Source organism: Streptomyces bluensis (genome assembly GCF_014650715.1).
GTDB classification, from domain to species: domain Bacteria; phylum Actinomycetota; class Actinomycetes; order Streptomycetales; family Streptomycetaceae; genus Streptomyces; species Streptomyces bluensis.
In genome coordinates, this window is the sequence record NZ_BMVM01000015.1 from 114,180 (window position 1) to 170,635 (window position 56,456).

Sequence of the window (56,456 nt, forward strand, 5' to 3'; positions counted from 1 at the left end):
GTTTCGACGGCACCACCCTGCAGATCGGATTCGTCAACGCCGGGGCCCGGGACAACTTTGCCAGCAGCGGCAGCGAGGACGTACTGCGGCAGGCGCTGTCCGAGCAGTTCAACGTGCACTGGAAGATCGAGGCGGTCGTCGATCCGTCGGGAGGCTCGGGGGCGGCGCCGGGTGCCGGGGGTGGTTCGGCCGGTCCGGGCGGTTACGGCGGAGCGAGCGGCCCCGGTGGTTACGGCGCTCACGGCGGAACGGGCGCCGGTGGTGCCGGTGGTGGATACGGCGGGGCTCCCGCCTCGTCGCCGCGTCCCTCCGCGCCCCAGTCCTCGGCGTCGGCACCGGCACCGGCATCGGCATCGCGTTCCTCGTCCCCGGGAGGGCCGGGGCCAGCCGCAGGCCAGGGGAGACCGGCTCCGGCCAATGCTTCGGCGCCCACGCCACCGCCCTCGGCTCCGGAGCCTCCGCCCATCTCGCCCGAGGACGACATCCCCGAGGAGGACGATCCCGACCTCGACGAGTCGGCCCTCTCCGGGCACGACCTGATCGTGCGGGAGTTGGGGGCGACGGTGGTGGAGGAGTTCACCAACGAGTAAACCAACGAGTAACCAATGACATGTGGGGCGCGTCCGTGTGGCGCCGAGCACCGGCGCCCCCACAAGGGCCCGCTCGCGCGCCGGTTAGGCTGACCCCGTGAAGGTCCTCGTCATCGGTAGCGGCGCCCGCGAACACGCCCTGTGCCGTTCCCTGTCCCTCGACCCCGATGTCACCGCCCTGCACTGTGCCCCCGGTAACGCGGGCATCGCGGAGGTGGCCCAGTTGCACCAGGTCGACGCCCTCGACGGCAAGGCCGTGGCCGCGCTGGCCTCGGACCTCGGTGCCGGCCTGGTCGTCGTGGGGCCGGAGGCTCCGCTCGTCGCCGGCGTCGCCGACGCCGTGCGCGAGGTCGGCATCCCCTGTTTCGGCCCCTCCGGAGAGGCCGCTGAGCTGGAGGGTTCCAAGGCCTTCGCCAAGGACGTGATGGCGGAAGCGGGTGTACCCACGGCCCGCTCGTACGTGTGTACGACGCCGGCTCAGGTCGACCATGCCCTCGACGCGTTCGGGGCGCCGTACGTCGTGAAGGACGACGGTCTCGCCGCGGGCAAGGGCGTCGTCGTCACCAGCGACATCGAGCAGGCCAGGGCACACGCGAACGCCTGCGAACGTGTCGTCATCGAGGAGTACCTCGACGGCCCCGAGGTCTCGCTCTTCGCGATCACCGACGGCGAGACCGTTCTCCCGCTTCAGCCCGCCCAGGACTTCAAGCGCGCCCTGGACGGCGACGAGGGACCGAACACCGGCGGCATGGGCGCGTACTCCCCGCTCCCCTGGGCCGAACCGAAGCTGGTCGACGAGGTACTGCGGACCGTCCTCCAGCCGACCGTCGACGAGATGCGGCGCCGTGGGACTCCGTTCTCCGGCCTGCTCTACGCCGGTCTGGCGATCACGTCGCGCGGTGTACGGGTCATCGAGTTCAACGCGCGCTTCGGCGACCCCGAGACCCAGGTGGTCCTGGCCCGCCTGGAGACCCCGTTGGCCGGCGTCCTGCTCGCGGCCGCGGACGGCACCCTCGCCGACCTCGAACCCCTCCGCTGGAGCGACGACGCGGCCGTCACCGTGGTCGTGGCCTCGCACAACTACCCCGGCACCCCGCGCACGGGCGACCCGATCACCGGGCTCGCCGAGGTGGCGGCCGAGGACGCTCCGCAGGCGTACGTCCTGCACGCCGGCACCAAGCGCGACGGTGACGAGGTGGTGAGCGCGGGCGGCCGGGTGCTGTCCGTCACCGCGCTCGGCGCGGATCTGGCCGAGGCGCGCGAGCGGGCGTACGCGGCGGTCGGGCGCATCCGGCTGGACGGTTCGCAACACCGGACGGACATCGCGGAGAAGGCTGCGGCCGGAGCCCACGCGGCTTCGTAACCCTGCGTAGTCGGCGTAGTCCGCGTAGTCTGCGTAGCAAAGTCTCCCCTGCTTGTGGGCCTCGATTTCCCCTGGTGCCACCTCCAGTGTCACCTCGGGAATTCGGGGCCTCATGCTTGCTCAGTGTCATCCACCTCTCCCCAGAGCCATTCCATCGAGTGACCGATGCCCCATCCGGCTGACGGGGCGGACAGCCCCAACTAGGGTGCGGCGCAAGCGGTCCGGCACTTGGCCCACCGGCATTGCGATGTCAGTGGCGGGTGCCACAGTGGGGGAGTGAGCAACACCAGGCCATCCGGCGGCGGCGGTGACGGACATCGTCACGGCGCGCGTCGTGCGGGGTACGGGACAGTCGGGACGGGAGGGGGTGACGGCCGGTCGTGACCGGTATGGGTGTGGAGCTGGGCGCGCAGGCAGCGCGTTCCCGGGCCCTCGCCGTGCTGCGCATCCGCAGCCGGGCGATGGCCGTGGCCCTGTTGCCCGCGGCGGTCGCCGTGGTGCTGTTCGCCGGCGGGGCCACCGGCCACATCACAGGCGGTGTCTGGCCCGTGACGCGCTGGGTCGTGGCGGTGGTGGCCGCCGTTGTGCTCTTCTGCGCCGTGGGCATCGCACTCGTCGTCGCCCGCGCCCGGCCCGCCACGAGCCCCACGGTCCCGATCGCCGAGGAGTCGGCCCCCGATCTGTACCGCATGGTGCGGGACCTGGCCGACCGGCTCGATGTCCCGGCCCCCTCCGCCATAGCGCTCACCCCGGACTGCGACAGCTGGCTGGAGGACCGCACCCACCGCTCGCACGGCCCGCCGCCGTCCCCGGAGGGCATGGGCAGAGCAGAAGGTCTGTCGGGCATCAGCGGCGGCATACGGAGCGGTGTGAGCGGTGCGACGACGCCCGGACGACGCGGCGAGCCCACCGCCCCCGTGCTCGTGATCGGTTCCCCCTTCCTGTGGTGGATGCGGGTCGGGGAGCTGCGCGCGGTCCTCGCCCCGGTCATCGCCGGTACGGGGCCGTCGGCCCACCCGGACATAGCCGCCGCTCGCCGTTTCGTACGAGGGCTGGACGCGGCCGTGGCCGTGACGACGGCACCCACACATGGACCTCTGGCCCGGACGACGCTGGCCGGTGTGGGCTGGGTGGCCCGGCTGCTGCTGCGCGGTTGCCGGGGCCACGCGGCCGAGATGGAACGGGGCGTGGCGGCCGCGGCGGCCGAGCGTGCACAGGCTGTGGATTACGGTCTGCGGATCGTCGCCCAGGAGCAGGTCGGTCTCGCGTACGCGGGCTGGGACCGGCTGCTCACCCGGGTGGCGCTGCCGGCCTGGCGGATGGGCCGCTGGCCGTCCCGCCTCGACGCGGGCGTGGTCGCGGCCCTCACGGAGCTGTCCCGTCGCGACCGCCTGGCCGAGGGCTTCGCCTCCCGGCTGGGTGAGCGGCCGGCCTGTGACCTCCTGGAGGAACCCGGCGCCGTCGACGAGGCCGCGTCCCTGCTCGCCGCCCGCCTCTTCCACGGCGGCCCCGCCGAGTCCGGGCCCGACTGGGCTCCTGTGGACTGGCGCGAGTACCCGGACGAGGTCGTCGACCGGAAGTGGCGCACGGACGCGGCCCGGCTCCACCGAGTCCTGGACTCCCTAGGAGTCCGGCACATGGCGGACACGGAGAACACGGGGGACACGGCGAACACGGGGGAGCCCGAGCCCGGCGGGCCGACCCTGGCCCGGGTGCTGGACCACCTGACGGTCCGGGGGCCGACGGTGCGCGGAGAGACGGTGTGGGGCGCCGAGCCGGGGCCGCGGCCGAGGCTTGGGGACGAGGGCGAGGGCGAGACACTGGCCGGTCATGGGAGGGCGGACGGAGACCGACCAGTGAGAGGCGCAGGCGGTGAGCGGGAGACCGCAGGCCGCGAGTCAGCCGGCGATCCGGGGACCGCAGGCGCCGAGCCGTCCGCCACCCCGGAGGCCACCACCTCGGAGGCCACCACCCCGGAGGCCACCACCTGGGAGGCCACCACCTGGGAGGCCACTACGGTGAGGGCCGCCACCGCCAAGCCCGGGAACCCGGGCGCGGAGTGGGTGGCGGAGAACCCGGGCGCGGAGTCGGCGGCGGAGTCGGCGTCGGACGATGCACGCCCGGTCGTGCCCCACGGCGCGGAGTCGGCGGACGCGGATCTCGGTGAGGAACTGGGCCTTGGCAGCGAGCGGGCGGCCGCGCTGGCGGCCGGACTGAGCGCCGAGGTGGCCCGTGAGGAGGCGTCGGCGGGCACGACGACGGTGCCTGGCGGTACGGCGGAACCGCAGGGACCGGACCTGGCCCTGTGGGACGACATGCCGCCGTTCTTCCCTCTGCAGCCCCCGCGCACGGGCCGCGAGCTCCTCACCGACCACGTCACGGCGATGGTGTGCTGCGCCGCGATGGACACGGCCGGTGCGGCACCGGGGCTCGACTGGCTGGACGGCCCGTCCCTCCTGATCAACGGAAAACGAGCCGTCGGCCTCGCCCCCCGAGTTCTGACCCTCGTCGAGGACGGCGACCCGGAACCCCTCCGGGACTGGCTGCGGCACTTGGGCGTCCGTCCCGAGAAGCCGGTCCGCCTCGTCTGAGCGCGAGCACAATGCGCCCCACCACACCCACCGGCAAGCGGAACCCCACCTTTGGGCGGAACCCCACGTTCCGTTCACGTCAATTCACGACAAACAGTGACGGAGTGCGTGCCTGATGTGATGTGCTGGGATCGTTCGAGCACATGGCAAGGGCATAGACGGTGGTCGGACGGCGGGCGGACGGAAAGACGGGCGGGCAGACGGATGGATCGGTGCTCGCCAAGCACGAGAGTCACCACTCGCACGGCACCACAACCACCCGCCCACCCGAACGATCACCGCAGGACGACGGGGGCACGAGGGAGGGGAGCACGTATGGGGTCCGAGAAGATCCGCCGCTGGGAGTCGGGCGCACTCGCGCACGCCGTGACGGACCCCTTCGGCCAGGGCCCCGTCCCCTGGCTCCGGGGTACCGAGACGTACTTCGACGACAGCGGCCAGATCGTCCCCTGGTACGTCGACCAGAACGACACACCGCCCGGCACCTCACCCCGCAGGGGCCGCCCTCGGATCCCCGGCCCCCGAAGCGAACCCGAGCACATCAACGGCCCCCGCGCCGCCGACGACGTGAACCTCCAGATCAAGGGCTTCACGAAGACCGGCGCCGCGGTCCCCGGTGAGTCGATCGACTTCCACATCACCGTGGACCCGCCCCAGGAGTTCAGCGTCGACATCTACCGGATCGGGCACTACGGAGGCGACGGTGCCAGCAAGATCACCACCAGCCCCCGCCTCTCCGGCATCGTCCAGCCGCCGCCGCTCACGGCCGACCGCACGGTCTCCTGCCACCACTGGTGGCTCTCCTGGCGTCTGCAGATCCCGAGCTACTGGAAGATCGGCGCGTACGTGGCCGTCCTCACCACCGTCGACGGCTACCGCTCCCACGTCCCGTTCACCATCCGCGACAGCCACCCGGCCGACCTGCTCCTCGTCCTCCCGGACGTCACCTGGCAGGCCTACAACCTCTACCCGGAGGACGGCCGCACCGGCGCCAGCCTGTACCACGCCTGGGACGGGGGCGGCCGTCTTCTCGGCGAGGCGGACGCCGCGACCACGGTCTCCTTCGACCGCCCGTACGCGGGCGCGGGCCTCCCGCTCCACGTCGGCCACGCCTACGATTTCATCCGCTGGGCCGAGCGCTACGGCTACGACCTCGCCTACGCGGACGCCCGCGACCTGCACGCCGGCCGCATCGACCCCACCCGGTACCGCGGCCTGGTCTTCCCCGGACATGACGAGTACTGGTCGCAGGCCATGCGCCGCACGGTGGAACTCGCCCGCGACCAGGGCACCTCCCTGGTCTTCCTCTCCGCCAACACCATGTACTGGCAGGTGGAGCTGGCCCCCTCCCCGTCCGGCGTCCCCGACCGGTTGCTGACCTGCCGCAAACGAAAAGGACCGGGCAGGCCCGTGCTGTGGCGCGAGATCGACCGTCCCGAGCAGGAAGTGGTCGGTATCCAGTACGCGGGCAGGGTTCCCGACGCCCAGCCGCTGGTCGTTCGCAACGCGGACCACTGGCTGTGGGAGGCGACCGGTACGCAGGAGGGCGACGAGCTGGAGGGCATGGTCGCGGGAGAGGCCGACCGTTACTTCCCACGCGCCCCGCTCCCCGAGCACCAGGGCCGCATCCTTCTCGCGCACTCCCCGTACCGGGACAGCGAGCGCGTCATCCGTCACCAGGAGACCTCTCTCTACCGGGCCCCCTCCGGCGCTTGGGTCTTCGCGTCGGGGACGTTCGCCTGGTCCCCGGCACTCGACCGCCCCGGCCATGTCGACACCCGTATCCAGCGGGCCACGGCCAACCTCCTGGACCGCATCTGCAAACGAGAATGACCACCCCGGGGCGGACTCCCGGTCGGACGCCCGGTCGGACCCCCGGTCGGTCTCGGACTCCTCGTGCGGACCCAGAGCCGGACCGATCCTCCGCATACGGGAGAATCGAGCCACTTGGACATCACCACGCGGAGGAACCGTGCCCGGATTCGTAGAAAAGCCCGAACCCATCCAGGTGCCGGGCCTGGTGCATCTGCACACCGGCAAGGTGCGCGAGCTGTACCAGAACGCGGCCGGCGACCTCGTGATGGTCGCCAGCGACCGTACGTCCACCTTCGACTGGGTGCTGCCGACCGAGATCCCGGACAAGGGCCGCATCCTCACCCAGCTCTCGCTGTGGTGGTTCGACCAGATCGCGGACCTGGTCCCCCACCACGTCCTGAGCAGCGATCTCCCGCCGGGCGCCCCCGCCGACTGGGAGGGCCGCACCCTGGTCTGCAAATCCCTGCGGATGGTGCCGGTGGAGTGCGTGGCCCGCGGCTACCTCACGGGCTCGGGCCTCGCCGAGTACAACGAGACCCGCACCGTCTGCGGCCTCGCCCTCCCCGAAGGCCTCGTCGACGGTTCGGAACTCCCCGCTCCGATCTTCACCCCCGCCACCAAGGCCGCGGTCGGCGAGCACGACGAGAACGTCTCGTACGAGGAGGTCGCCCGCCAGGTGGGCGCCGACACCGCCGCCCAGTTGCGCCAGGCGACCCTCGCCGTCTACTCCCGCGCCCGCGACATCGCCCGCGAACGCGGCATCATCCTCGCGGACACGAAGTTCGAGTTCGGCTTCGAGGGAGACACCCTCGTCATCGCCGACGAGGTCCTCACCCCCGACTCCTCCCGTTTCTGGCCCGCCGACCAGTGGCAGCCGGGCCGCGCGCAGGCGTCCTTCGACAAGCAGTTCGTACGGGACTGGCTCACCTCACCGGCCTCCGGCTGGGACCGCAAGGGCGAGCAGCCCCCGCCGCCCCTGCCGGAGGAGATCGTCGCCGCGAGCCGCGCGAAGTACGTGGAGGCGTACGAGCGACTGACGGGCACGAGCTGGAGCTGACCGCACCGGCACCCGCACCCGCACACCCGCACCCGCACGACGAAGGCCCCGGTCGAGATGACCGGGGCCTTACGCTCTGGAGACTTCCTGGAGCGGACGACGAGGCTCGAACTCGCGACCTCAACCTTGGCAAGGTTGCGCTCTACCAACTGAGCTACGTCCGCACTGCGCCGTGGCGCGAGAGCAACTATACCCAACCTCGCTCACGCGCGAGACGGACCGCGGCATGACGGTTCTCGGCCCCGAGCTTGGTGACGGCCGACGACAGATAGTTCCGTACGGTCCCCGGTGACAACGCGGCCCGCTCGGCGATCTCCGCGACGGGCGCCCCGTCGGCGGCGAGCTCCAGTACCTCGGCCTCCCGCGCGGTCAGCGGCGAGTCACCGGCGGAGATCGCGTCGGCTGCCAACTCCGGGTCCACATAACGGTTCCCGGCGTGCACCGTGCGGATGATCTCCGCGAGCCGCTGTGCGCTGACGGTCTTCGGGACGAACCCGCGCACTCCCGCCTCCAGCGCACGCTTCAGATGGCCCGGCCTGCCGTGACTGGTCACGATCAGTACCTGGCAGTCCGGCAGATCGGAGCGCAGGGATGTGGCGACCTTCACACCGTCCGCGCCGGGCATCTGAAGATCCAGTACGGCGACATCGGGGGCGTGCGCCCGGGCCATCGCCAGTGCTTCGGGCCCGGTGGCCGCCTCGGCGACGATCACGAGGTCGTCCTCCAGCGCGAGCAGTGCCGCCAGCGCGCCCCGGATCAGATGCTCGTCGTCGGCGAGGAGGAGCCGCACACTCATGCCGTGGCCTCGTTCACTGCCAACGGCACCTCGGCCACCACCCGGAACACGCCCTTGCGGACCCGACCGGCCTCCAGCGTCCCGTCCACCGCGGCGAGCCGCTCCCGCAGCCCGGCCAGCCCCGACCCACGGCCCTCCAGCGGTGCGCCAGCCGCCCCGCGGTTCGCCGGCCCTTCGTTTTCCACCCCTTCGTCCTCCACCCCACCGCTCTCCGCCCCGTCGTTCTCTACGGTCAGCACCACGCGCCCCTCCAGCACCCGTATCCCCACATCGCACCGTGCGGCATCCCCGTGCCTCAGTACGTTCGTGGTCGCCTCGCGGACGACCCAGCCCAGCGCCGACTGCACCTCGGCGGGCAGCCCGGCCGTCTCGCCGCGCACCTCGCATGCGATCCCCGCCGCGTTCAACACGCCTCGCGCGCCGGTGAGTTCGACCCCCAGGTCGGCCTCCCGGTATCCGCGTACGACGTCCCGGACCTCGCGCTGCGACTCCTGTGCGATCCGCTGCACCTCGATCATCTGCTCCACGGCCTCGGGGCGTTCCCGGCGCGCCAGTTGCACGGCCAGTTCGCTCTTGAGCGCGATCACGGCCAGGTTCCGGCCGATCACGTCGTGCAGGTCGCGCCCGAAGCGCAGCCTCTCCTCGGCGACGGCGAGCCGGGCGCGGGTCTCGCGGGCCTCGTCGAGTTCGTAGACGGCGTTGAGGAGCCAGACGGAGAAGGCGGCGGCGAAGGCCATGAACCCGGGAAAGAGCATCAGCGCGAGCGCCGCCACCACGGCGTCGTCCGGGGCAGCGTGCAGGAGGAGCGCCAGGGCGAGGCAGCCCACGGCGAAGCCCGCCACCAGAGCGGCCATCCACCTCCTTCTGCGCATGCCCAGAGTGATCGTGCCGACGCCGACTCCCATCGCGCCCGTTGCCAACGAGCCCAGCGCGCCCAAGGACTCCGAGTCGGCGGGCAGGGCATCGGTGACGAGCAACGTGGCCGCCGCGAACAGCGCCGTCACCGCACCGAGCGTCCCCATGAGCCGTAGGGGCTGCTCGCGTCTGCCCCGGGTCCAGTCGACCGCCCGCGAGGCGGTTGCCGTGCTGAGCAGTGCGTGCCCGCAGAGTGCCGCGAACAGCCATCCCGAGAACCGCAGGGGCACCTGCGCGAGCACCGGGAGGCCGAACACCACGACCTCGAACACCGCGAAGAAGTGGTACGTCCACCGTGTGTATGTCTCGACCTTCGCCGGCGTGCTCTTGCTCCGCCACCATCCCCCGGGCATGCGCATCCCCTGCTCGCCCCCCTGCTCCCCGTACGTCAGCGCCGCGGTTCCCACCGGAACCACCGTCGTACAGCAAACACCGCGAGCACGGTCCAGGCCACCGCCGGGGCGACGGCACCGAGGGTGTCGTAGGCGGACAGATCCCCGGTCCAGCCGCCGCGCAGCAGGGTGATCACCGGTGTCAGCGGCAGCAGTTCGCACAGCGAGGCCAGGCGGTCGGGCATGACTTCGAGCGGAACGAACGTGCCCGAGCCCAGCATCGAGACCAGCAGCAGCGGCATGGCCGCGACCTGGGCGCCCTCCACGCTCTTGCTGAAGCTCGCCACGACGGCCGCGAGCGCGGGCCACATGATGAGCCCCAACAGCAGTCCCAGGAGGGCGAGATGGGCTGCCCGGGGCGCGCCGACGTCCAGGAGCGCGGCACAGGCGACGGCCAGAGCCACGCACTGGACGAGGCCTATCGCCACCGACGGCAGCGCGGCGCCGGCGAGGATCTCCCTGTCCCTCAGCTCTCCGGTGCGCAACCGCTTGAGCACGAGCTCCTCGCGCCGCGCCGCGTACACGCTCACCAGGGAGCTGTAGACCGCGAAGAGCAGCGAGAAGCCGATGGTGGCCGGCAACAGGACGGAGCCCACGGAGAGTCCGGTGCCGTCCAGGTCCATCTGGTCGATGGAAGCCCGCAGACTGAACGGCATCACCAACGGCACGAACACCGCCACCAGCAGCGTCGCCTTCGCACGGCCCAGCAGGGCCAACTCGGCCCGCGCCAGGGCCGCCATGCGCCCGGCGGGAGTGGTCGTCCCCGCGGCATCACCCACCCGCACACTGGTCACGGCACTCATACCGCCGCCCCCTTCCGGGCCGTCGCGCCACCCCGACTTCCTTCCAAGGCGGCTTCTGTGGCACCCGCGGCCTCACGCGCTATCCGCAGGAACGCCTCCTCCAGGGACGCCGACCGGATGTCGAGGCCGCCCAGCTCCACGCGGGCGCGCTCGGCCCACAGCAGCAGCCGGGTGGCGGTGCGCTGGAGTTCGTGCGTACGGAGCCGGACTCTGCGGCCCGCCGCCTCGTGGTCGGTCACGCCCAGTTCGGCCAGTGGGGGCAGGTCGCCCAGGAAGTAGCCGTCGGGCAGGTCGAAGGCGATGCGGGACGGCTGGGACGCGGTGACCTCCGCCGGGGTGCCGGTTGCCGCGATACGGCCCTCGTGGAGGATGGCCAGGCGGTCGGCCAGGTCTTCCGCCTCCTCCAGATAGTGCGTGGTGAGCAGGACCGTCGTTCCCTCGTCGCGCAGTTCGCGCACCAACTCCCAGGTGGCCTGGCGTCCTTCCGCGTCGAGCCCGGTCGTCGGCTCGTCGAGGAAGAGGACCTCGGGGCGGCCGAGGAGCGCGAGTGCCAGGTCGAGGCGCCGCTTCTCGCCCCCGGACAGCTGCTTGACCCGCACCCCGGACCGCCGCCCGAGGCCGACGAGCTCCAGGGCCTCCGCCGCGGGCCGTGCCCCGCTCGTGCAGCCGGCCCACAGCCGTACCGTCTCCCCGACGGTCAGTTCGGACGGAAAGCCGCCCTCCTGCAACATCACGCCGATGTGCGGCCGTACGGCCACCCGCTCCCTGTACGGATCGTGCCCGAGGACCCGCACCCGACCCGCGGCCGGCGGTGCCAGGCCCTCCAACAGCTCGACCGTCGACGTCTTGCCCGCGCCGTTCGTGCCCAGGAGCGCGAAGAGTTCTCCCCGGCCCACGGAGAAGGTGATCCCCCGTACGGCCTCGAACCCGCCCCCGTACACGCGCCGCAGGTCAGTGACCTCAATCACGTCCTTGTGCCCGTTCGTGTTCATGCCTTCAGCGTCCGCGCGGTTCGACGCCGACGGCAGTGCGGCCTGTCATCACTCCCCATGACAAATGTCAGTGCCGAACGGACCGCCGAACGGACCGGAGACTCCTCGAAACAAGCCGGAGACTCCCGGAAAACGAGAAAGACCCCGGTCGACTGACCGAGGTCTTACTTCCTGCGCTTCCTGGAGCGGACGACGAGGCTCGAACTCGCGACCTCAACCTTGGCAAGGTTGCGCTCTACCAACTGAGCTACGTCCGCATTGCTTCCGACCGGCTCTCACCGATCGGCGCGAGCACCAGCCTACCTGATCCACATGTGTGGTCGGACCGGCGATGCAGAGCGGGTGACAGGAATTGCACACTGCGCCTTCCCCCTGGAAGGGGGATGTTCTACTACTGAACTACACCCGCGTGACTCCGTGAGCCGGGCCCTTCGGCCTCGCCCCTCGGCGTGCTCCAGACTCTAGCTGATCAACAGGGGTGCTGCGCAAGTCGGTTGTCTCAGCGGACGGATGACCGGCTGTCGGCGCACCCCCGAGACCCGGACGCCGTAGGGTTCAGTGCGCCGCCGCGAAGGCCTCGTAGACCTTCTTGGGGATCCTCCCGCGGGCGGGGACGTCCATCTTGTGGGACTGGGCCCACGCGCGGACCGCGGACGGGTCGGGGGCCACGTCGGTCTGCTTGTACGTCTTGCCGGACCTCGACCGCTTGCGGCCGGCCTCCACGTAGGGCGCCAGTGCCTTGCGCAGTTTCTTGGCATTGGCTTGATTGAGGTCGATCTCGTACGACTTGCCGTCGAGTCCGAAGGCGATCGTCTCCGCCGCTTCCGAGCCGTCGATGTCGTCGAAGAGAGTGACTACGACACGCTGCGCCACGAATATCGGTCCCTTCGTGCGACACCTCGCTGATGCGATCACCTCCATGACGTGCTGCTACGCCATCGAGGTGTCGGACGAGATGTCGGCTGTCCGACTGTAATTGGGGTATTGGGCAAAGTATCGACTATTGCCAATTACTTTGTACAGGGCCCGGCATTGGAATGTGAAGCCCGACTAAAACTCTCAGCGTGTCCTCTGCGCAATAGGTGTCCCCGATCTTTCCCGAAGCTTTCCACCAAGTGAGCCGCCCGATACCTGATCGTGACGGCGATCACGTAGATTCCTACGAATCTACTCGCGTAGAAATTCTGTGCGGGTAGTCTGAAGGAACCTGCTCAGCACCACACACCGGGAGTGCCAGTGGCACGCGTCGTAGTCGACGTCATGCTCAAGCCGGAGATCCTCGACCCCCAGGGCCAGGCGGTGCAGCGCGCGCTGCCGCGCCTCGGATTCGAGGGCGTCTCCGACGTACGTCAGGGAAAGCGTTTCGAACTGGAAGTTGACGGACCGGTGGATGACGCCGCGCTCGCCCGCATCCATGAACTGGCGGAATCCTTCCTCGCCAACACGGTGATCGAGGACTTCACCGTGAAGGTGGAGGAAGAGAAGGCGGAGGCAGGAAAGTGACCGCCCGTATTGGCGTCGTCACTTTCCCCGGCAGTCTCGACGACCGTGACACGCAGCGCGCGATCAGGCTGGCCGGTGCCGAGCCGGTCGCTCTCTGGCACAAGGACAAGGACCTGAAGCAGGTCGACGCCGTGGTCCTGCCCGGCGGTTTCTCGTACGGCGACTATCTGCGCGCCGGAGCGATCTCCCGCTTCTCGCCGGTGATGGAGACCGTCGTCGAGCAGGCGAAGGCCGGGCTCCCGGTGCTCGGCATCTGCAACGGCTTCCAGGTGCTCACCGAGGCCCATCTGCTGCCCGGCGCGATGCTCGGCAACGACCACCTGCACTTCATCTGCCGCGACCAGAAGCTGCGGGTGGAGAACGCCACGACCTCCTGGACCAGCGACTACGAGGCGGGCCAGGAGATCCACATCCCGCTCAAGAACATGGACGGCCGGTACGTCGCCGACGAGTACACGCTCGACCAGCTGGAGGCGGAGGGCCGGGTCGCGTTCCGTTACCTGGACTTCAACCCCAACGGCAGCCTCCGTGACATCGCCGGCATCACGAACGAGGCCGGCAACGTCGTCGGCCTGATGCCGCACCCCGAGCACGCCGTCGAGCCGCTGGTCGGCACCGGCCGCACCGACGGCCTCCCCTTCTTCACCTCGATCCTCAAGAAGCTGGTGGGCGCATGAGCCGGACGCCTCTGGACACGGTCGAGCACGCGACCGCGACCCCCGACGTCGAGCTGCCCTGGGCCGAACTCGGTCTGAAGAAGGACGAGTACGAGCGGATCGTCGAGATCCTCGGCCGCCGGCCCACCGGTGCCGAGCTCGCCATGTACTCGGTCATGTGGTCCGAGCACTGCTCGTACAAGTCCTCCAAGGTCCACCTCCGCCAGTTCGGCGAGAAGGCCCCCGAGTCCGACGCCCTGCTCGTCGGCATCGGCGAGAACGCCGGTGTGGTCGACGTCGGTCACGGCTACGCGGTCACCTTCAAGGTCGAGTCGCACAACCACCCCTCGTACGTGGAGCCCTACCAGGGCGCGGCCACGGGTGTCGGCGGCATCGTCCGCGACATCATCGCGATGGGTGCCCGGCCGGTCGCCGTCGTCGATCCCCTGCGCTTCGGCGCGGCCGACCACCCCGACACCAAGCGCGTCCTGCCCGGTGTCGTCGCCGGCATCGGCGGCTACGGCAACTGCCTGGGCCTGCCGAACATCGGCGGCGAGGTCGTCTTCGACTCCTGCTACCAGGGCAACCCGCTGGTCAACGCCGGTGCCATCGGTGTGATGCGGCACGAGGACATCCACCTCGCGAAGGCCTCCGGCGCGGGCAACAAGGTCATCCTGTACGGCGCCCGGACCGGCGGCGACGGCATCGGCGGCGCGTCCATCCTCGCCTCCGAGACCTTCGACGACGCCAAGCCCTCCAAGCGTCCCGCCGTCCAGGTGGGCGACCCCTTCCAGGAGAAGCTCCTCATCGAGTGCACCCTGGAGGCCTTCCAGGAGAAGCTGGTCGTCGGCATCCAGGACCTGGGTGCGGCGGGCCTGTCCTGCGCCACGTCCGAACTGGCGTCGAACGGCTCGGGCGGTATGCGCGTGACCCTGGACGACGTACCGCTCCGCGACTCCACGCTCTCCCCCGAGGAGATCCTCATGAGCGAGTCGCAGGAGCGGATGTGCGCGGTCGTCGAGCCCGAGAAGGTCGACCGCTTCCTGGAGATCTGCGAGAAGTGGGACGTCATCGCCACCGTCATCGGTGAGGTGACGGACGGCGACCGCCTGGAGATCTACTGGCACGGCGGCAAGATCGTCGACGTGGACCCGCGCACGGTCGCGCACGACGGCCCCGTCTACGAGCGCCCGTACGCCCGCCCGTCCTGGCAGGACGAGCTCCAGGCCGACGACGCGAACAAGCTCCCGCGCCCCGAGACGTCCGAGGAGCTGAAGGACCAGGTCCTGAAGCTGGTGGCGTCCCCCAACCAGGCCTCCAAGTCCTGGATCACCTCCCAGTACGACCACTTCGTGCAGGGCAACACCGTCCTCGCCCAGCCCGAGGACTCCGGGATGATCCGCGTCGACGAGGAGTCCGGACTCGGTGTCGCCATCGCGACCGACGGCAACGGCCGGTACGCGAAGCTCGACCCGTACACGGGCGCGCAGCTCGCGCTGGCGGAGGCGTACCGCAACGTCGCCACCACCGGCGCCAAGCCGCTCGCCGTCTCCGACTGCCTGAACTTCGGCTCGCCCGAGGACCCGGCGGTGATGTGGCAGTTCGCGGAAGCCGTGCGCGGCCTCGCCGACGCCTGCCGGCAGCTGGGCACCCCGGTGACCGGCGGCAACGTGTCCCTGTACAACCAGACGGGCGAGACCGCCATCCACCCGACCCCGGTCGTGGCCGTCCTGGGTGTCATCGACGACGTCGCCCGCCGCACGCCGGTCGCCTTCCAGGAGGAGGGGCAGCTGCTCTACCTCCTCGGCGACACCCGTGAGGAGTTCGGCGGCTCGGCCTGGTCGCAGGTCATCCACGACCACCTGGGCGGGCTCCCGCCGCAGGTGGACCTGGAGCGTGAGCGCCTGCTCGCCGAGATCCTGATCTCCGCCTCCCGCGACGGCATGATCGACTCCGCGCACGACCTGTCCGACGGCGGTCTGATCCAGGCCGTGGTCGAGTCGGCCCTGCTCGGAGGCAAGGGCGCGCGGCTGGTCGTACCGGACGGGCTCGACGCCTTCACGTTCCTCCTCTCCGAGTCGGCGGGGCGCGCGGTCGTCGCCGTACCGCGCTCCGAGGAGGTCCGCTTCAACGACATGTGCGGCGCACGCGGCCTGCCCGCCACCCGCATCGGTGTCGTCGACGGCGACTCGGTGGAGGTCCAGGGCGAGTTCCAGCTGTCCCTGGAGGAGCTGCGGAAGGCCCACGAGGAGACGATTCCGGCGCTGCTGGCCTGAGCCACCGTTCCTTGACGTCCGAAGCCCCCGTCCGGAGCCGCGCTGTGAGTCGCGTTTCCGGGTGGGGGCTCTCGGCTCAACGGACGTAGTTCTTGAGGATCTCCGTGTCGAGTTCCATGCCGATCGGGTCGGGGAGGAAGACCGTCTCACCGAACTTCGCGGTGTGGATGTCGCGGTAGCCACCGACTTGACGGTCCGGGGCGCTGTGCACGGTGACCGTGCAGGCATCCCGGTCGATCAAGAGATACAAGGGGATTCCGGACTGGCCGTACGCGGCGGGCTTCTCGTGCCGGTCCCGCCGGTCGGTGTCCGAGTCGTACGAGGTGACCTCGACGACCATGAGCGCGCCGTCCGGGTCGGCCCACTCACCGTGGCCCGCGAAGTGGGCCTCGGGCGCGAGCACCGCATCCGGTTTCGCCCTGCCCTGTCGGTACGCCTCCACCCGTAGCCCTTGGCCGTGATACAGGTCCAGGTCGGGCCTGCTCTGCATACAGCGCCGGGCCAGCCAGGCCACGATGGTGTTGTGGTCTCCGTCCGTCACCTTCTTGACCCCGATCCGTCCGTTGATGAACTCCAACGTGACGGTCTCGGGAGCGGCGGAGGCGATCGTTTCGAACTCCTCCACCGTCATCTGAGACGTGCGCTCGGCCATAACCGTCATGTTGCACCTCCTTCCAGGTGAAGGCCAGTGTTCTCCGCGCCCGGCGGTGCGGGGCGGTTTTGGCCGACGATCACACTTGCGGGTGGTTGCACGCCGGTACCCTTGAACGTAATTACGTAGTTACGTAATACCCGGGGAGTGCAAGAGGAACTCGAACAACGCGTCGCCGATCTCGAACGCCGCCTGGCGGCACTGGAGAACGCGCAGCGCACCGCACCACAGCCCGACGCGAGCGACTTCTGGGCCCTGAACGGGCTGAAGGAGCAGCTGGCCGAGCTGGGCGCGACCGACGGAGGCGTCCTGTTCACCGGGGCCGTACGACTGCCGACGGGGGAGCGGTACGAGTGGCAGCACGGCACCTTGACCGAAGACTTGGTGGACGAGGACTGGACCCGGGCCGCGGAGCCGCTCGCGGCCCTCGGCCACCCGGTCCGGCTGCGCCTGCTCCGCGAGATCCTCGGTGGCCGACGCACTGCGGCCGAACTCGCCGAGCTGGACGAGGTGGGCACGACCGGCCAGATCTACCACCATCTGCGCCAGCTCTCCGGCGCCGGCTGGCTGCACACGACCGCACGCGGCCGCTACGAGGTGCCGGCGGGCCGGGTGGTACCGCTGCTGGTGGCGCTGTCCACGGCCAGGACCTGACCGAGGCAAGACATCAAACGGGGGCAGAGGAAACCAATGTCAGTTCGTAAAATCGCCATGTTGACCTGCCGTTTTCTGCTGCTGGCTCCCCTCGTGCTGATCGCAGCCGACATCTCGTTCGACGTCGGCGAACGCTTAGGCCACCGCTGGTGGTGGTACGTGGTGCCCCTGGTCCTGGCCATTGCCGTCGTCATCGTCATGAACCGGTGGGGCGGCACCCCCGACCGCAGGCCGGCGGCTCACGCGCCCGTCGCTGTCGCCCCGCCGGTGACCGGCCGCTGGACCGCGCTGAACAGCCCCGCAGACCGCACCCCCAGCCACGGCACGCACGCCTACGGCCAGACGTTCGCCATCGACATCGTCGCCGAGCCCGAGCCGGGCGCCCGCCCACGCTTCCGCCGGCTGTGGCCGCTCGCCCGTCCCAACCGGGACTTCCCGGCCTTCGGTGCCCCGCTCCTCGCGGTGGCGGACGGCACGGTCGTACGGGCCACCGACCGCCACCGCGACCACCTCAGCCGTACGTCGCTGCCCGCGCTGCTGTACCTGATGCTCGCCGAGGCGTCGGTGCGCGAGATCTCAGGCGTCGGCCGGATCCTGGGCAACTACCTGGTGCTGGACCTGGGCGACGGCTCCTACGCGGCGTACGCCCACCTCCAGCGCGGCTCGCTCGCCGTCCGCGAAGGCGACCGGGTCCGCGCCGGACAACTGCTCGCCCGCTGCGGGAACTCGGGCAACTCGACCGAGCCGCACCTGCACTTCCAGCTGATGGACGGCCCTGACCCGGATACGGCGCGCGGCATCCCCTTCGAGTGGTACGGGATCGGTGTGCCGCGCAACGGCGAGGTGTTCGACGTCCCCGCGGAGGCGACCCAAGAGACGTCACAGGCCCCGTCCCCCACATAGGCTGACGCTCATGCCTCCGGCCAGGAAACGCCCCCGCACCTACGACCCCGCCAAGATCCGCACGGCGGTGCTCGCCCACTTCGGAAACGTACGGGATGCCGTGCGCACCCTCACCCCCGACCAGCTGGCCGGTCCCACCCGCCTCGGGGACTGGACGGTACGGGAGCTCGTCGCGCACATCGCGATGGCCACCGAGGCCCTGAGCCGGGCCATCGACCAGGAGCCGCCCGCGAAGGTGGAGCTCTCCTTGCTGGAGTGGCCGCCCGCGACCGCCGCGTTCGCCGACGCCAACATCGACCGCACTCGCGCCTTCACCCGCGAGAACCCGGACCTCGACGTGCTGTACGCCCGCACCGAGCAGCGTTTGGCCGAGCGGTTGGCCGCCACTCCGGGCGAACGGCTGCTCGCCACCCGACCCGGTGCCATGAACCTGGCGGACTACCTGGTCACCCGCACCGTCGAACTCGTCGTCCACACCGACGACCTGAACGCGGCCGTGCCGGGCCTGGACGTCCCGTACGACCGTCAGGCGCTCGCCGCCTGCACCCGGCTGCTCGTCGACGCGCTCGCCGTGAAGGCGCCCGGCGGTTCTACCGAGGTGCGCGTGCCGCCGTACGCCGTCGTGCAGTGCGTCGAGGGCCCGCGGCACACGCGTGGCACCCCGCCCAACGTCGTCGAGACCGACCCGCTGACCTGGGTCCGGCTCGCCACGGGACGTGAGGAGTGGCAGGAGGCCGTACGGCAGGCGCGCGTCCGGGCGAGCGGAGAGCGCGCCGATCTCGGCGGCCTGCTGCCCCTCATGCGCTGAGACCCGTCCGGCAAAGAACCCGCACTCTGTCCGGAGAAGAACCCGCACTCTGTCCTGAAGAACCCGAACCCTGTCCGGAAAGAGCCTGAATCCTGTCCGGAAAAGACGGGAACCGCTCGCCCACCCCACCCGTCCCAGCGTCATGAACATGCAGCGACTGACCCTCAGCGCCCTGATCCTGCTTCCGCTCGTCGCGGCCTGCGGCAGCGAGTCGGGCAGCAGTTCCGTCGGCTCGAAGCCCGGCTCCCAGGCCCCCGTCGCCGGCGTCCGCTGGAGCGTCGACAGCCTCACCCTCGACGGGAAGCGCGAGCAGGCCCCCGACAGCGCGTATGTGAAGATCGCCAAGGATGGCAAGGTCGACGGCAACTACGGCTGCAACGGCTTCGGTACGACCGCGACCGTCGAGGGCGACAGCGTCAGGTTCGGCAACGCCCAGTCCACCGACATGGCGTGCGAGGACGTCCCGATGTCCTTCGAGGAGTCCCTGCGCCGCACCCTCGGCGACGGGCCGCTGAAGGCCGAGACGAGCGACGGAAAACTCACGCTCACCTCGGGCTCCGGCGACAAGGTCGTCCTCAGCGAGGAGGAGCCCGCCCCGTTGTACGGCACCACGTGGAAGGTCACCTCGCTCGTGAAGGACGGCACGGCCCGTTCCCTGCCGTCCGACTCGGTCGACAAGGCCTGGTTCACCTTCGACAAGAAGGAGGGCAGGCTCGCCGGCAACCTGGGCTGCAACCGTGTCACGGCCGACGCGACCGTACGCGACGGTCAGCTCACCGTCGGCACCCCCGGCACTACCCGCAGGATGTGCGACGGCTCACTCATGGACACCGAGCGGACGCTCCTGGACCTCTTCAAGAGCGAGGTCAGCTACCGGATCGACGACCGAACCATCACGTTGACCAGCGAAAACGGCGAGGGCATCAGCGCGGTCGCCAGTAAGTGACGTACGCGGGCCAGGGTCGCCTCACCGGCATGCACCGAGATCACGGGATTCGGACCAGTGCGCGATCTCGCCTACACTCGGTGCCGTGCCACGTGGTGACGGTCGACTCAATCACGATCTGCTCCCCGGTGAGAAAGGCCCCCAGGACGCGTGTGGCGTCTTCGGTGTCTGGGCTCCGGGCGAAGAGGTCGCAAAGCTCACGTACTTCGGGCTCTACGCCCTCCAGCATCGGGGCCAGGAATCCGCGGGAATCGCGGTCAGCAACGGCCGCCAGATCCTCGTCTTCAAGGACATGGGCCTCGTCTCGCAGGTCTTCGACGAGACCTCGCTCGGTGCGCTCCAGGGGCACATCGCGGTCGGTCACGCCCGCTACTCGACGACTGGCGCCTCCGTGTGGGAGAACGCCCAGCCGACGTTCCGGGCGACCGCGCACGGCTCCATCGCGCTCGGACACAACGGCAACCTGGTCAACACGGCGCAGCTCGCCGAGATGGCCGCCGACCTGCCCAAGCAGGAAGGCCGGTCCACCCGGGTGGCGGCCACCAACGACACCGACCTCATCACGGCGCTCCTCGCCGGCCAGACCGGCGAGGACGGTGAGCCGCTGACCGTCGAGGAGGCCGCCGCCACGGTCCTCCCGCAGGTCAAGGGCGCCTTCTCGCTCGTCTTCATGGATGAGCACACCCTCTACGCGGCCCGCGACCCGCAGGGCATCCGCCCGCTGGTCCTCGGCCGTCTGGAGCGCGGCTGGGTGGTCGCCTCCGAGTCCGCCGCCCTCGACATCTGCGGCGCCAGCTTCGTCCGCGAGATCGAGCCGGGCGAGTTCGTCGCCATCGACGAGAACGGTCTGCGCACCTCCCGATTCGCGGAAGCGAAGCCCAAGGGCTGCGTCTTCGAGTATGTGTACCTGGCCCGCCCGGACACGGACATCGCCGGGCGGAACGTCTACCTCAGCCGCGTCGAGATGGGCCGCCGCCTCGCCCACGAGGCCCCCGCCGAGGCCGATCTGGTGATCGCGACCCCGGAGTCCGGCACCCCGGCCGCGATCGGTTACGCCGAGGCCTCCGGCATCCCGTTCGGCGCCGGTCTGGTCAAGAACGCGTACGTCGGGCGTACGTTCATCCAGCCCTCCCAGACGATCCGTCAGCTCGGCATCCGGCTGAAGCTGAACCCCCTGAAGGAAGTCATCAAGGGCAAGCGCCTGGTCGTCGTCGACGACTCGATCGTGCGCGGCAACACCCAGCGCGCCCTGGTGCGCATGCTCCGCGAGGCCGGCGCCGCCGAGGTCCACATCCGGATCTCGTCCCCGCCCGTGAAGTGGCCCTGCTTCTTCGGCATCGACTTCGCCACCCGCGCCGAACTCATCGCCAACGGCATGACGATCGAGGAGATCGGCACCTCGCTGGGCGCCGACTCGCTGTCGTACATCTCCATCGACGGCATGATCGAGGCGACCACCATCGCCAAGCCGAACCTGTGCCGCGCCTGCTTCGACGGCGAGTACCCGATGGAGCTCCCGGACCCCGAGCTGCTCGGTAAGCAGCTCCTGGAGACGGAGCTGGCCGCCGGGCCCGCCGCCACGGCCGCCGCCGACGCGATCCGCCGTCCGTAAGAGCCCGTGATCCCTGCCGTACGACACGAAAGTGCCCTTTGCCATGTCTGAGAACGGTGCCAGCTACGCAGCCGCGGGCGTCGACATCGAGGCGGGCGACCGCGCCGTCGAGCTGATGAAGGAGTGGGTGAAGAAGACCCGGCGCCCCGAGGTCCTGGGCGGCCTCGGCGGCTTCGCCGGGCTCTTCGACGCCTCCGCCCTCAAGAACTACGAGCGCCCCCTGCTCGCCTCCGCCACGGACGGCGTCGGCACGAAGGTGGACATCGCCCGGCAGCTCGGTGTGTACGACACGATCGGCCACGACCTGGTCGCCATGGTCATGGACGACATCGTGGTGTGCGGGGCCGAGCCGCTGTTCATGACCGACTACATCTGTGTCGGCAAGGTCCACCCCGAGCGGGTGGCGGCCATCGTCAAGGGCATCGCGGAGGGCTGTGTGCTCGCCGGGTGCGCCCTCGTGGGCGGCGAGACGGCTGAGCACCCCGGCCTGCTGGGACCCGACGACTTCGACGTCGCCGGCGCCGGCACCGGTGTCGTGGAGGCCGACCGGCTGCTCGGCGCGGATCGCATCCGTAAGGGTGACGCGGTCGTCGCGATGGCGTCCTCCGGGCTTCACTCCAACGGGTACTCGCTGGTCCGGCACGTCCTGCTGAACCAGGCGGGCCTGTCCCTGGACGCGACGATCGACGAGCTCGGCCGCACGCTCGGCGAGGAGCTGCTGGAGCCGACCAGGATCTACTCGCTGGACTGCCTGGCGCTGATCCGCACCACCGAGGTGCACGCCTTCAGCCATGTCACCGGCGGCGGACTCGCGGCGAACCTCGCCCGTGTCGTCCCCGACGACCTGCACGCGGTCGTCGACCGCTCCACCTGGACGCCGGCCCCGGTGTTCGACCTCGTCGGCCGCACCGGCGACGTCGAGCGGCTGGAGTTGGAGAAGACCCTGAACATGGGCGTCGGCATGATCGCGATCGTGCCCCAGGAATCGGCGGACGTCGCGCTGGCGACCCTCGCCGACCGTGGGGTCGACGCCTGGATCGCGGGTGAGATCACCGACCGCGGTGAGCACACGACGGGGGCGGCTCTGACCGGCACGTATTCAAGCTAGAAGCTTCAATCCAAAAGCGCCGGCGCCTGAGTATCGCGGCGGCAGCGCAAAACCCGGTCCGGCGGTGGTGGACCGCTCCGGACCGGGGCAAGCGCAGCCAGATCGTCAAGCGCCGCGGCGTTGCGACGCGGGACCGGACTCCTCGTCCTCATCGTCCTCGTCGTCGTTGTACATATCCGCGTACTGGGCGTACGGGTCGTCGTCGTCTTCGTCGTCCTCGAACGGCTTGCCGTTCGGAGGCTGGCTCGAAGTCGATGCGCCCAGCTCGCTGGCCAGACGCGACAGGTCAGTCCCGCCGCTGTTGTACTTCAGCTGGCGGGCGACCTTCGTCTGCTTGGCCTTGGCCCGGCCGCGCCCCATGGCTCGACCCCCTCGGTGACGGGGCTCGACGGCCCCAGAGTCTTGACGCGTTCATGATCTAGAACGGGCTCTCCGCAGAGAGACCGCCCCTAGGGCTTCCACCGTACCTGAGCCCGCGCCCATACGGTACGTCGCCCGCACTGCGCGCGTGTGCACAAGGCCTTCGGGGAGTCCCGTCCTTGCTGGTCAGTGGCGATTTTAACCACTTCTTGCAGGACGACCCGCCGACGAACGTGAGAGTTCTCTCCCACTGCCCCCAGGCAGGTACCGGCCGAACCCGTGGGGCACCCTCGCGGGCGCCCCACGGAACCTCAGCGTCCGCGACCGCGCGCCGACGACGCCTCCTGCATCCGCTGCTCGGCGATCCGGTCGGCCGCGGCGGCCGGTGGAATCCCATCCTGATTCGCACGTGCGAAGATTGCCAGCGTGGTGTCGTAGATCTTCGTGGCCTTCGCCTTGCACCGCTCGAAGTCGAATCCGTGGAGCTCGTCGGCCACCTGGATGACCCCGCCGGCGTTCACCACGTAGTCCGGCGCGTAGAGGATCCCGCGGTCGGCGAGGTCCTTCTCGACGCCCGGGTGCGCGAGCTGGTTGTTCGCGGCGCCGCAGACGATCTTGGCGGTGAGGACGGGCACGGAGTCGTCGTTCAGGGCGCCGCCCAGCGCGCAGGGGGCGTAGATGTCCAGGCCCTCGACGCGGATCAGCGTCTCCGTGTCGGCGACGGCACGGACGTCGGGGTGGCGCTCGGTGATCCGGCGCACGGCCTCTTCGCGCACGTCGGTGATCACGACCTCGGCGCCCTCGTTCAGCAGGTGCTCCACCAGGTGGTGCCCGACCTTGCCCACGCCCGCGATACCGACCGTGCGATCCCGCAGTGAGGGGTCGCCCCACAGGTGGTGGGCCGAGGCCCGCATCCCCTGGTAGACGCCGAAGGCGGTCAGCACGGACGAGTCGCCGGCGCCGCCCTGCTCGGGGGAGCGGCCGGTCGTCCAGCGGCACTCGCGTGCCACGACGTCCATGTCGGCCACATACGTCCCGACGTCGCAGGCCGTCACGTACCGCCCGCCGAGCGAGGCCACGAACCGCCCGTACGCCAGCAGCAGCTCTTCCGTCTTGATCTTCTCGGGGTCGCCGATGATCACGGCCTTGCCACCGCCGTGGTCGAGGCCGGCCATGGCGTTCTTGTACGACATCCCACGGGCGAGGTTCAGCGCGTCGGCGACGGCCTCGGCCTCGGTCCTGTACGGGTAGAAGCGGGTGCCGCCGAGGGCGGGGCCCAGGGCGGTGGAGTGGATGGCGATGACGGCCTTGAGGCCGCTCGCGCGGTCCTGGCAGAGCACGACCTGCTCATGGCCGCCCTGGTCCGAGTGGAACAGGGTGTGCAGTACATCAGCAGGCGCGCCGGTTACGTCGGTCACGGTGGTGACTCCAGGCTGAGTGCGGCGGTGTCGGGACGGACTCCCGTACGGGTGGCGGGGCCCGTGGCATGAGGGTAGAGCCTGTTCCCGCCAGTCATCCGCGCCGTGCTCATCAGTGTCCAGGATCACCCTCCCCAGGAGTACGTTCGCACATGTGCGTGGGACGATTTGCAGTGGTTCCCCGCTTCCCGCGCGCGGGAAGCGGCAGGGTTTCGTGTCGGGTCCCATGGGGAGGGAGCAGGCGTGCCCAAGGTGTCCTCGCTGGTCGTTCCGTACGCGTCGTACCTGCGCGTGTACGAGCCGCTGGCCGCCTTCCCGGAGCCCGAGCGCAGCCACTGGGCGCGCTACGCGCGTCGTCCGGACCGCCCCTCCTACCAGGACGAACTGCGCCGCTCGCTGACCGATCTGCTGCCCACCCCGCCGATCCCGGTGCCGGTGCACGAGAGCGGCGACGCGTTCGTGCTGGAGGCCGACGGCGTGCTCTGCGTCTGCCCGTGGCGCACCAGGCTGCGCGGCTGGCAGGCGCTCGGCGATCTTGCCGAGGAGCTGCCCGCACCGGTCCTGGACGCCGTGCTGCCGCCGGTCGTGCGCCGCCAGGCCGCCCAGGACTACGAGCGCTGGATGGCCCGCCATCCCGACGCCCGGCCGTGGATCCGCAGCTCGACCTGGCATGTGCCGCTGAACTGGTTCGTGCTCGTGGGGGACGAGGAGCGGCGCTACGACAAGGGGTCGGACGAGGTCCCGCCGGCGCTGCGGTACCGCACGCCGATGGTGCAGGCGCGGCGGCGGGTGGCCCGGGGGCTGCGGGCGATGCGGGACATGATCGACGAGGGGCCGCTGATCGACGGCCTGGTGGACGTGGGGCGCTGGCTGGAGGAGTTCCACCCTCGCTCGCTGGTCGAACTGGACTACGGCGGCCTGGTGCACGTCCTGCCCGCCGACCAGCTCGACGGGGACCACTCGGCGGCGGACGTCGCCGAGGGCATCGAGGCGCTGCGCACGGGGGACGAGGATGCCGCCGGGGCGGCGTACGGGCGTCTGGTGGAGCGCTGGCGGGCCGTACGGGACCGCCGGTCGTCGAACTGAGGCCCCGCTCCCCGCGGGTGCCGAGGGGCCGGTCGGGCGGGCGCGGCGGGTGGCACGGCCGTGAACTTGCTGCTCGTGAAACCCAGTTGGCGGTCTGCGATGGAACAAGCTTTCCGCGAACTGTGATGTCATGGTGAACTATCGACCCTTGGCCCAGGCTTGACGTACCGAAGTGTGCGTTGGGGGGTGACGGGGGGCGTATGGGCCCTGATCCGGTCTTATGTGTCAAGTAGCCGTTAAGGGTGACGGACTGCACTAACAAGGGTCTTGCCTCTTACGCCCCTCCTCGTGCCAAAATAGGACAAGGAGTCCGGGGGAGACTTCTTCTGCCCAAGTATGGGTGGAATCTCAGCATTGCACGCTATGGGGGGTCTGGTGACTCCTGATCGCTGGTGTGACTGATCGTCACAGTGGCGTGACTGTCCGCTATGGCATGGTCCATCGGCTTCCGTCGCTGATGAACACCTGGGAGGGCAATTCCATCGGTTTGGCCGACGCGGCTGGACAGATGGTGTAGTTGTAGTGCCGAGGACAAGCCGTTCGTCCTATAACCGACTCGACTCGCGTCCGCCATTTCGGGCAACGCGGGTCAAGGTGCAGAATTTAGAGGAAAGAACCGAGAAGGTTCGGTTCTCCCGAGGAGGCCGCTCATGACCGCTCGCACCCCTGATGCCGAGCCGCTGCTGACCCCGGCTGAGGTCGCCACCATGTTCCGCGTGGACCCGAAGACGGTCACGCGGTGGGCGAAAGCCGGCAAGCTCACGTCCATCCGTACGCTCGGCGGGCACCGCCGCTACCGCGAGGCTGAGGTCCGCGCACTGCTCGCGGGTATTCCGCAGCAGCGCAGCGAGGCCTGAACCATCGCACAACCGGGCGAATCGGCAGGTCCCCCAACATGTCGAACCGTCCGGCCCACAGCTCCAAGCGACGCGGGTTCCTGCCCCAACAGGGCCCATGCCCAAGCTCTCCGGCTCCGCCCAGGACGTTCTAGGCGGGTCGTGTTCTCAAGACAAGCAACATAGGGTGCGTCGTCGATCGCGCTGGACTCCGCCGGGTCCAGCGCGATTTTTTTGTGCGCGGACGCAGGTGGGTGTGGCGGTGCTGTGCGGGGCTTGTGGGGGTCCGGGCCGCTGCTCCGTGAGCGGGCTTGCCGGACTCCGGGGAGGGGTGTCGGATCTTCTGTGGGGTAGCTCGGGGGCGGTGCAATTGCACATATTAAATTGACCTGTTGTAGGAGGTCGGTAAGTTCCCTGACTCCGCGAACTCAGTGTGTGACACCCGTCACGTGTCGCGGCGCTTGTTGCCGGTAGTGCATCTGCGCTACTGGAGGCGGGAGTTGAGGCCTCTTGAGGCCTCGCGCGGCTCGGGTGCCTCCGGCTCGTGCACGCTGTGTATCCCGGATCGGGTCCTTCACGCCTTCGACGGGCTCTGGGGGGTCTGGGTCTCTTCCTCGTCGGCGGTCTGCGGGTCGTCCTCGCCGTACTGTCCTGGCTCCATGGCCAGCCGCAGGAGTTGGTGGCAGATCGGGCAGTGCCGCGTCAGATGGCGGTACGAGGAGGCGGCCGACAGGTGAGCACGGAGCAGTGCGCGCGTCTCGTGCCGAGTGGTCGCCGTCATACGCCACCTCCGGGTCGGGAAGCCCTGCTTTCTGGGTACCCACGGAATGTGACGGCGTCAAGACACCCGGGGCCATGCCGGGGTGGGAGCCGACGGTTCCTCGCCCCCGCCGCCCCTACCCGGTCATGGGCGGGCGTTGAGCCGGGCGGCCTGGCGTGTCAGATGGTCGCGCTCGGCGAGGTTGGGTGCCTTGTGGGCCGCCTCGGCGTACAGCCGTGCCGCTGTCGGCAGGTCGCCGTCGCGCTCGTGGAGGTATGCCGCCACCGCGGCGTGGCGGGGCAGTGAGGCGTCCAGCGCCGCGAGTGCCGCCAGGCCGGCGCGCGGTCCGTCGGCCTCGCCGACGGCCACCGCGCGGTTGAGCCGGACGATGGGGTTGTCGGTCAGGCGCGTGAGTTCGTCGTACCACTCGACGATCTGCACCCAGTCGGTCTCCTCGGCGGTGGGCGCGTCGGCGTGGAGGGCTGCGATGGCGGCCTGGGCCTGGAACTCGCCCAGCCGGTCGCGGGCGAGGGCCGCCTGGAGGATCGCGATGCCCTCGGCGATCGCGTCGGTGTCCCACCGGCCGCGGTCCTGCTCGGCGAGCGGTACGAGGCTGCCGTCGGGCGCGGTCCGGGCGGCGCGCCGGGCGTGGTGCAGCAGCATGAGGGCGAGCAGCCCCGCCACCTCGGGGTGGTCGACCCGGGCCGCGAGCTGCCGGGTGAGCCGGATGGCCTCGGCGGCGAGGTCGACGTCGCCTGAGTAGCCCTCGTTGAAGACCAGGTAGAGGACGCGCAGCACGGTGGCGACGTCGCCGGGCTGGTCGAACCGGACGCCGGCCACGGTCCGCTTGGCCCGGCTGATGCGCTGCGCCATGGTCGTCTCGGGCACCAGGTAGGCCTGGGCGATCTGGCGGGTCGTCAGCCCGCCCACGGCGCGCAGCGTGAGCGCGATCGCGGACGACGGCGTCAGCGACGGGTGGGCGCACAGGAAGTAGAGCTGGAGCGTGTCGTCCACCGCGGGCCCGGGCCCGGGCGTCGGCTCCTCGTCGACGAGCTCCTCACGCCGGCGGCGGGCGGCGTCCGCCCGAGTCCGGTCGAGGAACTTGCGCCAGGCCACGGTGACCAGCCAGCCCTTCGCATCGCGCGGCGGGTCGGCGGGCCAGACGCGGATCGCCTCGACGAGGGCGTCCTGTACGGCGTCCTCGGCCGCCGCGAAGTCGGCTCCGCGGCGGACGAGGATGGCGAGCACGCTCGGCGTGAGGCTGCGGAGCAGGGTCTCGTCCATGGATGAGGTCACGTGTGAGGGCACTGCGTGATGGTGGGCGGCGCGGTCAGGAACGGGCGCACCTCAAGCCACTCGTGGATCGGCTTGCCGCCCGCGCCGGGCGCGGCCGACAGTTCCCCGGCCAGTTCGACGGCGCGCTCGTAGCTGTCGACGTCGATCACCATCCAGCCGGCGATGAGGTCCTTGGTCTCGGCGAACGGGCCGTCGGTGACCGGCGGGCGCCCCTCACCGTCGTACCGGACCCACGCCCCCTCGGGCGCGAGCGCCTGACCGTCGACGAACTCGCCGGTCTTCTCCAGCCGGGCCGCGAAGTCGTTCATGTACTGCACGTGCGCCGAGATCTCCTCCGGCGTCCACTGGTCCATCGGCACGTCGTTGACCGCGGCCGGGGCACCGCGGTAGTGCTTGAGCAGCAGGTACTTGGCCATCGTGGTTCTCCTCGGTGCTGGTGCGACCCCTTCTCGGTCGCGTTCATCGCGGGGACGGAGCCGGTCACGGGTTCTCGACATCGCCGTCCGAATTTTTCTTGGGCCCTCGTGGACGATCCTGGATGAGCCTGGGTGAGCCTGGGTGAGCCTGGGTGAGCCTGGGTGAGCCGTCTCTGCGCGGGTCTTTCCCTGTCCAACGAACGGCGCCAGGAGCGGGTGCCTGTCAGGCGAGGGGGGAATGGCGAAGGGCCCGCTGCCTTGGTAGGCGCGGGCCCTTCGATCGATTGCGGTCCTGACGGGATTTGAACCCGCGGCCTCCACCTTGACAGGGTGGCGAGCACTCCAAACTGCTCCACAGGACCAGATTTCGCGGCGCCTCCTGGCGGAGCCGGATGGTGACTCTGCCGTGCGTTGCGCTGCGAGACGAGACATTACAGGAGGGCGAGCCCTCCGGTCGAACTCACCCAGCGTACCGGGGTGGTTACGGTACCGCCGCGTCGATGGCCTTCACGATGCGCTTGTCGGAGACGGGGTACGCCGTGCCGAGTGCGTGGGCGAAGTAGCTGACGCGGAGCTCCTCGATCATCCAGCGGATGTCCAGGACGGAGGCGGGGACCGGGCGGCCCTGCGGCATCTGTTCCAGGAGCCAGGCGTACTCGTCCCGCATCTCGTGGATCTTCTCCATGCGGGTGGTGTCCCGTTGGACGTTCGTCGGCATCTGCTGGAGGCGACGGTCCGCGGCCACCAAGTAGCGCATCAGGTCGGGCAGTCGGCGCAGACCCGTCTCCGTCACGAAGCCGGGCTTCACGAGGGCGTCCAGCTGCGCCCGTACGTCCTGGAGGTTCGGCAGGAGCGCGGGGCTCCGTACGGCCTTCAGACGGCGCTCACAGGACTGCCAGGCGGCCAGCACCTGCTGCACCTGGCCGACCGTACGGACCGTGGTGTCGACGATCTCGGCGCGCACCTTGTCGTACAGCTTCCGGTACGACGACTCGTCCCAGGCCGGTCCCCCGAGGTCCCCTATCAGCCGGTCGGCCGCGGCCGTCGCGCAGTCGTCGAAGAGGGCCTGGATCGAGCCGTGGGGGTTCGCGGACAGGGCGAGCTTCTGGGGGTTCGTCAGTTTCTCCGAGGCGAACTTCGCCGGGTTCACCGGGATGCTCAGCAGGATCAGACGGCGGGTGCCCTTCCACATGGCCTCCGCCTGCTCCGCCTCCGTGTCGAAGAGGCGGACCGAGACCGTGGCGCCGTCGTCGACCAGTGCCGGGTACGCCTTGACCGGCTGGCCGGCGCGGCGGGTCTCGAAGACGCGGGTGAGGGAGCCGATCGTCCAGTCGGTCAGGCCGGAGCGCTCCAGCGACTCGCCGCCCTGACGCTCCGCCGTGGCCGCGGCGGCCTGCGAGATGGCCTTCCTCGCCTTCGGTTTCAGCCTGAGCTTCAGGGCCTCCAAGTCCTTGTCCTCGGCGAGCTTGCGGCGACGCTCGTCGACGATACGGAACGTGATGCGCAGGTGGTCCGGCACCCTCTCCCAGTCGAAGTCGTCGGCATCGAAGGGGACTCCGACCATGCGCTTCAGCTCGCGCGCCATGGTCGTGGTCAGCGGCTCCTGCAAGGGGACGGACGTGTCCAGGAACCTCTTCGCGAAGTTCGGCGCCGGTACGTAGTTGCGGCGGATCGGCTTCGGGAGGGAGCGGATGAGCTCCGTGACGAGTTCCTCCCTGAGGCCCGGGATCTGCCAGTCGAAGCCCTCGTCGGTGACCTGGTTGAGGACCTGGAGCGGGATGTGGACGGTCACACCGTCGGCGTCCGCGCCCGGCTCGAACTGGTAGGTGACGCGGAACTTCAGCTGCCCCTGCCGCCACGAGTCCGGGTAGTCGGCCTTGGTGACCGCCTCCGCCGACTCGCGGATCAGCATCTCCCGCTCGAAGTCGAGGTAGTCCGGCTGCTCGTGCCGCTTGCGCTTCCACCAGGAGTCGAAGTGGGCGCCGGAGACCACGTGTGCGGGTACGCGCTCGTCGTAGAAGTCGAAGAGGGTTTCGTCGTCGACGAGGATGTCGCGGCGGCGGGCGCGGTGCTCCAGCTCCTCGACCTCGGTCAGGAGCTTGCGGTTGTCGGCGAAGAACTTGTGGTGCGTGCGCCAGTCACCCTCGACGAGGGCGTTGCGAATGAAAAGTTCGCGGCTCGTCTCGGGGTCGATACGGCCGTAGTTGACCTTCCGCTGGGCGACGATCGGGACGCCGTACAGCGTGACCTTCTCGTACGCCATGACCGCGGCCTGGTCCTTCTCCCAGTGCGGCTCGCTGTAGGTGCGCTTGAGGAGGTGCTCGGCGAGGGGCTCGATCCACTCGGGCTCGATGCGCGCGTTGACGCGGGCCCAGAGGCGGGAGGTCTCCACCAGCTCCGCCGACATCACGAAGCGCGGGGGTTTCTTGAAGAGGGCCGAGCCCGGGAAGATCGCGAACTTGGCGTTGCGGGCGCCCAGGTATTCGTTCCGCCCGCTCTCCTTGCGTGCGCCCTGGCCGGAGTCCTTGGACTCCCTCACGTCCTTCATGCCGATGTGCGAGAGCAGGCCGGCGAGGAGGGAGACATGGATGCTCTGGTCGGCCGCGTCCTCCTCGTTGAGGTGGATGCCCATCTGTTTGGCGACCGTGCGGAGCTGGCTGTAGATGTCCTGCCACTCGCGGATGCGCAGGAAGTTCAGGTACTCCTGCTTGCACATACGGCGGAAGGACGACGACCCCCGCTCCTTCTGCTGCTCGCGGATGTACCGCCACAGGTTCAGGTACGCGAGGAAGTCGCTCGTCTCGTCCTTGAAGCGGGCGTGCTGCTGGTCGGCCTGCGCCTGCTTGTCGGCGGGGCGCTCGCGCGGGTCCTGGATGGAGAGCGCGGCGGCGATGACCATGACCTCGTGGACGCAGCCGTTCCGGTCGGCTTCCAGGACCATGCGGGCCAGGCGCGGGTCGACGGGGAGCTGGGCGAGCTTGCGGCCGGTCTGCGTGAGGCGTTTGCGCGGGTCCTTCTGGGCCGGGTCGAGCGCGCCCAGTTCCTGGAGGAGTTGGACGCCGTCGCGGATGTTGCGGTGGTCCGGCGGGTCGATGAAGGGGAACTTCTCGATGTCGCCGAGGCCCGCCGCGGTCATCTGGAGGATGACGGACGCGAGGTTCGTCCGCAGGATCTCGGCGTCGGTGAACTCCGGGCGGGCGGTGAAGTCGTCCTCGGAGTACAGGCGGATGCAGATGCCGTCCGACGTACGGCCGCAGCGGCCCTTGCGCTGGTTGGCGCTGGCCTGGGAGACCGGCTCGATCGGGAGCCGCTGGACCTTGGTGCGGTGGCTGTAGCGCGAGATGCGGGCGAAGCCCGGGTCGATGACGTACTTGATGCCGGGGACGGTCAGGGAGGTCTCGGCGACGTTCGTGGCGAGGACGATCCTGCGGCCGGTGTGCGGCTGGAAGACGCGGTGCTGCTCGGCGTGCGAGAGCCGGGCGTACAGGGGGAGCACTTCCGTGAAGCGGTACTGCTTCTTCACCAGCGCGTCCGCCGTGTCGCGGATCTCCCGCTCGCCGGAGAGGAAGACGAGGATGTCGCCCTTGCCCTCGGCCATCAGCTCCTCGACCGCGTCCGTGATCGCGGTGATCTGGTCGCGGTCGGCGTCGTCGCCCCCGGAATCAGACACAGCCTCTTCGAGGAGCGGGCGGTAGCGCACCTCCACGGGGTACGTCCGGCCGCTGACCTCGATGATCGGCGCGTCGCCGAAGTGGCGCGAGAAGCGCTCGGGGTCGATGGTCGCCGAGGTGATGACGACCTTCAGGTCCGGCCGCTTCGGCAGCAGCTGGGACAGGTACCCCAGCAGGAAGTCGATGTTGAGGGACCGCTCGTGGGCCTCGTCGATGATGATCGTGTCGTAGGCGCGCAGCTCGCGGTCCGTCTGGATCTCGGCGAGCAGGATGCCGTCCGTCATCAGCTTGACGAAGGTGGCGTCCGGGTTCACCTGATCGGTGAAGCGCACCTTCCAGCCGACGGACTCACCCAGGGGTGTGTCCAGCTCCTCCGCCACGCGCTCGGCGACCGTCCGGGCCGCGATACGGCGGGGCTGGGTGTGCCCGATCATGCCGCGGACGCCACGGCCCAGCTCCATGCAGATCTTCGGGATCTGCGTGGTCTTGCCGGAGCCCGTCTCACCGGCGACGATCACGACCTGGTGGTCGCGGATGGCCTCCGCGATCGTGTCCTTCTTCTGGCTGACGGGCAGTTGCTCGGGGTAGGTGACGGCGGGCACGCGGGCGCGCCGCTCGGCCATCCGGTCCTCGGCCTTCGCGACCTCCGCCTCGATCTCGGCGACGACGGCGGCGCGGGCCTCCGGATTGCGGATCTTTCGCGCGCCTTCGAGCCTGCGCCCGAGCCGGTGCGCGTCGCGCAGGGACAGCTCGGCCAGGCGGGGGGCGAGGGCGCCGAGGGCGGGGGCAGGGTGCGTAGACATACGGGGACCAGGATCTCACCTCGCCGAAATTGCTGGCGAACGCTTTTGCGCTCCGCGCGGGGCGGGAGGCAGGGCCACGAAGGCGATTCGGGTGCCGCTCGCTTTCCGGGCGCCCAGGAGTCCGTGCGCCCGGTCTCCGTGCGCTCCGGTCTAGCGGGACGGGTTCTCGTACGCCCCGGTCTCGTGGGACGGGTTCTCGTACGCCTCGGTCTCCGTACGTCCTACGCCGCCGCTTCCCCCGCCCGCGGTGCCGGCTCGCGTTCCATCAGCTGGGTGTTCTGCTCGTGGGCCGAGGACGACGGCTCCGGCGTGGAGGGTTCGGGGGCCGGGGACTCCGGTTCCTTCGTGGGCGGGGGCTGCTCCGGCGTGCGCGTCGGGGTCGGCTCCTGCTGCGGCGGCTCGGGCTTCTGCGGCTCGTCCCCGTTGCCACCGCCCTTGCCGTCCTTCGCGGTCGCCCCGGGGGACGGCTTCCTGGTCCTGGAAGCGGAGGCCGAGGGGGACGCCGAGTCGGACTCGTCGGACGGGTGGGGCTCGGCCGCCGCGCCCTTCCTCCCGCGCCCGCCCTGGTGCTCGGCGCCGGAACCGTCGGACCCCGCCGCCGCGCCGTCCGGAGCCTCGCCGCCCCGCTGCCGGGCCGAGTGCGAGGGTCCCGGCCTGGCCCCGTCGTCGTCCACGCTCACACAGCCGGTGGCCGCGGCGACGGTCATGACCGTGACGGCCAGACGGACGGGTACGTACAAGGCGCGCACGGGCAGCCACCTCCGAGGGCGGGCGGGAGAAGTCAACCTGCCCAACTCCCGCCGCCCACAAGAAGACACGCGCCCTGGGTGAGCGTCCCAGCGAACGACTCGTGGACCGGCGAGCACCCCGTCCCGCCCGGCCCGAGGGGCTGTCCGTGACAATGGCGGTGTGCTGGAGATGACGCGCGAGGCGTTCGAAGAGCTGGTGAGTGAGGCCCTGGACCAGATCCCGCCGGAGCTGACACGGGTCATGGACAACGTGGCCGTGTTCGTCGAGGACGAGCCTTCCGCCGACGATCCCGAGCTGCTGGGCCTGTACGAGGGGACACCGCTGACCGAGCGCGGGGAGTGGTACGCCGGAGTGCTCCCGGACCGCATCACGATCTACATGGGCCCGACCCTGCGCTACTGCGAGACGGCACAGGACGTGGTGGACGAGGTGGCCGTCACGGTCGTCCACGAGGTGGCGCACCACTTCGGCATCGACGACGAGCGCCTCCACGAGCTGGGCTGGGGCTGACAGAGAGACAGAGAGACAGAGGAGGCGGAGGAGATATTGGTCACCTCAGTATCCGCGTCCCTCCCCGCATAGCCATCCGCGTACCCGGGCATACGGGACCAATGGCCCGCGTCCCCGCTCTCGCTGTCGCCGCCGTGCGCCGCGTACGGCAGTCGCCCGGCGCCCTGGTCGGTCAGTACCGGGCGCGCCGTTCGCACCCGACCGTCCAGCTCGTCCACCAGCCCCACCCCTGGACCCGCGCCCTCGGCCTCGTCGCCGTGGTGCTGCTCGGCGCCTGGCTGGGCCTGCTGATCGTGGGGAACGTCCGCGCGCCGGTCGGCCCCATGAACACCACGATGACGCTGCGTCCCTCACTCGACGGCGGCACGAAGATCAACGTCTCCCCGCTCGGCGCGCTGGAGCTGCGCAGCCATGTCGCGCCGGTCCGTCTGGACGTGAACGTGGACCAGCTCGACCCGGTCCGCGCCCAGGCCCTGGTCGACCACCCGGAGCGGATCTCCGGCCTCCAGGACGAGATCGCGAGTGACGTCCGGCACGGTACGGCCGACCTGGCCCTGCGTTCCTGCGTGGCCGTGGTGTCGGGGGCCACCGCGCTCGGGCTCGCCGTCTACCGCCGTCCGCGCCGCGCCCTCGCCGCCGGCGGCCTCGCCCTGGCCCTGCTCACCGTGTCCGGCGGCACGGCCTTCGCCACCTGGAACCCGAACTCCGTCCTGGAGCCCAAGTTCTCCGGACTGCTGTCCTCGGCGCCCTCCCTCGTCGGCAACGCGCGCAGCATCGTCACCGAGTTCGACGTCTACCAGAAGGAGCTGGCGCGCCTGGTGACGAACGTGACCAAGCTGTACGACGTCACGTCCACCCTCCCCGCGTACACCCCCGACCCGAGCACGATCCGGGTCCTGCACGTGTCGGACATCCACCTCAACCCGGCGAGCTGGAAGATCATCGCCTCGCTGGTCGAGCAGTACGACATCAACGTCATCGTCGACTCCGGCGACACCATGGACCACGGGAGCACGGCCGAGAACGGCTTCCTGGACCCGATCGCGAACCTCGGGGCGCCGTACGTGTGGGTGCGCGGCAACCACGACTCGACGGCCACCCAGCGCTATCTGGAGGGCATGAAGAACGTGCACGTCCTGGACGGTGGCCGGGCGGTCTCGGTGGCCGGGCTGCGCTTCGCGGGTATGGGAGATCCCCAGTTCACCCCGGACCGCTCGGCGAAGCCAGGGGGCGCCCGGTCGGAGGAGCTGGCCGGCGCCCGGCTGGCGTCCGCGCTCCGGGACCAGGAGAGGGCGGGCACGCCGGTGGACGTGGCGATCGCCCACAACCCGGACGCGGCCCGCCAGACGGACGGCGAGGTACCGCTGGTGCTGGGCGGGCATCTCCACCACCAGGAGATGGAGGTCATGAAGTACGGCACACGGCTGCGCCTTGAGGGTTCGACGGGCGGCAGCGGGCTGCGGGCGGTGGAGGGGGACCACCCCGACCCCATCGAGGCCTCGGTCCTCTACCTCGACCGGGACACCCGCCGCCTCCAGGCCTGGGACGAGATCAGGCTGGGCGGCCTGGGCCTGACGACGGCCGAGGTCAGCCGCCACCTGCCGAAGGAGAACCAGCCCGGGGCGACTCCGTCCCCCACACCGTCCCCCAGCCTGTCCTCGACCCGGTCCCCGGGTTCGTCTGCGAGTCCGTCCGGCAGCCCCTCGCCCACGGGGCGATGAGAGCCGGTCGTGTACCGGACCCCAAACGGTTTTGGCGAACCCTCCTCGCATCGCCTATGCTTCTCACGTCCCCGACGCGCTGCAAAGCGCCCAGGTGGGCCGATAGCCCTCATCGTCTAGCGGCCTAGGACGCCGCCCTTTCAAGGCGGTAGCACGGGTTCGAATCCCGTTGGGGGCACGCAACACCGTGTGCGACACTGAGTCAGCTGGTTCGCACACAACAGCAAGGTCCTGTGGAGCAGTTTGGAGTGCTCGCCACCCTGTCAAGGTGGAGGCCGCGGGTTCAAATCCCGTCAGGACCGCTGAGGTTTCACGTGAAACCTCATGGCTGGGTAGCTCAGTTGGTACGAGCGTCCGCCTGAAAAGCGGAAGGTCGCCGGTTCGACCCCGGCCCCAGCCACCGCCCGAAGGTCCCGTTCACATGGACGGGGCCTTCGCTGTGCTCTTCATGTGCTCTGGAGCATCCCAGCTCTGACCTGCGGGTTCAGGGTCGGTTTGCTTTGAGGGGTGGAGGGTGCGTAGGGTGGCAGATCGTTTGATCCCATTTGCCCGGCGCCAAAATGACGCGCCGCGTGTGGCGCGTACTCTCCCTTGCCGTGGCCGGACCGCATTGAGGCGGTTGATTGCGACTTTCACGGAGTTTGGGCGCGTGCCGAGAACTCCGGAAGGTTTGCATTTCGCATGTCCGTTGCCAGTACTGATCACGTCGTCCTGCCCGAGGGTACGGACGAGACCGCCGCACCCGAGGCCACCTTCGCCGACCTGGGGCTGCCCGAGGCCGTCGTCCGCAAGCTCGCGCAGAACGGGGTGACCGTCCCGTTCCCGATCCAGGCCGCGACCATCCCGGACGCGCTGGCGGGCAAGGACATCCTGGGCCGTGGACGCACCGGCTCCGGCAAGACCCTCTCCTTCGGTCTGCCGACGCTGGCCACGCTGGCCGGCGGCCACACCGAGAAGAAGAAGCCCCGGGCCGTCATCCTCACCCCCACCCGTGAGCTCGCCATGCAGGTCGCGGACGCGCTGCAGCCGTACGGCGACGTGCTGGGCCTGAAGATGAAGGTCGTCTGCGGCGGTACGTCGATGGGGAACCAGATCTACGCGCTGGAGCGCGGGGTCGACATCCTCGTCGCCACCCCCGGGCGTCTGCGCGACATCATCAACCGCGGCGCCTGCTCCCTGGAGAACGTGCAGATCGCCGTGCTCGACGAGGCCGACCAGATGTCCGACCTGGGCTTCCTGCCCGAGGTCACCGAACTGCTCGACCAGGTCCCGGCCGGCGGCCAGCGCATGCTCTTCTCCGCGACCATGGAGAACGAGATCGCCACGCTCGTCCAGCGCTACCTCAACAAGCCGGTCAGCCACGAGGTCGACGCGGCGCAGGGCGCGGTGACGACCATGTCGCACCACATCCTGATCGTGAAGCCCAAGGACAAGGCTCCGGTCACCGCGGCGATCGCCTCCCGCAAGGGCCGGACGATCATCTTCGTGCGGACCCAGCTGGGCGCCGACCGTGTCGCCGAGCAGCTGCGGGACGCCGGGGTGAAGGCCGACGCCCTGCACGGCGGCATGACCCAGGGCGCGCGGACGCGGACGCTGGCCGACTTCAAGGACGGCTATGTGAACGTGCTGGTCGCCACCGATGTCGCGGCGCGCGGTATTCACGTGGACGGCATCGACCTGGTGCTGAACGTCGACCCCGCGGGTGACCACAAGGACTACCTCCACCGGGCCGGGCGCACGGCGCGTGCCGGGCGCACGGGCACCGTGGTGTCCCTCTCCCTTCCGCACCAGCGTCGCCAGATCTTCCGGCTGATGGAGGACGCGGGCGTCGACGCCTCGCGCCACCTCATCCAGGGCGGTGCGGCCTTCGACCCGGAGGTTGCCGAGATCACCGGTGCCCGGTCGATGACCGAGGTCCAGGCCGAGTCCGCCGGCAACGCCGCCCAGCAGGCCGAGCGTGAAGTGGCCCACCTCACCAAGCAGTTGGACCGCGCCACGCGCCGCGCCACCGAGCTGCGCGAGGAGGCCGACCGACTGGTCGCCCGGGTCGCCCGCGAGCGGGGCGAGGACCCGGCCCAGGCACTCGCGGAGGCGGCGGCCGAGGGGGCGGAAGCAGCGGCGGCTCCTGGCGTGGCCGAGGTTGCCGAGACCCCGGAGAAGGGCGAGCTCTCCCTGCCGGCGCAGCCCGCGGCCCAGGACGTGGAGCGGATCGAGAGGACCGAGCGTTCCGAGGGGACCCAGCGTTCCGAGCGGGGCGAGCGGACTTCTGCCTCGTACGAGCGTTCCTCGTACGAGCGGCGTGAGCGCCGGGACGACCGCCGGGACGACCGGGGTGAGCGTTCTGAGCGCGGCGAGCGCGGCGAGCGTGGCGGTTTCGGCCGTGACCGTGACCGCGACCGGGATCGGGATCGTGGCTTTGAGCGCGGTGGGCGTTCCTTCGAGCGTCGGGACGGCGAGCGGGGCGGGTTCCGCCGGGACGACCGTCGCGACGACCGGGGCGGGTTCCAGCGAGACAGGGACCGGGACCGGGACCGCGACCGTGGTGGGCGTTCCTTCGAGCGGCGCGACGACCGGGGCGGCTTCCACCGGGACAGCCGGGATCGGGACCGTGACCGCGACCGTGGCTTCCGCCGGGACGACCGTCGCGACGAGCGCGGCAGCGGCGGCCGTGGCTTCGAGCGCCGGGACGGCGAGCGGGGCGGGTTCCGTCGGGACGGTGACCGTGGGTTCGACCGTGGTGGGCGTTCCTTCGACCGGCGTGACGACCGCGGCGGCCACCGCGGCAGCGACCGTCCGTTCAACCGCGACCGCCAGGGCGACCGCCCCTCCGGCGACCGCCCCTCCGGCGGCTACCGCTCCGGCAGCCACGACCGCCCGTACGGCCGCCGTGACGACCACCGCGGCTCCGGCTCCTTCAACCGCCGCGAGGACAAGCCGCGCTGGAAGCGCAACGGCTGACATCGATCAGTAGTGGACAGAGCGCCGTGCCCCCCTTCCGGAGGGGGCACGGCGCTCTGTCGTTCGGAGTGAGGCCGCGGCTTTCAGTGTGCTGTGACGCATGTCACGGCCTCGGCGGGGGAATCGCTGGGGTCATGACAGATGACGCCATGGCGCATGGGCTGTCTGACGAAGAGCGGCTGGCCCAGCTCGGTTACACGCAGGTTCTCGCCCGCCGCATGTCGGCGTTCTCCAACTACGCGGTCTCCTTCACGATCATCTCGGTCCTGTCGGGCTGTCTGACGCTGTACCTGTTCGGCATGAACACGGGCGGTCCGGCGGTGATCACCTGGGGCTGGGTCGTGGTCGGCCTGATGACGCTCTTCGTGGGCCTGTCGATGGCCGAGATCTGCTCGGCGTACCCGACGTCGGCGGGCCTCTACTTCTGGGCGCACCGGCTGGCGCCGGAGAGGGGCGCCGCGGCCTGGGCGTGGTTCACGGGCTGGTTCAACGTCCTGGGGCAGGTGGCCGTGACGGCCGGTATCGACTTCGGGGCCGCGTCCTTCCTGGGCGCGTACCTGAACCTTCAGTTCGGCTTCGAGGTGACGCCCGGCCGGACCATCCTGCTCTTCGCCGGCATCCTGCTGCTCCACGGCCTGCTGAACACCTTCGGGGTCCGGATCGTCGCTCTCCTCAACAGCGTGAGCGTGTGGTGGCACGTGCTGGGTGTGGCGGTGATCGTCGGTGCGCTGACCTTCGTACCGGACGAGCACCAGTCCGCGTCCTTCGTGTTCGGCGAGTTCGTGAACAACACGGGCTGGGGGAGCGGGGTGTACGTGGTGTTGCTGGGGCTGCTGATGGCCCAGTACACCTTCACCGGGTACGACGCCTCCGCCCACATGACCGAGGAGACGCACGACGCGTCGACGGCGGGCCCGAAGGGGATCGTGCGGTCGATCTGGACCTCGTGGGTCGCGGGCTTCGTGCTGCTCCTGGGCTTCACCTTCGCGATCCAGTCGTACGAGGGAGCGCTGAACTCTCCCACGGGTGCGCCGCCCGCGCAGATCCTGCTCGACGCGCTGGGGGCGACGGCGGGCAAGCTGCTGTTGCTGGTCGTGATCGGGGCGCAGCTGTTCTGCGGGATGGCGTCGGTGACGGCCAACAGCCGGATGATCTACGCCTTCTCGCGCGACGGTGCGCTGCCCTTCTCGCATGTGTGGCACACGGTCAGCCCGCGCACGCGCACTCCGGTGGCGGCGGTGTGGCTGGCGGCGATCGGGGCGCTGGCCCTGGGCCTGCCGTACCTGATCAATGTCACGGCGTACGCGGCGGTGACGTCCATCGCCGTCATCGGGCTCTACATCGCCTACGTCATCCCGACCCTGCTGCGGCTGCGCAAGGGGGACGGTTTCGAGCGGGGGCCGTGGCACCTGGGCCGGTGGTCACGTGTGATCGGTGTGGTGTCGGTGACGTGGGTGGGGATCATCACGGTTCTCTTCATGCTGCCCCAGGTCTCGCCGGTGACCTGGGAGACGTTCAACTACGCGCCGGTCGCCGTACTGGTGGTGCTCGGTTTCGCGGCGACCTGGTGGCAGGCCTCGGCCCGCCACTGGTTCCTGAACCCGCACCACGAACGCACGATCACCCGTGAGGCAGCACGGAGGGAGGCACCGGAGCCGGTGGATCCGTAGGTCTGTAGATCCGTAGATCCGTAGGCCCAGATCCGTAGGTCCGGATCCGTAGATCCGTAGGGGGCGCGTCGGTTGGCCGGCGCGCCCGTCCGGGGGCCGTTTCCGGCAGTATCCGCTCCCTCTCGCCTGCTTCTTCCGTCCGTTCTGTTCTCCGGCGGGCCTTTTTGCGGGCCTTTCGACGCGGCCGGGTCGCCGATACCCGATCGGAGTCCCGGCTGCGTCGGGCTATGCTCGGGGAGGCGACATCGCGCAACCCATCGCGCGACACCGCCTGGGCCGTTAGCTCAATTGGCAGAGCAGTGGACTTTTAATCCATTGGTTGTGGGTTCGAGTCCCACACGGCCTACCGATAAGCCCCTGGTCAGACGCAGTCTGGCCGGGGGCTTCGGCGTTTCAAGATCGTTAGCTCCACTTCTCCGCCCTTTGCACGATCATGCTGCGCCGCCGTCAGGCCAGGGCACGGAGGCCGGGAGCTCTCGGGCCTTCATCACATGGCGCTCGGGAAGGCTCCGAAGGGGTCGTCGCTGGTGACGCCGTCGGGTAGTCCTTTGATGGCCTGTTCGAAGTCGGGCCATGCCTGACTTTGGCGTTCTCCGGTCAGCCTGGCGTAGAGCTCCGCGAGGGTGCCCGCGTCCCCGAGGGTGACCATCTCCTGCGCGATCTGCGGGAGCTTGTGGCCCTGGCTGATGAGCCAGGAGATGAAGGCCATCCCGCAGCCGGTGCTCAGCGGGTTGCGGTCGGTCGGGTCGGTCCGGTCGACGAAGTTGCGCGCCCCGTGCTCGGCCCAGTCCGGGGCGGTGGCGAAATCGACCAGGGCGTTGTTGCTTGCGACGGCGGCGCACCAGCGGGAGAGGGCTTCGCCGGTGTTCAGCCCGCACAGCTGGCCGTTCATCGCGCACTCGCTCAGCTCGGCCTCGAACAGCCCGGATACCCGGGCGGGGTTGCCGAGGGAGGCGTCCACCTCGATGGCGCCGCCGCTTTGGAAGGTGCAGCCGTCGTGGTCCGCGCCGCCGGAGCCGTCGGCGACGCCGCCGAGGGCGAAGACGATGGCGCTGACCGGCGCGCCGGTGGTGTTGAAGATGGTGTTGTTCAGTCTGAACACGCGGTCGGCGTCGTTCAGGAGGTCGGTCGCGTTCTGCATGCCCTGCGGCCCGAGGCTGGGGTCGACGTAAACGGTCACCGCCCCGCTGGGGCTGGCTCCCACAAGGTGGGAAACACCGCGGTAGCTCGGCCACCGAGGCGGGACGGAATGTCTTCTCAGAGGACGATTCATGGCGCTGCTCTCCACATATCGAAGGCGCTGCTTGCTGCCATTGGTCACCGGAGGTGAAGGCTCCGCGTCGTCCGGCGCGGCCCGAATTGACACTCAGTAACTCCCCTGCGGCGGGAGCCCTTACGGCCATTTTGGTCCCGCTTTGGTGGGCTCGCATCTGGGCGTACAACGCCCCGGGGTGGTTGCCCGCTCAAAGACTTGGGTTGGTTGCCCACTCAACGAAACCGCCGGATGGGCCAGTCAGGCCCCGCCGGCCGCGCGCAGGTCCCCTCCTCGGCGCGGACGTCTACCGCGACTGATCAACGAGTTGGCTTGTGGTCGTTGGCGTCCATTGCTGAATGCTGCTCAGCGCGGACGGACCTTGAGCGTGCGCCCCGCCGGACGGAACCCACCGGCGGGGCGCACGTGCGTCAGGCGGCGGTGGTGAAGGCGTGCGGCTGGCACGGCCGGCAGACGTCCGCCCACCGGCGGAGGAGCTGCTCGTAGGCCTCGGCGCGCTCTTGGGTGGGCGGCTGGTCCATGAGGCGGCGGATAAGGGCGTTGACCTCTTCCTGAGCGGGGCTGTAAGGGCCGGTGGACCAGACGGAGGAGGGCATGAGACCTACCGTACGGCGCGCCACTGACACGGCCCGTTCTGTTCGAGCGGCTGCCCTGGCCTGATCAGAACGGACCCCTGATGGCCACCCCTACCGGAATTGAGCTCAGCGACTACCCGGCCCCCGTCTGGACGTCGCACGGTGAGGGGCTTGTGCTCGTTGCTCGGCAAAGTGCAAGCGGTACGGGGATCGGGCGAACCCGCTGTGCCGTGACTGCTTCGCCGTCGTCGCGAGCGCTTGGGGGCCCGGAGTGAAGCAGAAGGGCTACAACGCCTGACCTACCCCCACCACAGGGACTTGGGGCCGGCTACTCGCCCTTTGGCAGCCCTGCGGCCGGTCTCGGACCGATCCGCGCACCCCGCGCGGCGTACGCCGGAAGGTGTCGCGCCGTGAATTCGGCTGCATCCCAATTCTCCGGCCGGACTTCCCCATCGGTCCAGATGGGGCGATGGCACGCGAGCTGACCGACCAACTCCAGGACCTCCGGGACGAGATGACCCGGCGCGGCCTGGAGGTGCCGCCGCTCTTCGGCTGGTGTAAGAGAAAGGGGGGCGCCATGCCCGCATCACGCCGCCCCGGCGGAATCAGTAAGCGGTGTGAGTGCCGCGACCAGAACGGGCGGAGGCTGGCGGGTAGCTGCCCGCAGTTGGAGAAACGGAACCACGGGAAGTTCCGGTGATCCAGGAGCGCTCCCGTCCGGTGAGGACGGCAAGCGTCGACGGTTCGCAGTGTCTGGCTCAGGAGCTGACGATCTCCTTGACCAGGTCGAGTTTCTGTTCAGGGCTCAGTGCCGCGTGGCGGCCGGCGGCGAGGCCGTCGAGCGCGGCGAAGACGTCGTTGTCCTCAGGGTGGAGGACCGCGGCGAGCAGCTGGGCGCGGGCGCTCCCGTCGAGGCTGTAGAGCCAGAGCCGTTGCTCCTTGCGAGGCTCCTTGTTCGCCTCCGGCTCCAACTTCCACACGGGGAAGTAGCCGAGGTCCTGGTTCTTCAGGTAATCCGCGATCTCTTCCAGCACCCACCGGCCGAGCCTGCTGTACCCCAGCTCCATACGCAGGTCACCGAGCGTCGTTTCCAAGAGTCCGCCCTGCTCGCGGACGAACGTTGCCAGCTGAGCATCGGCCTGGTCATCGTCGATGTCCTCGATCTCTTCGTGTCCCGCGTCCTCAGCCATGGGTCCCTCCCCGTTGTGGTGTGGCCTGTCGGTGCGGATTAACGTACCGGATGCACCACAATCTGTATACGGCGATGGACATAAATTGTTGGTTGCTCGCGAAATAAAATCACTCGTGCTCCATCGGACGTCATGGAACGGGGTGGGTAGGACATCTGGCCTGGGCTCCGCCGTTTCCACCGCCTGTGGCGGACATGCCCGTGCCTGTGGATCGGCTGCCGACGTTGGTCGCTGATTCCGTAGACTGTCTGCATTTCTCTGGTTAGCCGCTTCTGTCCGTTCCTGCGTGTCCCTTCACGTCGGATCGCCGGAGGGGAAGGTGTCCCGCAGCATGACCCCACCGCTGTACGAGGCAGTCAACGTGCTCGACGCCCAGTCACTGCTGGCCGCATTCGGCGTGCTGGGTGTCGGCGTGGTGATGTTCGCCGAGACCGGACTGCTCATCGGCTTCTTCCTGCCGGGTGACTCCCTGTTGTTCACGGCGGGTCTGCTGTGCACGGGTGCCGCGGACCGGGCGGTGAAACTGTCGCTGGCGCCGCTGCTGGTCGCGGCGGCCGTCGGTGCGCTGGCCGGGGCACAGTGCGGATATCTGATCGGCCGGAAGGCGGGTGGAGCGCTGCTCGCCCGCAGTCGTTCTCAGCGGTTGCACGACGGGGTCAAGCGCGCCGAGGAGCTGCTGGAGCGGTACGGCTACGCCAAGGCCGTGGTCCTGGCCCGGTTCGTGCCGGTGGTGCGGACGGTGCTGAACCCGATGGCGGGCGCGCTGGACGTTCCCCTGCGGACGTTCACGCTGTGGCAGGTGGTCGGCGGCCTGGTATGGAGTGTCGGCCTCACCCTCGCCGGGTACGCGCTGGGTTCTTCGATCCCGAACGTCGATCGCTACCTTCTGCCGCTGGTCGCGTTGATCATCGTCGTGTCCCTGGTGCCCCTGCTCTCCGAGGTGCTGCGTGCCCGCCGGAGCGCCGAGGCGAAGGGAGGGGACGAGTGATCCGCGGCCCGGGTCGAAGGCCGGGCACTCCCGCATCGTTCATCCCAGGTACGGCCATCTCAGGTACGACCGTCCCGGCTACGGCCATCCCAGGTACGACCACGGCCGGTGGGCCGCTGGAGGATCATGCGCCCCAAAATCCTGGTTGTTGAGGACGATCCCGCGCTGCGGGACGTGCTGCGCCGGGGCCTGTGCGACGAGGACTTCGAACCCGTCCTGGCCGCCGACGGCGCGTCCGCCCTGCGGCTGGCCAACGCCGACATCGCGGCGGCCGTTCTGGACGTCGGCCTGCCCGACGCGGACGGACGGGACGTGTGCCAGGCGATGCGTGCCAACGGCTTCTTCGCCCCCGTGCTCTTCCTGACCGCCCGGCACCAGCTCACCGACCGCCTGTCCGGCTTCTCCGCAGGCGGCGACGACTACCTGCCCAAGCCCTTCCACCTCGCCGAACTCGCCGCCAGGCTGCGCGCCGCGCTCAGACGGGCCGCCCCCCGCTCCACCGCCACAGCCGGTGATCTGGTCCTGGACGCGGTGGATTACAGCATGACCGTGGGCGATGGACGGGTGGCCCTGTCCCCGACGGAGTTCCGGCTGCTGGCCAAGCTCGTCACCGCGGACGGGACGCTCGTGCGCCGCCGGGACCTGGTGCGGGCCGGCTGGCCGGAGGGCGCCCAGGTCAGCGACAACACCCTGGACCAGTACCTGAGCCGGCTGCGCCGCAAGCTGCGTGAGGCGGGCAGCGGCCTGACGATCGGTACGGCGCGGGGGATCGGGCACCGTCTGTCATGAACCGCGCTTCCCGTGCTTCCCACGTCTCCCGTGCTTCCCACGTCTCCCGTGCTTCCCACGTCTCCCGTGATTCCCACGTCTCCCGTGATTCCCGCGGTTCCCGTGCCTTCCGTCGCCTTGCGCCGCGTACCCTGCGCGGCCGCCTCGCTCTGGTGGCGCTCACCACCGCCGCCCTGCTGATGACGGTCCTGACCGTGGTGTTCAACGCCGTGATGGACCGGCATTTGCAGCACCAGGCGGACGGCGAACTGCGCAGCCGGGCGGCAGCCGTCGCCACGACCATCGACACCAGCGGCCCCCGGGTACGCGTCCTGGAAACCGCCAACGACCGGCTCCTCGACGCGAACGTGTGGATCTACGCCGGAAACCGCCTGCTGGAGAAGCCGCCGGGCGCCACGTCCGACAGCACGCTGACCCAGGCCGCCGACCGGCTGACCGCGCAGGGGAACCCTGCCTGCACGACCGTCCACGCCCACGGTCACCAGCCCGTCCGGCTGTGCTCCCACACCGTCACCGGCGGTCGTGCCACCGCCACCGTGGTCACCGCCCTGGACCTCGCTCCGTACCGCAGTTCGGCGGACACTCTGCTGGTGGGGTCGCTCATCCTGGACGGCGTGATGCTCGGCTGCACCTACCTGCTCACCCGTCTGTCCGTCGGCCGGGCACTGCGCCCGGTGCGGACGATGACCGACCAGGCCACCCAGTGGAGCGCCGTGGGCTCCGACGAGCGCTTCGGCGCGGAGGACCATCCGGTCGAACTCGCCCGTCTGGGTGCCTCGATGGACGAGCTCCTGGACCGCATACGCACCGTACTGCGCCACGAGCAGCAGCTGACGGGAGAGCTGTCCCACGAACTGCGCACGCCGCTCACCCGGATCATCATGGAGCTCGACTGGTGGCGGGCCCGCCCTCGCACGGACGCCGAGACCCGCGCCACCCAAGAGGTGATCGCCGAGGCCGCCCAGTCCATGCGCACCATCTGCGACACGCTCCTGAACGACGCCCGTGAGAACGCGCTGAACCGGGAGACGGCCCCCGGAACGACCGACGTCCTGCCCGTCCTGAACCGCCTGCTCCAGCGCCTCGACACACCGGATCAGGTGAAGACCTCCGTAGAGGCCGTAGAGGCCGTAGAGGCCGTAGAGGTGAGAGGGGCCGTAGAGGTGAGAGGGGCCGTAGAGGTTAGAGAGGCCGTAGGGACGGCGGCTCCGGTGCTGGTGCTGGAGGCCGGGGTCGCGCCCGCCCTCCTCGAACGCATCCTCAGCCCTCTGCTCGCCAACGCCGTCCGCTATGCCCGCTCCCGCGTGACCGTGTCCGCGGGGCGCATCCCCGGCGCGGTGCGCATCGACGTCGTCGACGACGGCCCGGGTGTGCCGGAGGCGTTCGTGGGCGAACTGTTCCAGCCCGGCCGGCGTGCCGACTCGGGCGACGGGCACGACGGCGCGGGCCTGGGGCTGCCGCTCGCGCGACGCCTGGCCCGCACCGTCGGCGGTGAAGTGGTCCACGACCCCGGACACTCGCCCGGAGCCAGGTTCACGGTCACCCTGCCTGGCGGGTGACCGGCTCCCGCTCCACCTCTACCGGTACGACGGTCCGGTTGCCGCGCTCCCGCACATGGGCGTAGGCCATCAGGCCGAACAGAACAGCCAGCAGGACGGCGGACGAGCCGACGGTACCGAGATCCAGACCGCCTTTGGCGACCGGCTTGGTGAGGAAGTCGCCCGCGGTGGCGCCCAGCGGGCGGGTGAGGACGAAGGCGATCCAGAACAGCAGCACGTTCGGCACCGTGGGCACCTTCATCAGCGCCACGAGCACGGCGAGCAGGCCGATCACGAGCAGCGCACCAAGGGCGTAGCCGAGGCCGGAGCTGTCGGAGAGGAAGTCGCCCATCGAGGTGCCGAGGGTGTTGGACACGAGGATCGCCGACCAGAACAGGGCCTCGCCCTTGAAGGTGACGATGTCGCGGATCTGGAAGGTCATCCCGCTCAGCTTCCAGGCGAGGAAGATCGCCAGGAGGATCGAGATCAGGATCGCCGCTCCGGCCGGGTAGCCCAGTCCGAGGCCCTGCGGGCCCCAGCCCAGCTTGGTCGCGCCGGCGGCGAGGTACTTGGCACTGGCGTCGCGGTTCATGAAGTCGGACATCGTGGTGCCGGCCATGCTGGTCGACAGGATCACGGTCCAGTAGAAGAACGGGTTGTAGCGGCTGGACCGCAGCTGGACCACCAGCGTCACCACGAAGATCAGGAAGAGCGCGACCGTGGTGAGGAAGTAGCCCAGCTTGAGGGTCTGGGCGAAGAGGTCGCCTGCCGTCTCACCCAGCGTCGTCGCTGCGATCTTCATGATCCAGAAGGCCAGCGTGACCTCGGGCAGCTTCTTCATCACGGACTTGGCCGTGCTCGACGTGCTCGACGCACTTGACCTTCTTGGCGTGCTCGCCACGTCGAGGTCGGTGAGCATCTGTGATTTCTCCACCTCAACTTCTCCTGTTCGGTCGTCCGGTCGTACAACAGGGCGCTCGTCCCCGGAATCGCGACGAGCGCCCTGTGAAAATGAGCCGACCACTGACGGCGGCCGATGCATCGACCGTGACACAGAGAGCCTGACCGCATCCTGAACGCGGGTCGGCCGACGGGGCCGGCGGCAGGCCGGCCGACGGTAAGCCCGCAGGTCAGGCCGTATGCCGGGCGGCCCTCCCCGGTTCGATGACGTCCTTTTCGGTCACGTCCTTACGGGTCACGCCCAGGTACACGACCAGACCGAGGATGACCGCCAGGAACAGCGCGCTGGTGATCACGGTGCCCAGGCCCAGACCGCCGTCGCCGGTCGGCTGGGACAGGTAGTCGCCGATCGAGGCGCCGAGCGGCCGGGTGAGGACGTACGCGATCCAGAAGCTCCACACCGCGTCCAGACCGAGTGCGAAGTGGGCGACGGCGACCGCGGCGATGGCGAGGGCGAACAGGACGGCGGACAGCCAGTAGCCGAGGTTCATGCGCTCGGAGACCAGGTCACCGGCAGCGGTGCCCAGGGCGAAGGTGAACAGGACGGCGAGCCAGTAGAAGGATTCGCGGCCGGTGCTGTCGATGTGGTGGATGGACAGGGTCCGCTCCCGGCGGTACCAGACCACGAACACGACCGCCAGGACGATCGCGAACACCGTGGTGCTCGTCCCCAGCGGCACGCCCATGTTGTCGGTGAGGTTGTCGCTGATCAGGGTGCCGACGACGCTGATCAGGGCCACGGCGAGCCAGTACACGCCCGGCCGGTACGCACGGGTCCGGAACTGCACCACCAGCACCACGGCCAGCAGCGCGCTCATCAGCACCGACACACCGGTCAGGCCGAGTCCCGCCTTCTCGTTCAGCAGATCGGCCGCGGTCTCCCCGGACCGTCGTGCACAGCACCTTGATGATCCAGAAGTAGACCGTGACCTCGGGCACCTTGTTCCGGCGCAGCCGATGCCGCACCGAAGCGGCGGGTCCGTGCTCTTCGGCCGCGGGGCCCGCGGATATCTCAGACGTTTCGTTGGTCGTGGAAAGCGACTCATTGGTCATGGCAAGCGACCGTGTCACCCGGCACCTGAACGCATCCTGACTGCCGCGCGGCACCGTGCGTACCGCTCGTCGCGTACGAGCAACATGGCCACCATGAACAGCTACATGCTCCGTCGCATACCGGCGCCCCTTCCCGCTCCTGCCCCTGTTCCTGCTCTTGCTCTTGCTACCGGTACGGAAGAAGGCCGCCTTGAACCCCCGAGCTTGCGCTCAACCGCCGACCGAGACAACGAAGACAACGAAGACAACGAAGACAACGAAGACAACTGAGGCAACTGAGAGCTGGCTGCGACGACGGCTCGGCCGCGCGGTCGTCCTGTCCTATGCCGCCGCCCTGCTCCTGCCGGGCCCCGGGCTGTGGCTGAGCCGATCCCACTCTCTGCCCCTCGGTTCTCTGCCCCTCGGCGCGGCGGGCGCCCTGTCCTGGTCCACCGCACCCGTCCTGCTCTCCCTGGTGCTCTTCTCGGCCGGACTCCAGGTGTCCTTACACGCGCTGGGCACCCTGCTGCGACGCCCGCTCGCCCTGTTGGCCGGGCTCGTTCTGCATCTGGCGATCCCGCTGCTGGCCATCCCCGCCGTGGCGTTACTGCTGCGTCGGACGCCCGACAGCGACGGCGGCAGCGGCCTGGTCACCGCGATGATTCTGATCGTGGCGATGCCCGTCGCCGCCGGAGCCACCGTATGGACCGGCAAGGGCGACGGTGACCAGCCGACCATGGTGGGGCTTGTCCTCGCCTCCACCCTCCTCAGCCCGCTCACCGTTCCTCTGGTCATCGGCGCCCTGGTGCCGTTGCTCAGCGGCGACTACGCGGACACCCTCAGCAGGGCCGAGCACACCATCCGCGGAGCGTTCACACTGGTCGGCGTGGTCCTGCCGTGTGCGGCGGGCATTCTGTGCCGCCTGGTACTGCCTGCGCCGTGGCTGAGCCGAGTACTCCGCGTCGTCGTGCCGGTCGCCCTGGCCGGCTCGCTCCTCCTGACCTACGTCAACGCCAGCGGCGCCCTGAACTCCTTCCTGGCCCGTCCGCGCCCGCTGCTGCTGGCCGCCGCGCTGGTTGTGGCGTCGCTGGTCTGCCTGCTGTCCTTCGCGGTCGGCCGCGTCGCCGCGCGCCTGCTGAGGCTGGACGCCCCCGTGGCGTCGTCTCTCACTCTCGCCTGCGGCATGAACAACAGCAGCGCGGGTGCGGTGCTGATCACCACCACGCTGCCCGACAAACCGCACCTTCTCCTGCCGGTCCTCGCCTATGGGCTGCTGCAGAAGACCGCGGCGAACCGAGTCGTACGCCGGAGGCCGAGGCGCTCCGCCGACCTGGTCGCGCCACCCTGCGCACCCTGACGGGGTTGATGGCCTCCCTGGTGACCGGGCGGGCTCGACCTTGCACCTCTTCCGCCTCTTCCACCTCTTGCGCTTCTTGCGCCTTGGATCGACAAACGTCAACATAGAGAAATGTCGAAACAAGAGCTTGAGGTGATCGACCAGGACGCCACGTGCTGCCCGGGTCTGGCTGCCGCGCCGTTGGACGACGAACGCGCCACGGAACTGGCGAGAGTCTTCAAGGCGCTGGGCGACCCGGTGCGCCTGCGCCTGCTGTCGATGATCGCCTCGCGGGACGGCGGCGAGGTCTGCGTGTGCGAGATGACGCCGGCCTTCGACCTGTCCCAGCCGACGATCTCCCACCACCTCAAGCTGCTGAGACAGGCCGGCCTGATTGACTGCGAGCGCCGTGGGACGTGGGTGTACTACTGGGTACTGCCCGGCGCCCTGGACCGACTCGCCGGGTTCCTGACGACGCCGCAGACAGTGGGGGAGACGCCGCAGACCCCCGAGGCGACGGCGTGAGCGCGTCCCTCGGCCGCCGCGTGGCCGCCGAGGCGGTGGGGACCGGGTTGCTGGTGACCGTGGTCGTGGGTTCCGGTATCCAGGCGACCGAGCTGTCCCGCGACGTCGGCGTGCAGTTGCTGGCCAACTCTCTGGCCACCGTGTTCGGCCTGGGCGTGCTGATCACGTTGCTCGGGCCGGTCTCCGGTGCGCACTTCAACCCCGCCGTCACTCTGGCCGCCTGGTTCACCGGCCGCCGTACCGGCGCCGGGCCGAGCCTGCGAGAGGTCGCCGCGTACGTTCCCGCGCAGGTTGCCGGAGCGATCGGCGGCGCGGTGCTGGCCGACGCCATGTTCGCCGAGCCGCTCGTGAGGTTCTCGACCCACGACCGGTTCGCCGGCCATCTGTGGCTGGGTGAGGTCGTTGCCACGGGTGGGCTGATCCTGCTCGTCTTCGGCCTGGAACGCGTTGGCCGCGCCTCCCTGGCCCCGACAGCCGTGGCCTCCTACATCGGGGCCGCCTACTGGTTCACCTCCTCCACCTCCTTCGCGAACCCCGCCGTCACCATCGGCCGCGCCTTCACCGACACCTTCGCCGGGATCGCCCCCGCCTCCGTGGCCCCGTTCATCGGGGCACAACTGCTCGGCGCCGCGCTCGGGCTGGCTGCCGTGGCCGTCGTGTACGGACGCCCCGCTCGCACGGCGGACGACCTCGTCGTCCCGCACGGCGAGCCCGAACTCGCCCGCTCCTGACTGCCCCTCCGCCCCGCAAGGACCCCTGCCATGAGCTCCGTCGCCCCGCGTCCCTCCGTGCTGTTCGTCTGCGTCCACAACGCCGGCCGTTCCCAGATGGGCGCCGCCTTCCTCACCCACCTCGGCGGTGACCGGGTCGAGGTCCGCTCGGCCGGCTCCGCCCCCGCCGAATCGGTCAACCCGGCCGTGGTCGCGGCACTGGCGGAGGTGGGCATCGACATCTCCGCCGAGACACCGAAGATCCTCACCACCGAGGCCGTTCAGTCCTCGGACGTGGTGATCACGATGGGCTGCGGGGACACGTGCCCCGTCTTCCCGGGCAAGCGCTACCTGGACTGGCAGCTCGAAGACCCGGCCGGTCAGGGCGTGGACGCCGTGCGGCCCATCCGGGACGAGATCGAGCGACGCGTACGCGGCCTGCTGGCCGAGCTGGGCATTCGGACGGCATCGGCCTGAGCCGGGTCAGGCGGTGGGTTCGCTTTCTTCGGGTGCGTCGTCGGCGGAAGCTCGGTCATCTCCCACGGCGACGCAACCTCGCGCACACCGCAGGGAGGGGAGCGCGTCGCACAGCGGTGGGGCATGCGCCTGCCCGCGCCGGACATCGACGAGCCAGAACCCCGGCAGGTGACCCCGAGTGAGTGAATCGCTGTGGCGCTCGGCGGCGGTGCCGGTCGGGCGCGGCGTGGCGTCTCGGTCGGGGGCGCCGTCTGTTCAAGGATTCGTGCGCGTGGCGCAGACTTTCGAGGAGCTCGTGGGGATGCAGCGCGCGGCGGACCAGGCCCACGCGCGGGTGGAGGAGTTGCGCGACCTGTACGGTTCCCCGACCGCCCACAAGTGGACCGAAACGCAGACCGACACGTACGAGACCGCGTGGCGGGCCTGGCGTGACCTCGCCCGGGACGTTCAGGCGGCGGTGACCGAGTACGCGAAGGCCGAGGGGCAGCCGCGCAGTGAGATCGAGGCGGATGTGAAGAAGGCCGTACGGCATCCCGGGCCGGGGGCGCACGAGGCATAGGCATCAGATCGGGGACGCCAAACACTCATGGTGGACGTCAAACACTGATGGTGGACATCAAACACCTGGGGGCCGGAACCCTTTCGGATTCCGGCCCCCAGGCTTTCAGTAGCGGGGACAGGATTTGAACCTGCGACCTCTGGGTTATGAGCCCAGCGAGCTACCGAGCTGCTCCACCCCGCGTCGGTGAAACCAGTGTACGTCATGCGCGGGACAGCCCGCGCACAGGTTCGCGGTGGCCACGGACCGGCCGCAATCCGGCCCGTTCACTTCACCTCGCTCCGCGGCTCCCCGTACAGCCACCGGCGGAACAGGCGGCTGAGTCCGGGCATGATCAAGTAGGTGAGCAGTGGTGAGATGAGGAGCGGGAAGAGCAGGGCCTTCAGGGGGACGGACAGGGCGGTGGTGTGCGGGCTGATCAGCCAGTTGATGACGAAGGACATCGGATAGGCGCCGAGCATCGTCATCAGCGTCATCTTCCAGCGCGGCGGGGCGTTGACCGGGCGCTGCGGGAGGCTGAACCACGTCTCCATGCCGGTGGGCTGCCGCTGGACGTGGGAGACCTGGTGGCCGACGGCACGCATACGTTCCAGCCAGGCGTTGCGCTCGGGCAGCCGCAGCCACGCCTCCAGGCGATCCGGGCTGGAGAAGCGCAGGACGCCGTAGTAGAGGCGCTGGCCGCGGCGCGGGCGCAGCCAGGTGACGCCCTCGTGGCCGCAGAAGCCCTCGGCGACGCCGGTGAGCTCATGGATGAGTTCCTCGAACTCCGCCTGCCGGCCGGGGTCCACCTCCCAGCTGTAGACGAGCGTCACTCCGTGCTCCTCCGGTCGGTCCGTGGCCGTGGGGACCTCGCGGGTACGGCTCATGCGCGGGCTCCTTCCGGCTCGCGACCCGCTCGCGACCGGCGGGCTGCACCCGTACGGAGTACCCAGGGCCTCAGGGAGCGAGCAAGTGGCTGTTCGGCGCGGTCGCCCGCGGCTCGTACTCGGGGAGTACGACGACCTCGGCCCCTTCCGCCGCGAGGAGGGCGTTGCCGGCGGCGCCCACGACGAACGTGTCCGGCTCCCGCCACGCGGTGACGACCCGCCGTACCCCCGCGTCGAGGATCAGCCGGGCGCACGGGGACGACGGGCGGGAGGAGCGGCGGGCGCAGGGCTCCAGGCTGCTGTAGACGGTGGCGGTGGCGAGGCGCGGGTCGGCGGGGTCCAGTTTGGCCAGGGCCGCCTCCTCGGCGTGGACCACCGGGTCGTCGCCCTCGCGGGAGTGGGCGCGAGCCAGTTCCGTACCGTCGGCGGCCACGATCACGGCGCCCACGCTGAAGGCCGTCCGTGAGGGCGGGCACTGGGCCGCCAGGTCGCACGCCAGGTCCAGCCAGTGCCGGTCGGCCGCCGAGGGGTGACCGCCCGTGCCGGGGACCGTGGGCGCGTACCGGATGAGGACGACGTCGCCGACGGGCCGGGTCTCCAGCAGGCGCAGGCGGCTGGTCGGGCCGCCCGGGTACGCCCCGGTGCCGAACATCCGCGGGGCGTCCGGCTGGCCCACGAACAGGGGTGCGACGGCCAGTTGGAGCTCGTCCGCGAGGCCCTCCCGGAGCAGCTGGGTGTGGACCTGGCCGCCGCCCTCGACCATGAGGCGCCGGACGCCGCGTACGTTCCCGAGGTGGTCGAGCACGGACCGCCACCGAAGGTCCGGGCCGACGGAGACCACGTCGGCCGGGAGGGCGAGGGCGCGCAGGCGTTCGGCGCCCTCGTCCGTCGTGTACACCACCTTCTCGCCGCCGGTGTGCCAGAAGCGGGCCGTCGGGTCGAGGTCCCCGGACGCGGTGACGGTGACCTTCAGCGGGTACTCCGGGAGCCCGGCGGCGAGGCGGGCCGCGCGTCGCTCGGGGGAGTTCACCAGCAGCCGGGGGTTGTCGGTGCGCAGGGTGCCGGCGCCGACGAGGATCGCGTCACTGGCCGCCCGTACCTCGTCGACCCGGTCGAAGTCGTCCGGCCCCGACAGCAGCAGCCGCTCGGGCCCGGTGTCGTCCAGGTAGCCGTCGAGGGAGACGGCGGCGGACAACAGGACGTAGGGCTGGGGCATGGGGGTCGCTCCCGTGGTCGTGACCGATCGGTCGGCGGGGTGTGTCGTGACCGGTGGGAGCCTCGGCCGGCTGCCACGGACACCTGGTTCAACTTTTAAACAATAACTACACTGTCCGCATGACGACCCGCTGGCTCAGCCCCGAGGAACAGCGCGCCTGGCGCGCGTACATTGCCGCGTCGGCGCTTCTGGAGGACACGCTCGACCGCCAGCTCCAGCAGGAGGCGGGTCTGCCGCATCTGTACTACTCCGTGCTGGCCACGCTCTCCGAGGCGCCGGACCGGCGTCTGCGGATGACCGATCTCGCCGAGGTGCTGAAGATCACGCGCAGTCGGCTGACGTACGCCGTGGCCCGGCTGGAGAAGGACGGTGCGGTGCGGCGCGAGGACTGCACGTGGGACAAACGAGGGAGTATCGCGGTGCTGACGGACGACGGCATGGCCCTCCTGGAGCGTACGGCACCGGGGCACGTCGAGACGGTCCGCAGGGCGGTGTTCGACCACCTCGACCGGGAGCAGGTGGAGCAGTTGGAGCGGATCTGTACGGGGATCACGAAGGCGCTCCAGGGCGACGGCGCGGAGGCGGTCACCGCTGACGACCTCCCGTGGCGCCGCCGCTCCTGCCCTTCGAGTTAGCCCACCGCATCTCATCGGGCCGGCTTCGCATCTCATCGGGCCGGCTCCGCAGTCTCACCCGCCTGGGGAGTGCGCCCCTCCGCCAGGCTTGCTTGAAGTTTGAAGCAGGGTTAGAGTCCCGTCGTGAGGCATCTGATTCAAAACTGAAGCAGATGTCCGACCTTGCACCCGCACCTGGCCCGGAGGTCCCGCATGTCCGACCAGCCCGCTGTCACCGACACCGCCACCGTCACGGTCACCGCCACCCCCCGCTCCCGTGTCCGGGTCCCGCTGCGTTTCCACGACGGATACGGCGTCGACGCCGAGCTGGTCACCTTCCACGGCCTGGCCGACGGGCAGGAGCACGTGGCCGTCGTCCTCGGCGAGCCCGCCCCCGGCGCGGTCCCGCTGGTCCGCCTGCACTCCGAGTGCCTGACCGGCGACGTCTTCGGCTCGGCCCGCTGCGACTGCGGCCCGCAGCTGCGCGAGGCGGTGGAGCGGATCGCCGAACGCGGTGGGGTCCTCCTCTATCTCCGTCAGGAGGGCCGGGGCATCGGCCTCTACAACAAGCTCGACGCGTACGCCCTCCAGGACGAGGGCCTCGACACGTACGCCGCCAACGCCGCCCTCGGCCTCCCCGAGGACGCCCGCGACTACACGGCCGCGGCGCAGATGCTCCAGGCCCTCGGTATCGACGCCCTGGACCTGCTGTCCAACAACCCCGACAAGGCGCAGCAGCTCCGCGACCTCGGGATCAAGGTCCACACCCGGGTCCCCACAGGCGTCTTCACCACCGCCCACAATGTCCGCTACCTGAGGGCGAAGGTCCTCCAGACCCAGCACACACTGCCTCTGGCGGAGCTCTCCGCGGGCTGACGGCCCAGCGGTCGACGCGGGCCCTTGATCGTTCACGACTTCCCCATATTCAGTGTCACCGTGCGTGTTCGAACGGCACCACTCCGCATAACATCTGACACACGGTCAGAATTCTTGTGACGACCGAGACGGGCTGAGGCAGGGGTAACTCGCCCTTATTCCGCCCCTCATGACCCCTAAATCCCGCGCACGGGCGTGAACGATCACCCGGAACCGCTTGGAATACGACCCGCACGTCTATTAAC

General features: G+C 70.0%; 49 protein-coding genes, 9 tRNA genes and 1 pseudogene (1 of these 59 only partly in view). 34 read left to right on the forward strand and 25 right to left on the reverse strand.

Features of this window, described 5'->3' with window-relative positions; all coding sequences use genetic code 11:
* The 5 genes from IE262_RS29980 to IE262_RS30000 form a co-directional block, all read left to right on the forward strand.
* Positions 1 to 590 carry the end of a DNA polymerase III subunit gamma and tau gene (locus IE262_RS29980; protein ID WP_189878063.1) on the forward strand. The gene continues 1,912 nt to the left of window position 1, outside the view, so the window shows 590 of its 2,502 coding nt (coding positions 1,913-2,502); the start codon falls outside the window, past its left edge; the stop codon is at positions 588 to 590.
* Between the two features lie 97 nt (positions 591 to 687).
* Positions 688 to 1,953 (forward strand): phosphoribosylamine--glycine ligase, encoded by a 1,266-nt coding sequence (gene purD, locus IE262_RS29985; protein ID WP_189878065.1) that lies wholly within the window; start codon positions 688 to 690, stop codon positions 1,951 to 1,953.
* 389 nt (positions 1,954 to 2,342) lie between these two features.
* The gene (locus IE262_RS29990) at positions 2,343 to 4,544 is read left to right on the forward strand and encodes an ICP22 family protein (protein ID WP_189878165.1); all 2,202 of its coding nucleotides are present in this window, start codon (positions 2,343 to 2,345) and stop codon (positions 4,542 to 4,544) included.
* 315 nt (positions 4,545 to 4,859) lie between these two features.
* The gene (locus IE262_RS29995; protein WP_189878067.1) at positions 4,860 to 6,377 is read left to right on the forward strand and encodes a N,N-dimethylformamidase beta subunit family domain-containing protein; all 1,518 of its coding nucleotides are present in this window, start codon (positions 4,860 to 4,862) and stop codon (positions 6,375 to 6,377) included.
* Positions 6,378 to 6,516: 139 nt separating this feature from the next.
* On the forward strand, positions 6,517 to 7,416 hold the full coding sequence (locus IE262_RS30000) for a phosphoribosylaminoimidazolesuccinocarboxamide synthase (protein WP_134040048.1): 900 nt from the start codon (positions 6,517 to 6,519) through the stop codon (positions 7,414 to 7,416).
* Positions 7,417 to 7,504: 88 nt separating this feature from the next.
* Here IE262_RS30000 and IE262_RS30005 read toward each other — a convergent pair.
* The 8 genes from IE262_RS30005 to IE262_RS30040 form a co-directional block, all read right to left on the reverse strand.
* Positions 7,505 to 7,580: transfer RNA gene (locus IE262_RS30005), tRNA-Gly, on the reverse strand.
* A 23-nt stretch (positions 7,581 to 7,603) separates the two neighbouring features.
* Positions 7,604 to 8,212 (reverse strand): response regulator transcription factor, encoded by a 609-nt coding sequence (locus IE262_RS30010; RefSeq protein WP_134040049.1) that lies wholly within the window; start codon positions 8,210 to 8,212, stop codon positions 7,604 to 7,606.
* Positions 8,209 to 9,486: a sensor histidine kinase gene (locus IE262_RS30015; RefSeq protein WP_189878167.1), complete on the reverse strand. Its 1,278-nt coding sequence runs from the start codon at positions 9,484 to 9,486 to the stop codon at positions 8,209 to 8,211. Before IE262_RS30015 ends, IE262_RS30010 begins: the two co-directional genes overlap by 4 nt.
* Before the next feature lie 29 nt (positions 9,487 to 9,515).
* Positions 9,516 to 10,322 (reverse strand): ABC transporter permease, encoded by an 807-nt coding sequence (locus IE262_RS30020; RefSeq protein WP_189878069.1) that lies wholly within the window; start codon positions 10,320 to 10,322, stop codon positions 9,516 to 9,518.
* Positions 10,319 to 11,314, reverse strand: coding sequence for an ABC transporter ATP-binding protein (locus IE262_RS30025; protein ID WP_189878071.1), 996 nt, complete (start codon positions 11,312 to 11,314; stop codon positions 10,319 to 10,321). The genes IE262_RS30020 and IE262_RS30025 overlap by 4 nt, the downstream gene beginning before the upstream one ends.
* A 181-nt stretch (positions 11,315 to 11,495) precedes the next feature.
* Positions 11,496 to 11,571 (reverse strand) — tRNA-Gly (locus tag IE262_RS30030).
* 80 nt (positions 11,572 to 11,651) lie between these two features.
* Positions 11,652 to 11,723 (reverse strand) — tRNA-Gly (locus IE262_RS30035).
* 146 nt (positions 11,724 to 11,869) lie between these two features.
* On the reverse strand, positions 11,870 to 12,187 hold the full coding sequence (locus IE262_RS30040; protein WP_134040053.1) for a histone-like nucleoid-structuring protein Lsr2: 318 nt from the start codon (positions 12,185 to 12,187) through the stop codon (positions 11,870 to 11,872).
* Between the two features lie 363 nt (positions 12,188 to 12,550).
* On the opposite strand from IE262_RS30040, the gene purS reads away from it, so the two are divergent.
* The 3 genes from purS to purL are packed head-to-tail and all read left to right on the forward strand — an operon-like array spanning position 12,551 to position 15,749.
* Entirely contained in the window at positions 12,551 to 12,817 is a 267-nt protein-coding gene (gene purS / locus IE262_RS30045) for a phosphoribosylformylglycinamidine synthase subunit PurS (protein ID WP_131567352.1), read from the forward strand.
* On the forward strand, positions 12,814 to 13,494 hold the full coding sequence (gene purQ / locus IE262_RS30050; protein ID WP_189878073.1) for a phosphoribosylformylglycinamidine synthase subunit PurQ: 681 nt from the start codon (positions 12,814 to 12,816) through the stop codon (positions 13,492 to 13,494). The genes purS and purQ overlap by 4 nt, the downstream gene beginning before the upstream one ends.
* Positions 13,491 to 15,749: a phosphoribosylformylglycinamidine synthase subunit PurL gene (gene purL, locus IE262_RS30055; RefSeq protein ID WP_134040055.1), complete on the forward strand. Its 2,259-nt coding sequence runs from the start codon at positions 13,491 to 13,493 to the stop codon at positions 15,747 to 15,749. The genes purQ and purL overlap by 4 nt, the downstream gene beginning before the upstream one ends.
* Positions 15,750 to 15,825: 76 nt before the next feature.
* On the opposite strand, the gene IE262_RS30060 is transcribed toward purL, so the two are convergent.
* Positions 15,826 to 16,410, reverse strand: a complete 585-nt coding sequence (locus tag IE262_RS30060; protein WP_134040056.1) for a Uma2 family endonuclease — start codon at positions 16,408 to 16,410, stop codon at positions 15,826 to 15,828.
* Between the two features lie 138 nt (positions 16,411 to 16,548).
* On the opposite strand from IE262_RS30060, the gene IE262_RS30065 reads away from it, so the two are divergent.
* From IE262_RS30065 to purM, 6 genes are all read left to right on the forward strand, one after another.
* Positions 16,549 to 17,055 (forward strand): ArsR/SmtB family transcription factor, encoded by a 507-nt coding sequence (locus IE262_RS30065; RefSeq protein WP_134040057.1) that lies wholly within the window; start codon positions 16,549 to 16,551, stop codon positions 17,053 to 17,055.
* Positions 17,056 to 17,091: 36 nt separating this feature from the next.
* On the forward strand, positions 17,092 to 17,958 hold the full coding sequence (locus tag IE262_RS30070) for a M23 family metallopeptidase (RefSeq protein ID WP_189878075.1): 867 nt from the start codon (positions 17,092 to 17,094) through the stop codon (positions 17,956 to 17,958).
* A 10-nt stretch (positions 17,959 to 17,968) separates the two neighbouring features.
* Positions 17,969 to 18,766: a maleylpyruvate isomerase family mycothiol-dependent enzyme gene (locus tag IE262_RS30075; RefSeq protein WP_189878077.1), complete on the forward strand. Its 798-nt coding sequence runs from the start codon at positions 17,969 to 17,971 to the stop codon at positions 18,764 to 18,766.
* A gap of 148 nt (positions 18,767 to 18,914) precedes the next feature.
* Entirely contained in the window at positions 18,915 to 19,712 is a 798-nt protein-coding gene (locus tag IE262_RS30080) for an META domain-containing protein (protein ID WP_308432813.1), read from the forward strand.
* A gap of 85 nt (positions 19,713 to 19,797) precedes the next feature.
* Positions 19,798 to 21,324 carry an amidophosphoribosyltransferase gene (purF, locus tag IE262_RS30085; protein WP_134040061.1) on the forward strand — a complete coding sequence of 509 codons (1,527 nt, stop codon included), beginning with the start codon at positions 19,798 to 19,800 and terminating at the stop codon, positions 21,322 to 21,324.
* 43 nt (positions 21,325 to 21,367) lie between these two features.
* The gene (gene purM, locus IE262_RS30090; RefSeq protein WP_134040062.1) at positions 21,368 to 22,432 is read left to right on the forward strand and encodes a phosphoribosylformylglycinamidine cyclo-ligase; all 1,065 of its coding nucleotides are present in this window, start codon (positions 21,368 to 21,370) and stop codon (positions 22,430 to 22,432) included.
* Positions 22,433 to 22,537: 105 nt separating this feature from the next.
* On the opposite strand, the gene IE262_RS30095 is transcribed toward purM, so the two are convergent.
* Entirely contained in the window at positions 22,538 to 22,792 is a 255-nt protein-coding gene (locus IE262_RS30095; protein WP_189878079.1) for a DUF3073 domain-containing protein, read from the reverse strand.
* A gap of 311 nt (positions 22,793 to 23,103) precedes the next feature.
* Positions 23,104 to 24,210 carry a Leu/Phe/Val dehydrogenase gene (locus IE262_RS30100; protein ID WP_134040064.1) on the reverse strand — a complete coding sequence of 369 codons (1,107 nt, stop codon included), beginning with the start codon at positions 24,208 to 24,210 and terminating at the stop codon, positions 23,104 to 23,106.
* A gap of 243 nt (positions 24,211 to 24,453) precedes the next feature.
* On the opposite strand from IE262_RS30100, the gene IE262_RS30105 reads away from it, so the two are divergent.
* Together IE262_RS30105 and bldC are read left to right on the forward strand one after the other, a co-directional pair.
* Complete coding sequence (locus IE262_RS30105; protein WP_189878082.1) at positions 24,454 to 25,296, forward strand: DUF8083 family protein; 843 nt, start codon at positions 24,454 to 24,456, stop codon at positions 25,294 to 25,296.
* 650 nt (positions 25,297 to 25,946) lie between these two features.
* Positions 25,947 to 26,153 carry a developmental transcriptional regulator BldC gene (gene bldC, locus IE262_RS30110; protein ID WP_003949541.1) on the forward strand — a complete coding sequence of 69 codons (207 nt, stop codon included), beginning with the start codon at positions 25,947 to 25,949 and terminating at the stop codon, positions 26,151 to 26,153.
* A gap of 553 nt (positions 26,154 to 26,706) precedes the next feature.
* On the opposite strand, the gene IE262_RS30115 is transcribed toward bldC, so the two are convergent.
* The 6 genes from IE262_RS30115 to IE262_RS30140 form a co-directional block, all read right to left on the reverse strand.
* Positions 26,707 to 26,913 carry a DUF6274 family protein gene (locus IE262_RS30115; protein ID WP_189878084.1) on the reverse strand — a complete coding sequence of 69 codons (207 nt, stop codon included), beginning with the start codon at positions 26,911 to 26,913 and terminating at the stop codon, positions 26,707 to 26,709.
* A 123-nt stretch (positions 26,914 to 27,036) separates the two neighbouring features.
* The gene (locus IE262_RS30120; RefSeq protein WP_189878169.1) at positions 27,037 to 28,176 is read right to left on the reverse strand and encodes an RNA polymerase sigma factor; all 1,140 of its coding nucleotides are present in this window, start codon (positions 28,174 to 28,176) and stop codon (positions 27,037 to 27,039) included.
* Between the two features lie 8 nt (positions 28,177 to 28,184).
* Complete coding sequence (locus tag IE262_RS30125) at positions 28,185 to 28,604, reverse strand: YciI family protein (RefSeq protein WP_134040067.1); 420 nt, start codon at positions 28,602 to 28,604, stop codon at positions 28,185 to 28,187.
* 287 nt (positions 28,605 to 28,891) lie between these two features.
* A tRNA-Asp gene (locus IE262_RS30130) sits at positions 28,892 to 28,966 on the reverse strand.
* Positions 28,967 to 29,085: 119 nt separating this feature from the next.
* Complete coding sequence (hrpA, locus tag IE262_RS30135) at positions 29,086 to 33,078, reverse strand: ATP-dependent RNA helicase HrpA (RefSeq protein ID WP_189878085.1); 3,993 nt, start codon at positions 33,076 to 33,078, stop codon at positions 29,086 to 29,088.
* Between the two features lie 221 nt (positions 33,079 to 33,299).
* On the reverse strand, positions 33,300 to 33,827 hold the full coding sequence (locus tag IE262_RS30140; protein ID WP_189878087.1) for a hypothetical protein: 528 nt from the start codon (positions 33,825 to 33,827) through the stop codon (positions 33,300 to 33,302).
* 160 nt (positions 33,828 to 33,987) lie between these two features.
* Here IE262_RS30140 and IE262_RS30145 point away from each other — a divergent pair, with 160 nt between their 5' ends.
* The 8 genes from IE262_RS30145 to IE262_RS30180 all read left to right on the forward strand — a co-directional run bounded on the left by IE262_RS30145 (position 33,988) and on the right by IE262_RS30180 (position 41,033).
* Positions 33,988 to 34,338 (forward strand): metallopeptidase family protein, encoded by a 351-nt coding sequence (locus IE262_RS30145; RefSeq protein WP_134040070.1) that lies wholly within the window; start codon positions 33,988 to 33,990, stop codon positions 34,336 to 34,338.
* Between the two features lie 101 nt (positions 34,339 to 34,439).
* Positions 34,440 to 36,059, forward strand: a complete 1,620-nt coding sequence (locus IE262_RS30150) for a metallophosphoesterase family protein (protein ID WP_189878089.1) — start codon at positions 34,440 to 34,442, stop codon at positions 36,057 to 36,059.
* 105 nt (positions 36,060 to 36,164) lie between these two features.
* A tRNA-Glu gene (locus tag IE262_RS30155) sits at positions 36,165 to 36,237 on the forward strand.
* A 49-nt stretch (positions 36,238 to 36,286) separates the two neighbouring features.
* A tRNA-Asp gene (locus IE262_RS30160) sits at positions 36,287 to 36,361 on the forward strand.
* A gap of 24 nt (positions 36,362 to 36,385) precedes the next feature.
* A tRNA-Phe gene (locus IE262_RS30165) sits at positions 36,386 to 36,459 on the forward strand.
* Between the two features lie 281 nt (positions 36,460 to 36,740).
* On the forward strand, positions 36,741 to 39,017 hold the full coding sequence (locus IE262_RS30170; RefSeq protein WP_189878092.1) for a DEAD/DEAH box helicase: 2,277 nt from the start codon (positions 36,741 to 36,743) through the stop codon (positions 39,015 to 39,017).
* 134 nt (positions 39,018 to 39,151) lie between these two features.
* Positions 39,152 to 40,687: an amino acid permease gene (locus tag IE262_RS30175; RefSeq protein ID WP_134040073.1), complete on the forward strand. Its 1,536-nt coding sequence runs from the start codon at positions 39,152 to 39,154 to the stop codon at positions 40,685 to 40,687.
* 273 nt (positions 40,688 to 40,960) lie between these two features.
* Positions 40,961 to 41,033: transfer RNA gene (locus IE262_RS30180), tRNA-Lys, on the forward strand.
* A gap of 141 nt (positions 41,034 to 41,174) precedes the next feature.
* On the opposite strand, the gene IE262_RS30185 is transcribed toward IE262_RS30180, so the two are convergent.
* The 3 genes from IE262_RS30185 to IE262_RS30195 all read right to left on the reverse strand — a co-directional run bounded on the left by IE262_RS30185 (position 41,175) and on the right by IE262_RS30195 (position 43,725).
* Complete coding sequence (locus tag IE262_RS30185) at positions 41,175 to 41,867, reverse strand: hypothetical protein (protein ID WP_189878094.1); 693 nt, start codon at positions 41,865 to 41,867, stop codon at positions 41,175 to 41,177.
* 503 nt (positions 41,868 to 42,370) lie between these two features.
* The gene (locus IE262_RS30190; RefSeq protein WP_134040075.1) at positions 42,371 to 42,556 is read right to left on the reverse strand and encodes a hypothetical protein; all 186 of its coding nucleotides are present in this window, start codon (positions 42,554 to 42,556) and stop codon (positions 42,371 to 42,373) included.
* Between the two features lie 737 nt (positions 42,557 to 43,293).
* A complete protein-coding gene (locus IE262_RS30195; RefSeq protein ID WP_229877582.1) occupies positions 43,294 to 43,725 on the reverse strand; it encodes a hypothetical protein in 432 nt (143 codons plus the stop codon).
* Between the two features lie 331 nt (positions 43,726 to 44,056).
* Between IE262_RS30195 and IE262_RS30200 the strand changes: the two genes are divergently transcribed.
* The 3 genes from IE262_RS30200 to IE262_RS30210 all read left to right on the forward strand — a co-directional run bounded on the left by IE262_RS30200 (position 44,057) and on the right by IE262_RS30210 (position 47,061).
* A complete protein-coding gene (locus tag IE262_RS30200; RefSeq protein WP_134040076.1) occupies positions 44,057 to 44,713 on the forward strand; it encodes a DedA family protein in 657 nt (218 codons plus the stop codon).
* A gap of 126 nt (positions 44,714 to 44,839) precedes the next feature.
* A complete protein-coding gene (locus IE262_RS30205) occupies positions 44,840 to 45,502 on the forward strand; it encodes a response regulator transcription factor (RefSeq protein WP_189878096.1) in 663 nt (220 codons plus the stop codon).
* 179 nt (positions 45,503 to 45,681) lie between these two features.
* The gene (locus IE262_RS30210) at positions 45,682 to 47,061 is read left to right on the forward strand and encodes a sensor histidine kinase (RefSeq protein ID WP_308432814.1); all 1,380 of its coding nucleotides are present in this window, start codon (positions 45,682 to 45,684) and stop codon (positions 47,059 to 47,061) included.
* On the opposite strand, the gene IE262_RS30215 is transcribed toward IE262_RS30210, so the two are convergent.
* Positions 47,042 to 47,974: a COG4705 family protein gene (locus tag IE262_RS30215; RefSeq protein ID WP_229877583.1), complete on the reverse strand. Its 933-nt coding sequence runs from the start codon at positions 47,972 to 47,974 to the stop codon at positions 47,042 to 47,044. The two genes, IE262_RS30210 and IE262_RS30215, sit on opposite strands and share 20 nt — an antisense overlap.
* Positions 47,975 to 48,170: 196 nt before the next feature.
* Positions 48,171 to 49,053: pseudogene (locus IE262_RS30220) on the reverse strand (COG4705 family protein).
* A 286-nt stretch (positions 49,054 to 49,339) separates the two neighbouring features.
* On the opposite strand from IE262_RS30220, the gene IE262_RS30225 reads away from it, so the two are divergent.
* The 5 genes from IE262_RS30225 to IE262_RS30245 all read left to right on the forward strand — a co-directional run bounded on the left by IE262_RS30225 (position 49,340) and on the right by IE262_RS30245 (position 52,639).
* Positions 49,340 to 50,389 carry a bile acid:sodium symporter family protein gene (locus IE262_RS30225; protein WP_229877587.1) on the forward strand — a complete coding sequence of 350 codons (1,050 nt, stop codon included), beginning with the start codon at positions 49,340 to 49,342 and terminating at the stop codon, positions 50,387 to 50,389.
* 111 nt (positions 50,390 to 50,500) lie between these two features.
* The gene (locus tag IE262_RS30230; RefSeq protein WP_189878104.1) at positions 50,501 to 50,893 is read left to right on the forward strand and encodes an ArsR/SmtB family transcription factor; all 393 of its coding nucleotides are present in this window, start codon (positions 50,501 to 50,503) and stop codon (positions 50,891 to 50,893) included.
* The gene (locus IE262_RS30235; RefSeq protein WP_134040082.1) at positions 50,890 to 51,624 is read left to right on the forward strand and encodes an aquaporin; all 735 of its coding nucleotides are present in this window, start codon (positions 50,890 to 50,892) and stop codon (positions 51,622 to 51,624) included. Before IE262_RS30230 ends, IE262_RS30235 begins: the two co-directional genes overlap by 4 nt.
* Positions 51,625 to 51,654: 30 nt before the next feature.
* Complete coding sequence (locus IE262_RS30240) at positions 51,655 to 52,080, forward strand: arsenate reductase ArsC (RefSeq protein ID WP_134040083.1); 426 nt, start codon at positions 51,655 to 51,657, stop codon at positions 52,078 to 52,080.
* Positions 52,081 to 52,351: 271 nt separating this feature from the next.
* Positions 52,352 to 52,639, forward strand: a complete 288-nt coding sequence (locus IE262_RS30245) for a hypothetical protein (protein WP_189878106.1) — start codon at positions 52,352 to 52,354, stop codon at positions 52,637 to 52,639.
* A 109-nt stretch (positions 52,640 to 52,748) separates the two neighbouring features.
* Here IE262_RS30245 and IE262_RS30250 read toward each other — a convergent pair.
* From IE262_RS30250 to IE262_RS30260, 3 genes are all read right to left on the reverse strand, one after another.
* A tRNA-Met gene (locus tag IE262_RS30250) sits at positions 52,749 to 52,822 on the reverse strand.
* A gap of 83 nt (positions 52,823 to 52,905) precedes the next feature.
* The gene (locus IE262_RS30255; protein ID WP_189878109.1) at positions 52,906 to 53,505 is read right to left on the reverse strand and encodes an antibiotic biosynthesis monooxygenase; all 600 of its coding nucleotides are present in this window, start codon (positions 53,503 to 53,505) and stop codon (positions 52,906 to 52,908) included.
* A gap of 70 nt (positions 53,506 to 53,575) precedes the next feature.
* Positions 53,576 to 54,721, reverse strand: coding sequence for a dihydrofolate reductase family protein (locus IE262_RS30260; RefSeq protein WP_189878111.1), 1,146 nt, complete (start codon positions 54,719 to 54,721; stop codon positions 53,576 to 53,578).
* A 119-nt stretch (positions 54,722 to 54,840) separates the two neighbouring features.
* On the opposite strand from IE262_RS30260, the gene IE262_RS30265 reads away from it, so the two are divergent.
* The gene (locus IE262_RS30265) at positions 54,841 to 55,356 is read left to right on the forward strand and encodes a MarR family winged helix-turn-helix transcriptional regulator (RefSeq protein WP_189878113.1); all 516 of its coding nucleotides are present in this window, start codon (positions 54,841 to 54,843) and stop codon (positions 55,354 to 55,356) included.
* Positions 55,357 to 55,548: 192 nt separating this feature from the next.
* Positions 55,549 to 56,211 carry a GTP cyclohydrolase II gene (locus IE262_RS30270; RefSeq protein WP_189878116.1) on the forward strand — a complete coding sequence of 221 codons (663 nt, stop codon included), beginning with the start codon at positions 55,549 to 55,551 and terminating at the stop codon, positions 56,209 to 56,211.
* The last annotated feature ends 245 nt before the right edge of the window (positions 56,212 to 56,456 follow it).

What these genes read in the sequence shown, in the direction of transcription:
- IE262_RS30240 (WP_134040083.1), top strand. Translation starts at nt 51,655, where the DNA reads ATGAGCTCCGTCGCCCCGCGTCCCTCCGTGCTGTTCGTCTGCGTCCAC.
- IE262_RS30190 (WP_134040075.1), bottom strand. Translation starts at nt 42,556, where the DNA reads ATGCCCTCCTCCGTCTGGTCCACCGGCCCTTACAGCCCCGCTCAGGAA.
- purL (WP_134040055.1), top strand. Translation starts at nt 13,491, where the DNA reads ATGAGCCGGACGCCTCTGGACACGGTCGAGCACGCGACCGCGACCCCC.
- IE262_RS30150 (WP_189878089.1), top strand. Translation starts at nt 34,440, where the DNA reads ATGGCCCGCGTCCCCGCTCTCGCTGTCGCCGCCGTGCGCCGCGTACGG.
- IE262_RS30175 (WP_134040073.1), top strand. Translation starts at nt 39,152, where the DNA reads ATGACAGATGACGCCATGGCGCATGGGCTGTCTGACGAAGAGCGGCTG.
- IE262_RS30015 (WP_189878167.1), bottom strand. Translation starts at nt 9,486, where the DNA reads ATGCGCATGCCCGGGGGATGGTGGCGGAGCAAGAGCACGCCGGCGAAG.
- IE262_RS30195 (WP_229877582.1), bottom strand. Translation starts at nt 43,725, where the DNA reads ATGGCTGAGGACGCGGGACACGAAGAGATCGAGGACATCGACGATGAC.
- IE262_RS30230 (WP_189878104.1), top strand. Translation starts at nt 50,501, where the DNA reads ATGTCGAAACAAGAGCTTGAGGTGATCGACCAGGACGCCACGTGCTGC.
- IE262_RS29995 (WP_189878067.1), top strand. Translation starts at nt 4,860, where the DNA reads ATGGGGTCCGAGAAGATCCGCCGCTGGGAGTCGGGCGCACTCGCGCAC.
- IE262_RS30255 (WP_189878109.1), bottom strand. Translation starts at nt 53,505, where the DNA reads ATGAGCCGTACCCGCGAGGTCCCCACGGCCACGGACCGACCGGAGGAG.
- IE262_RS30060 (WP_134040056.1), bottom strand. Translation starts at nt 16,410, where the DNA reads ATGACGGTTATGGCCGAGCGCACGTCTCAGATGACGGTGGAGGAGTTC.
- IE262_RS30205 (WP_189878096.1), top strand. Translation starts at nt 44,840, where the DNA reads ATGCGCCCCAAAATCCTGGTTGTTGAGGACGATCCCGCGCTGCGGGAC.
- IE262_RS29990 (WP_189878165.1), top strand. Translation starts at nt 2,343, where the DNA reads ATGGGTGTGGAGCTGGGCGCGCAGGCAGCGCGTTCCCGGGCCCTCGCC.
- IE262_RS30125 (WP_134040067.1), bottom strand. Translation starts at nt 28,604, where the DNA reads ATGGCCAAGTACCTGCTGCTCAAGCACTACCGCGGTGCCCCGGCCGCG.
- IE262_RS30210 (WP_308432814.1), top strand. Translation starts at nt 45,682, where the DNA reads ATGACGGTCCTGACCGTGGTGTTCAACGCCGTGATGGACCGGCATTTG.
- IE262_RS30070 (WP_189878075.1), top strand. Translation starts at nt 17,092, where the DNA reads ATGTCAGTTCGTAAAATCGCCATGTTGACCTGCCGTTTTCTGCTGCTG.
- IE262_RS30080 (WP_308432813.1), top strand. Translation starts at nt 18,915, where the DNA reads ATGCAGCGACTGACCCTCAGCGCCCTGATCCTGCTTCCGCTCGTCGCG.
- IE262_RS30010 (WP_134040049.1), bottom strand. Translation starts at nt 8,212, where the DNA reads ATGAGTGTGCGGCTCCTCCTCGCCGACGACGAGCATCTGATCCGGGGC.
- purM (WP_134040062.1), top strand. Translation starts at nt 21,368, where the DNA reads ATGTCTGAGAACGGTGCCAGCTACGCAGCCGCGGGCGTCGACATCGAG.
- IE262_RS30020 (WP_189878069.1), bottom strand. Translation starts at nt 10,322, where the DNA reads ATGAGTGCCGTGACCAGTGTGCGGGTGGGTGATGCCGCGGGGACGACC.
- hrpA (WP_189878085.1), bottom strand. Translation starts at nt 33,078, where the DNA reads ATGTCTACGCACCCTGCCCCCGCCCTCGGCGCCCTCGCCCCCCGCCTG.
- IE262_RS30270 (WP_189878116.1), top strand. Translation starts at nt 55,549, where the DNA reads ATGTCCGACCAGCCCGCTGTCACCGACACCGCCACCGTCACGGTCACC.
- IE262_RS30170 (WP_189878092.1), top strand. Translation starts at nt 36,741, where the DNA reads ATGTCCGTTGCCAGTACTGATCACGTCGTCCTGCCCGAGGGTACGGAC.
- bldC (WP_003949541.1), top strand. Translation starts at nt 25,947, where the DNA reads ATGACCGCTCGCACCCCTGATGCCGAGCCGCTGCTGACCCCGGCTGAG.
- IE262_RS30115 (WP_189878084.1), bottom strand. Translation starts at nt 26,913, where the DNA reads ATGACGGCGACCACTCGGCACGAGACGCGCGCACTGCTCCGTGCTCAC.
- IE262_RS30265 (WP_189878113.1), top strand. Translation starts at nt 54,841, where the DNA reads ATGACGACCCGCTGGCTCAGCCCCGAGGAACAGCGCGCCTGGCGCGCG.
- IE262_RS30095 (WP_189878079.1), bottom strand. Translation starts at nt 22,792, where the DNA reads ATGGGGCGCGGCCGGGCCAAGGCCAAGCAGACGAAGGTCGCCCGCCAG.
- IE262_RS30120 (WP_189878169.1), bottom strand. Translation starts at nt 28,176, where the DNA reads ATGGACGAGACCCTGCTCCGCAGCCTCACGCCGAGCGTGCTCGCCATC.
- IE262_RS30025 (WP_189878071.1), bottom strand. Translation starts at nt 11,314, where the DNA reads ATGAACACGAACGGGCACAAGGACGTGATTGAGGTCACTGACCTGCGG.
- IE262_RS30260 (WP_189878111.1), bottom strand. Translation starts at nt 54,721, where the DNA reads ATGCCCCAGCCCTACGTCCTGTTGTCCGCCGCCGTCTCCCTCGACGGC.
- IE262_RS30200 (WP_134040076.1), top strand. Translation starts at nt 44,057, where the DNA reads ATGACCCCACCGCTGTACGAGGCAGTCAACGTGCTCGACGCCCAGTCA.
- IE262_RS30075 (WP_189878077.1), top strand. Translation starts at nt 17,969, where the DNA reads ATGCCTCCGGCCAGGAAACGCCCCCGCACCTACGACCCCGCCAAGATC.